Below are 48,678 nucleotides of genomic sequence, written 5' to 3'. Positions count from 1 at the left end.
TTCTGTTTTTTTTGTTGGGTTGTTTTTTTTTTTAATAATACACCGCTGTCTGGGCCCATCCGGCGCTTGTGGGGGGGGGGCCGCCCCGCGGGGGGGGGGGGCCCCACGTGTCCCTCCGCCCGCGCGTCGTCGACCCGGGCACGAACCAGGCAGCGGCAGTCCGGAGGTGGAGATGCCGCCCCCGGGCAGCGGACCGGACGCACCCCGGCATGACCCGCGTCATCGCCGACATCTCGGTCTCCCCGGACGGCTTCGTCACCGGCCCCGACCCCGGACCGGACAACGGCCTGGGCACCGGCGGCCCGGCCCCGCACGCAACTCCCGGGAGGCCAGGAGGGGTTCACGTGCGGGGCTCGGATACGGGTGACGGGTGCCGGGGTCAGCCCGCGGCGCAGCCGCCGTTCCGGCAGTCCTGTCAGGAGTCCCAGGGGCCACCCGGAGCCTGCTCGGAGATCCGGGCCGTCCACGACGTGGCGTTCCACATGTGCGCGAGCACCGTCAGCCGCCCGTCCGCCGACTGCGTGACGGAGGAGGGAGTGGCCACCCCCGCCGGGAGCGGGCCGGATCCCAGGTCGTTCCAGGAGCCCCAGACCCCGGGGGCGCTCTGCTCGTTGACGTACAACCGCGGGCTGCCCGAGCCCTGGTAGACCTCGAAGAAGGCCAGCGTGCCGTCCGCCCGCTGGAAGGCCACCGGTGGCCCGAAGAACCTCGGCACGCCCGCCCCGGCGGGGCCGAAGGGCTCGGGCGCCGACCATGGACCGTCCGGGCCGGCCTGGTGGATCCGTACCAGGACCGACGACTGGTATCCGATGGTGAACACCTCCAGGGCGCCGTCGGCGTCCGCGGCGGCGGTGAGCACCAGGTTCTGGAAGTTGAGGCTCATGCCGTTGACCTGGCTCCAGGCGCCGAACGGGCCGCCGGGGGCGGACTGCGTCTGGTACCAGATGGTCTGGCCGGTGGCGTAGTCGGTCGAGAAGACCGCGAACCGCGCCTGGGTGCCGTCGGGACGGGTGACCGTGGTGGACTGGCCCTCGGTGCCCGGGGGAGTTCCGGTGTCCCTCGGCAGGCCCGTCTCCGCGTCCGGTGCGGCGAGCACCGACGCCGGTGCCCCTGTCCGCACCTGCGCCTGCGCGGTCGGTGCGAGGAGGCCCACCGCACTGATGAGTGCGGCGCAGACGGTGGCCGCCGCCGTGAATCGCCGTGGGCTCTTCGGCATCGCTGGTTCCTGCCTTCCGATCGGTCGTCGAGGCCCGGCCGGGCGGGGCGCGGGTTGCCGACCATCCTGCCCGCCAGGGCGACGGGTTCGGGCGCCCGCACCCGGGAATGGCCTGAACACACGGGCCCCACCCCTGCACTGTGGAGTCCACGGCAACCGTCCACTCCTCCCGGCCCACCGCATCGTCGACCTGGACGTGTTCCAGCAGCTGCGCCCAGGTCTCGGATTGTCGCACCCGACGGGTTCAATGGAACCGACGAGACGACCGACGGGAGCACCGCGCATGGAGCCAACCTTCTTCTCAAGTCCTGAGGAGTTCCGGGACTGGCTGGAGGAGCACCATGCGACTGCCTCCGAATGCCGGGTGGGCATGTGGAAGAAGGGAACGGGCAAGCCCACCCTGAGCTGGTCGGAGGCGGTCGACCAGGCCCTGTGCTACGGCTGGATCGACGGCCGGCAGAGCCCGATCGACGACTTCTCCTGGACGATCCGGTTCACCCCGCGCAGGCCGCGCGGCAACTGGAGCCAGGTCAACCTCCGCAAGATCGAGGAGCTGACCGCGCAGGGGCTCATGCGGCCGGCCGGCATCGCGGTGTTCGAAGCCCGTGACCGGGGCCGCGAGGAGAAGCCGGTCTGGGAGTTCGAGGCGGCGCAGCTGGCTCGTTTCCAAGCGGAACCGCGGGCGTGGGAGTGGTTCAGCGGGCAGGCGCCGTCCTACCGCAAGTCGGCGATCCACCATGTGATCAGTGCCAAGCGGGACGAGACCCGGGAGCGGCGGTTGGACCAGCTGATCGCCGACAGCCTGGAGGGGGTGCGGCTCAAGCCGTTCCGGCGCCCCGGAACCTGAGGGCCCGGCAGGCCCGCCGACTCGTGACCAGGCGACTGCCGGAACGGACGAACCCACCCTGTTGAACGGAACTGTTCGCGAAGCCCTGCCTCGTCCGCTTCAAGACGGGTGAAGGTCTCCGCGGGTGCGCGGCCGGCCGTATCGTTCGACGAGGGCGTTGCCGATCGAGGCCAGGTGGTCTCGCACACCCGGAGGGCCGGTCACCTCGACCCATTCGACCAGCCCGGAGAGCTCGCCGGCGAGGATGCACTCGTTGGGGCCGCGGATCACGACCTCGATGCGGCCATCGGCCGTGGAACCTCCCACGTCGAGCCGGTCGCCGAGCGCCATCCGGAGTATGCCTATCCCGTCGGGTGTGCATACCGCCTGGACCTCCAGCGGCGTTCGTTTGCGATCGACCTCTTCGACGATCTCATTCCAGCTCTCGGCAAGGTCGAAGTCCCCGGGTCGGTGCACAGGGTCGCCGGTCGGGTCAGCGGACGACACGCGGTCGATCCGGAAGACCCGTCGGCCGGTCCCGGTGTTGGAGACGAGGTACCACACAGGACCTTTGGCGACGATGCCCAGCGGGTGGACGGTTCTCCGGGTTTCGACGCCTTTGCTGTCGACGTAGCCGAGCGACACCTGGACGCCGCTGATCACCGCGTCCTGGAGTTCGTCGAGGAAGCGCGGCGGCCGGTGCTCGATCCGGCTCGCCCCCCATCGCTGCGGGTCCACGACCAGCGACGCCGCCGCTGCCTCGGCCTGCACCTGGAATGGCTTCGGTAGGGCATGGACGAGCTTGCGCAGGGCTGCCTTCATCGCCGGCGTCGCATCCGAGGCCGGACCGACGGCCAGGAACAGGGCGCGGGCCTCACTGGCGGTCAACCCGGACAGGCCGCCCACGAGGCGCCAGCCGCCACCTCGGCCCTGTACGGAGTACACGGGCACCCCGGCCATGGCCAGGGCGTCGAGGTCGCGGCGGGCGGTGCGCTCGGAGACGTCCAGCTCTCGGGAGACCTCTGCGGCTGTCACCTGCTCGCGCCGTTGGAGCAGGAGGAGTACGGCCACCAGCCGATCGGATCGCATGCTGACAAAAGTCTCATGGAAACCGGTCATGGGGTGACCGGTTTGGGGAGCACGATGGCGACATGGCCTCATCGAGGAGGTCGACCGCCGGCGAACGCCCCAGAGAGGAAATGCAGTGTTCAATCCAGCAGAATTTCCCGAGCCCACCCTCGTCCAGGTCAACGGTGTGGAGCTCGAAGTCTTCGAGGCAGGCCGAGAGAACAAGGGCAAGCCCATCGTGCCCTGCCACGGCTGGCCGGAGCACGCCTTCTCCTGGCGTCACCTGATGCCCGTCCTCGCAGCGACCGGCTACCACGTCATCGCACCGAACCAGCGGGGCTATGGCAACTCATCCCGCCCGACCGAGGTGACGGACTACGACATCGAACACCTGACGTGTGACCTCGTCGCGCTCCTGGACCACTACGGCTACGAGGACGCCACCTTCATCGGCCATGACTGGGGTGCGTTCGTCGTCTGGGGGCTGACCCTGTTGCACCCCGACCGGGTGAACAAGCTGATCAACCTGAGCCTGCCTTACCAGGAGCGCGGAGAAACGCCGTGGATCGAGGTCATGGAGACCTTCCTCGGCGGCGACTTCTATTTCGTCCACTTCAACCGGCAGCCGGGCGTCGCGGACGCCGCATTCGATGCCAACACCTCCCGGTTCCTCCGCAACCTCTACCGGAAGAACGTGCCCCCCGCATCCCCAGAACCGGGCATGGCGTTCATCAACCTCGCCAAGGCGGAAACAGCACTCGGTGAGCCCGTCATGAGCGACAGCGACCTGGCCGTCTACGTCGCCGCGTTCGAGACGTCGGGATTCACCGGCGGCATCAACTGGTACAGGAACCTCGACCGCAACTGGCACCAGCTGGCGGACGCGGACCCGATCATCAAGCAGCCCGCCCTCATGATCTACGGCGACCAGGACTTCGCGATCCTGAGGTTCGAAAGACTGGCAGAGTTCGTGCCCAACGTGGAAGTGGTCGGCCTGGACTGCGGTCACTGGATCCAGGAGGAAATGCCGGAAGAAACCAACCAGGTGATTTCGGAATGGCTGGAGCGGCAGGGCTGGAGCCTGTCCGACAAATGATCACCGAGCGGGTGCATTGCTCGGTCCAAATTGCCTTGCCGTCCTGACGTCGGCCAGTAGGCGTCACCCGTAGGCGTCACGGCCCCGCGTGCGGGCGGCACCGTCAGGGCCGTCCCCGCTCCGCGATGGACCGGGTGACGGCGGCCAGGTGGTGGGAGGTCTCCCAGGCGCGCCGCTGGCTGGGGCCGCCGGGACCGGCCGCGAGGCCGTCGGCCCGGAGGCGGATCTCACCGTCCCCCCAGGACAGTTCGTCGTTCGTCCGACCGCCGAACCAGACCTCGGCCCGGGTGAGTTCGCGGCACAGCCGGAGCGTGTCGATCCCCGCCATGCCGACGGCCCGCACGACGTGCCAGTGCCGCCCGCTGGTGTAGCGCAGGTTGACGGGTGCGGCTCGCACGCGGGCGGGAGCGGGCGGCTCGGGGTGGGTGACGCCGTGGTCGCCGAAGTCGGGCGGTCGGCCTCCGGCCCGTCGGGCGACGCGCTCCCAGAGGTCGAGGTCGTGGCGGCGCAGCGCGGTGAGGACGTGGGGCGTGACGCGGCGCAGGGACGGCGGGAACGCGCCGCCGGCGAGCGCGATGCGCCGCCAGGGCAGTGCGCGGGCCCAGGCCAGGACCTCGGTTGCCCGTGGCACGAGGCCGGTGACCGTGTCGGCGTCGGGGAGGTAGCCGGCGTCGAGCAGCAGGTCGGTGTCCGGCGGCTTGAGCACGACGGCGTCGAGGGTGCGGCGGACGTCCTCGGTCAGTTCCCGGGGGCCGTGGGGCAGGTGGTTGAGGTCGACGCGCAGGCACCCTCCGGCGCCGTGGGCGAGCTGGGCCTGGCGGGTCTCGTCGAGGGAGCCGTCCGGGTCGGTGGTGCGGAAGGCGGGGACGAGCGTGTGGAGCCACTCGCGGAAGGCGTCGCTGAGCCAGCGCATCGCGTGGCCGCGGAAGCCGGTCCCCACGGCGCCGTACTGCCAGAGCTGCCCGCAGTCGACGGTCACGGTGAGGTTGCCGGGCAGGTGGTCCCCGGCGTGGTCGGCGAAGGTCTGCACGACGTCGGCCAGGCGCTGGTCGGGGTGGACTTCGAGGAGCGGGCGGATGCGCGCCTGGACGTCGGCGCTGATGTTGCGAAGGGCGATGAACTCGCCCGCCTTGCCACGCAGGATCGGTACGTACTCCATCGGCATCCCCCTGCTGACGGTGGCGCGTGCGTTACCCGGGGTTACTGTCGCCCCGCCAGTGTGCGACGCCCGCCGCCGTCGCACCAGGGCGCGCACCCGGCGCAGCGGGCGGGCGTTCACCACCGGCGTCCACCGGAGCGCCGGGTCGAGTCCGTGCCGCATGACGAAAGCCGGACGGCCTGCCGGTCGTCGTGTCCGGGCCCCGCCGCCCGGAGCCCGCGTCACCCCTCCTCGGCCTCCCCGAGGGGGCGCAGCAGCTGGTCGAGGCCGAACTCGAAGCGCTCGTCGAACGCGGTGTCCTCCATGTGCCGGGACACCCGGTCGAGCGCGGGGTAGCCTCCGTCGGCGAGTGCGGGGCCGAGGGTGTGCTCCTCGTCGGAGGCGCGGAGGGCCTGTTCCTCCTGGGTCAGGCCGAGCGTCAGGTACTGGATGCTCCAGAACGTCCAGGCGGCCCGGCGTTCGTCGAGTCCGGTGCTGAGCAGGGCCGCCACGACGTGGTCGGCGAAGCCGAGGGTCGCGGGCTCGGCGGCGTAGGTGCCCGCGACGACGGCCGCGCCGTCGCGGTGGGCGAGCAGGCCGCGGCGGTAGCGGCGGGCCAGTTCGCGCACGCGCTCGGCCGGGGCCTCGGGCAGATCGGAGAACCGGACCTCGGCGACGATCGCCTCGGCCATCAGCTCCAGCAGCCGGGCCTTGGTCTTGGCGTGCCAGAGCACGGTGTTCATCCGTACGCCGAGGCGTTCGGCCGTGCCGCGCAGGGACACGGCCTCGGCGCCCTTCTCGTCGAGCAGTTCGAGCGCGGCGTTCACCACGGCGGTCGGGTCGAGCCGGGGCCGCGCGGTGGTCCGGGGTTGATTCTTGGTCACCGACCAAGTGTACTGGAGGAGCCATCGTTGGTCAGTGACCAAGAAAGGGGGCTTCGCCATGTCCGAAGCCACGCACACCCGCACGCACGCCTCCGCCCCCGACACCGCACCGGACGCCACGCACCAGGTCGTCATCGCCGGTGGCGGACCGGTCGGCCTCTGGCTCGCCTGCGAACTGCGGCTCCACAGCGTCGACGTGACCGTGCTGGAGACCCGGGCCGAGCCCGACCCGCACTCCCGCGCCCTCACCGTCCACCCGCGCAGCCTCGAACTGTTCGCCGCCCGGGGGCTGGTGGCGCCGTTCCTCGCCGAAGGCCTGCGGGTGCCCAGCGGACACTTCGCCTCGCTCACCAGCCGGATGGACTTCTCCCGGCTGGACACGCCCTACCCGTTCACCCTCGCCCTGCCGCAGGCCCGCACCGAGGAACTCATCGCCGCCCACGCCGAGGCCGTCGGCGTCCGCCTGCTGCGCGAGCACCGGGTGACCGGGCTGACCCGGCACGAGGACGCGGTGACCGTCGACGTCGACACCCCGGCCGGGCCCCGGCGGCTGCGCGCGGCCTACCTGGTCGGCTGCGACGGCAGCCGCAGCACCGTGCGCAGCGCCGCCGGCATCGGCTTTCCCGGCACCGCCGCCACCCGGTGGGCCTGGATGGCCGACGTCGTCCTCGACGCGCCGCCGGTCGCGCACTCCGTCTCCAACGAGCACGGCACCGTCATGGTCTTCCCGCTGCCCGACGGCCTCCATCGGGTGGTCGGCAACGACGCGCGGAGCGTCCGGGAACGGCCCGAGACCCCCACCGTCGAGGAGCTCCGCACCCGGGTGCGCCGGATCACCGGCACCGACTACGGGATGCGCGACCCGCGCTGGATCTCGACCTTCGGCAACGCCACCCGCCAGGCCGAGCGGTACCGGCACGGCCGGGTCCTACTCGCCGGCGACGCCGCCCACACCCACTTCCCCGCCGGCGGCCCCGGCCTCAACGTCGGCCTCCAGGACGCCGGCAACCTCGGCTGGAAGCTCGCCCAGACCCTCGCCGGCACCGCCCCCGAGGGCCTGCTCGACAGCTACCACGCCGAACGCCACCCGGTCGGCGCCGACCTGCTGCGCAGCACCCGCGCGCAGACCGGCCTGATGACCACCTACACCCCGGAGAACCTCGCCATGCGCGACCTGCTGGGCGAACTCATCGCCGGTGTCCCGGAGTTCTCCGACACCCTGGCCCTGCGCTCCGCCGGGCTCGCCGTCACCTACCCGCCCGCCGACCCGTCCGGCGCCCACCCGCTCACCGGCACCCGCGCCCCCGACCTCGCCGTCCACGGCGGCGGCACGCTGCTGCCCCTGCTGCGCCGCGGCCGCTACGTCCTGCTCGACCTCGCCACCGCCCCCGACGCCCCGTCACCGCTCGCGCCGCTGGCCCACGACGTGACGCCCGGCCTCGACGTCCGCACCGCCCCGCCGGCCGGCCGGCGCCCGGTGGGCCACCGCCCGGCCTGGTCCGGCGTCACCGCCGCCCTCGTCCGGCCCGACGGCCACCTCGCCTGGCTCTCCACCGAGGCCGACCCCCGCGAATCCGCCCGCGACGCGGTCACGGCGACCCTCGCCCGCCGGTAGCCGCCGACCGCGGCCGTACGGGCGCGAACGCGCGGGGCGGTGGTCTTCGCGGAGTTCCCCACCGCGAGGACCACCGCCCCGCGCATCGCGCCACGCGGGTCGATCAACGACCCGCCGGCTCAGACGCCCGCCGCGATCCGGCCGTAGTCGGTCCAACCGCCGTGGCCGTCACCGCCGTTGTTGAGGAAGGCGGTGGTGGGGCCGGTGGTGACGAGGTAGTCGGCATGGGCGTCACCGTTGATGTCGGCCAGCGCCACCGTGGCCTGGTCGGTGGTGAGCCCGGTCGCCGTCCGGCCGTAGTCGGTCCAGCCGCCGTGGCCGTCGCCGCCCTTGTTGAGGAAGGTGGTGATGGAGCCGTCCGGGTTGATGACGTTGTAGTCGGCCCGCCCGTCACCGTCGAGATCGGCGAAGCGGACCCGGCCGCGGTCGGTGGTGAGACCGCCGGCGACCTTGCCGTCGTCGATCCAGCCGCCGTGGCCGTCGCCGCCCCGGTTGAGGAAGGCGCCCACGGCGCCGTCCGGCTGGGTGATGAGGTAGTCGGCGCGGCCGTCGCCGTCGAAGTCGGCGAAGGTGACCTGGGAGGGGTCGGTGGTGAGCCCGCTCGCGACCTGGCCGAGGTCGTTCCAGCCGCCGTGGCCGTCACCGCCCTTGTTCAGGAAGACCCGGACGGACCCGTCACCGTTGATCAGGATGTAGTCCGCGCGGCCGTCGCCGTCGAAGTCGGCGAAGCGGACCCGGCTGCGGTCGCTGGTCATCCCGGTCGTGACCTGCCCCAGGTCGCTCCAGCCGCCGTGGCCGTCACCGCCCTTGTTGAGGAGCACCCGCGCCGAGCCGTCGTCGTTGAGGACGATGTAGTCGGCGCGGCCGTCGCCGTCGAAGTCGGCCCAGCGCACCCGGCCCGCCCCGCCCGACTCCGTACCGGCGTGGTGCACCGGGGCCGGGGCGGCCAGGCCGTCCGTGAAGGCGCGGTCCAGGGCCTGGTCGAAGGTCTGCGCCAGCCGCTGGTAGCCCAGGTCGTCGGGGTGCAGGCCGTCGGCCATCTCGGCCGGGGTCAGCGCGGGCGCGGCGGTGTAGCGGACCTTGCGGCCCTGGGCCTGCTTCGCGAGGACGGCCTGGCTCAGGGCGCTGTTGTAGTCGGCCACCTGGGCGGTCAGGTTCGGTGTGGTCGGGATCAGGCCCATCACGAGGACGGTCACCCCCGGCCGGTCGGCCAGGATCCGGTCGATCAGCGCCGACGTCCGGTCCGCGGCGTGCGCCTTGTCGGTGCCCCGGTCCAGGTCGTTGATGCCGATGTGGAGCAGGACGACGTCCGGCTGGGCGGCGGCCAGCCATCCGTCGACTCCGGCCAGAAGGTCGTTGACCATGGACCCGCTGTGGCCCTCGTTGTCCGGGTCGAGCACCGCGCCGTTGCCGCGCGAGCCCACCAGGTCGACGGTGTAGCGGTTCTGCTGGGCCACCAGGTCGGCGAGCGGTCCGCGGTACCCGGCGTCGGTGGTGCTCCGGTACCCGGCGGTGATCGAGTCGCCGAGCGGCATCACCCGCAGGACCGGGGCGGGCGTCGGTGCGGCGGCGGACGCGGTGGGGGCCACGGCGGCGAGTGCGGCCACTGCGGTCACCGCGGCCATGGCGAGTGTGGTGGTGCGCTTCACGGGGTTCCTTCCCTGTTTCCGGTCGCGGTTCAGGCGCCGGCGGCGATCTGGCCGTAGTCGATCCAGCCGGGGTTGTTCCGGTCGTCTCCGCCGTTGTTGAGGAAGGCGGTGGTCGGACCGGTGGTCACGAGGTAGTCGGCACGGCCGTCACCGTTGATGTCGGCCAGGTCGACGGTGTTCTGGTTGCTGGTCAGGCCCGTGGTGATCTTGGGACGCAGGGTCCAGCCGCCACCGGTGTCACCACCGTGGTTCACGTAGCTGGTGATGGAGCCGTCCGGGTTCACGATGTTGTAGTCCGCGCGCCCGTCACCGTCGATGTCCGCCCACTTGATCCGCGAGGTGTCGGCCGTGACACCACCGGCGACCTTGCCCAGGTCGCTCCAGCTGCCGATCCCGGTGTTGCGGAAGACACCCACCGCACCGTCCGGCTGGGTGATGACGTAGTCGGTGCGGCCGTCGCCGTCGAAGTCGGCGAAGGTGACCTGGGAGGGGTCGGCGGTGAGCCCGCTCGCGACCTGACCCAGGTCGCTCCAACCACCGTGGCCGTCACCACCCTTGTTCAGGAACACCCGCGCCGAACCGTTGTCGTTCAGGATGACGTAGTCCGCACGGCCGTCACCGTCGAAGTCCGCCCAGCGCACCCGACCCGCCCCACCCGACTCCGTACCGGCCGAGGACCCCCGGCCGTCGATCGGCGATACGTAGCCGCTGACGTGCTTCGACCCGTACATCCCGCCGGCGGTGATGGTGCCGCGGGTGACCTGGCTGTTGCCCTGGTTGCCGCCGATGGTGCCGACGGACCCGTCGGAGTTGACCGAGACGACCAGCGAGACGTGCTCCGCGTAGCCGGAGCTGTAGTTGAAGACGGCGGCGTCACCGACGCGGGGGGTCGAGTGCAGACCGGAGCCGTACTGTCCGAAGCTGCCGGCCCCGGAGGTCAGCCCCGAGACGTTGACGCCGTTCTGCGCCCAGACCCAGCGGGCGAAGTCGGCGCACCAGTTCTCGCCGCAGCTGGTGTAGTAGCCGCTACCGCCGGCGCTGTTGGTGTCGCAGGCGCCGTGGCCGAGGTTGGCCTCGGCGGTGCCGACGATGTTCGACCCGACACCGGCGACGGCGATCTGGGCTCCCGCCAGCATGAGGACGGGTGTGACCGCGGCGGTGGCGAACGCGGCGGTGACCAGCGTGCGGGCGGAACGCTTGCGCATGGTGGGTTCTCCTGTTTCGGGCATGGCTGGGACAGGCGTGGTACGGCAGTGGAGGAACGGTCCGCGGGTCGGGCGGTGGCGACGGGCACGGAGACCGGGACCGGTGTTCAGTAGGCGCGGGGCGGGACGGCTGCCCTGCAGGAGCAGCGGTCGTGGGCGCCCGCGGCGGTGCCGGTTAGCGGTGCCGTTTACTGCCAGATCATGTTGTCGTCGTGCACGTCGGCGGCCTCAACGCGGGGGACTGAGGCGGTGGCGTGCCCGGCGACGGACAGGGCGACGGCGGGCAGGGCGGCGGCGACGGCAAGGGTGACGACCGCGGCGGCCTTGGCGAGACGGGTGCGCAGCATGGTGGGGCCCTTCAACGGAGGCGGGGCCGGGTGGGTGGAGCGGCCGGACCGTGCGTCCCGCGGTGCCGCTTCGTCCTGGTGGCCTCGCCGGCCGGTGCTCCCGGCCGGCGACCTCTACCTTCGTCGTGGCCCGAGGCGGACGGAAGGGCTGTCAGGTGGACGGAAACGTCCCCTGCCGGTTTCGTCCAGCGGGGCCGGATCGGGACAGTTCCAGTTCTTGACATCCTCACCCGCCTAAAGGCGAGTGATTCCCGTCTGTCGCACCGTTGCCCGGTGCGGCTTCGGGTGGGTTCCTGCTTCACCGCGCTGTGCCGGAACGCGTTCCGGTCTTACCTGCGCTCCACAGGCTGATACCGCCAGTCCGGCGGCCTTGGCGACGTTGACCGCCGCGTTGACATCCCGGTCCAGGACGGCCCCGCACGCCCTGCACGTCCACTCCCGGACATTGAGGGGTTTGGGGCCGTCCTTGACGCCGCAGTTCGAGCAGACCTGCGAGGTCGGCTCGAAGCGGCCTGTCCGGTGGAAGGCACGCCCGTAGCGGGCGGCCTTGTACTCCAGCATGGTCACGAACGCCGACCACCCGGCGTCGTGCACGGACTTGGCCAGGCGTGTGCGGGCGAGTCCCTTCACCGCCAGGTCCTCCACGGCGACCGCTTGGTTCTCGCGGATCAACCTGGTGGAGAGCCGGTGGTGGAACTCGCGCCGCGCGTCGGCCACCCGTGCGTGCGCACGGGCGACCTTGCCCCGGGCCTTGTCCCGGTTCTTCGATCCCTTCACCTTGCGACTGAGCACCCGCTGTGCCTTCTTGAGCTTCTTCTCGGCGCGGCGCAGGAACTTCGGGCTGTCGATCTTCGTGCCGTCCGAGAGCACGGCGAAGTGGGTCAGTCCGAGGTCGATGCCGACCGTGGCGTCGGTCCCGGGCATCCGCTCACGGTCGGCGGCCGGGTCGGTCCCGACCACGAAGGAGGCGAAGTACCGCCCGGCGGCGTCCTGAATCACGCTCACCGTGGACGGCACCGACGGCAGCGGGCGCGACCACTTCACCCGCAGGTCACCAATCTTCGGCAGGCGCAGCTTCCCGCCGTCGGTGATCCTCCATCCGGCGTTGGCGGTGAAGCGGATCGCCTGCCGGTTGTCCCTGCGGGACTTGAAGCGCGGCGGTCCGGCCTTTGGCCGTTTGCCCTTGATGCCGTCGAAGAAGTTCCGGTACGCGGTGTCCAGGTCCCGCAAGGACTGCTGCAGGATCACCGAGGACACCTCGCCGAGCCAGGCACGCCCGGGGGTCTTCTTCGAGACCGTCAGCCGCTTGGACAGCTCGGCCGACGTGACGAACGGCAACCCGGCAGCGCGGGCGTCCTCGCGGACGCGGAGCGCGTCATTGAATACCACCCGTGCACAACCGAACGACCTTGCCAACAAAGCACGCTGACCAGCGCTCGGGTACACGCGGAAGGCGTACCGAAGCTGCACGATGCCCACCGTAGCAGTTTGGTTCATGGCACCGCGATGGAATCCGAATCCCGATATGCGCACCGGCCGCCATGTCGTCCACAACCTGCACGTCCACCTGGTTTTCGCCACGAAGTACCGGCGCAGGGCCTTCACGGACGCCATGCCGACCCGCTGCGAAGAGATCACGCGGGACGTATGCGCAGACTTCGAGGCCGAGTTGAAGCAGTCCAACGGCGAACAGGACCACGTCCATCTGCTGGTGCACTACCCGCCCGAGATCCAGCTCTCCAAGCTGGTCAACAGCCTCAAGGGCGTCAGTTCCCGAAGGCTCCGACAGCCGTCGCTGCCGACGCGGATGATCGTGGTCGACCGCGCCACCGCCGTCATCCCGGTGAACAGCGACGACACGGCGGCGGCGGCCGTGGTGCTGACCGGCCACGGCACGCTGACGGCCCTGTGTGCCCTGTTCGAGAACGTCTGGGACGCCGCGCGGCCCCTGGTGGGCCCCGCCGTGCGCGACTCCCGGGGCCTCAGCGGCCAGGAGTCGGCCGCCCTGCGGCTGCTCTCCGAGGGGCACACCGACGAGGCGATCGCCAAGCGGCTGGGCGTCTCGCCGCGCACGGCGCGGCGGATCGCCACGGAACTGATGGAGCGGCTCGGCGCCCGCAGCCGGTTCGAGGCCGGTGTGCGCGCAGTCCAGCACGGCTGGCTCCCGGCCCGCGTCTGAACGGCGCTCCCTCGGACGCGGGCCCGCACCCGCCCGGTCAGCGCGGTCAGTCCGGTCAGTCCGGTCAGTCCGGCACCACGTTCGACAGCGGTAGGCCCGCGAAGAAGGCCACCGCCTCCTCCCGCCAGTGCGGGCGCCAGCCCTCGGCCTCGGCGCGGGCCGCCTCGGCGCAGCGGCGCATGTCGGAGCGGAGCCTGCCGTCCACGCCCAGCCTCCGGGCCAGCTCGCGGACGTGCTCCACCGTGTCGTCCGGGCAGTGCGGGTCGCCGAGCGCGGACTCCATCACGGCCCGCTGGGCCTCGTCCGCGGCGGCGAGCAGGGCGCTCACGGCGTAGCTGCGGCGTCCCGCGCGGAGGTCGGCGCCGGTGGACTTGCCGGTGGCGTCCTCGTCGCCGAACAGGTCGAGGTAGTCGTCGCGCAGCTGGCCGCCGATGCCGACCAGGGTCGCGTAGCGGCGCAGCCGTGCGTCGTGGGCGGCCACGTCCTCGCCGGCGGCCAGCAGCCCCAGCCGCAGCGGGGCGAGCACCGAGTACCGGGTGGACTTGTACTCGCAGACGGTGTGCAGGAAGTCCTCGTCCGGGAGCGACCGGAAATCGCGTTCGAGGTCGACGATCTGGCCGGTGACCGTCTCGGCGCCCGCGTTCAGCTGCACCTCCAGCATCGCCTGGCGCAGCTCGGCGGGGACGTCCGCCTCCAGCAGGACCCGCATCGACAGGAAGGCGGCGAGGTCACCGGCCAGGACGGCCAGGCCGAGGGCGGTGCGGTCCGCCGCCGGGAACTCCCGGCGGTAGGCGTAGTAGGTGGAGGGGCCGCCGCGGCGTACGGGCGCGTCGTCGATGATGTCGTCGTGGACGAGCCCGTGCGTCTGGAGCAGTTCGATGCTCAGCGCGGCCTCCGCCAGGCCGGGCACCGGGTCGGTGGTCACCAAGCGGGCGGCCTCGTACAGCAGGGCGACCCGCAGGCGCTTGCCGCCGCGCAGTGAGAGGTCCCGCAGCAGTTCCAGGCAGCGCGGGGTGAAGCGGCTGAGCGGCGGCGTGTCGAGGCGCTCCGGCAGGGCGGCGAAGTAGGCCTCGAAGCGGAGGTCGAACCGGCGCCGGTGTCCGGCGGCTCGTTCGCGGGCGGCTGCCATGATCGTCTCGTTCACGGGGCCCACCCTCGCATCCGTACGGGCGCAGCCGCGCGGCCGGGGTCGGAGTCGGGGTCGGGGCGGGCCCGTGGGCGGACGCCCGTTGCCGGTGGCCTCCGCGCCTTGCCGGCGCATCCGCATCACCGCCTACCGGCGGTCACTTCAGCCGTCTTTCGGCCAACTGTGCGAAAGGTCTGGTCGCCGCCACGGCGCCTCCCTAGAGTGGCCGCAATCTTCCGCAAGTGACCCTTTCTTCACGCTGGTTCACCGGACCTTCACACCGGCGCACCAGCCCCGGGACGTTCAGCGCAGCCTGTTCCCACCATCGAGCCGTCGAGCCGGAAGGGCCGGGTCCATGACGCAGGCGTTCCAGTCCCCCGGCTTCGCCGCGCTCGCGGCCGACCGCGCGGTCGAGACCCGGCTCGTCGAGGAGCGCTGGCAGGCGGTCGCCTGGGACCTGGGGACGGGGCGACGCCGGGTGGTCACCGACCGACCGGAAGGCGTCCACCTCAGCGAGATCGAACCGGACGGCGAGGCCATCTGGTGGTTCGACGCCGACAGCGCCGGGGAGGGGCGGTGGTGGCGCGAGCCGTTCGCGGGCGGAGCGGACGGCACGGGCAGCACGGGCAGCGCGGGCGGCGCGGCGCTGCACGGCGTGCCGCCCGGGCGGGCCTACGGCGTCGCCTTCGACCGGACGGGCGCGCTCGCGGCGGTGGCCGTCGGCGTCGACGGCGCCTCGCACTGCTATGTCGGACCGCCCGCGGGCGAGGCGCGGCTGGTCGGTTCGGCGCCGGGCTACCTGAGCCTGGCCGACCTGTCGCCGGACGGCCGGCTGCTCGCCCTCGGCGGGCGCCCCGACGGGGACGACTCGGTGGTCCTCTGGCCGACGGACATCCAGCCGGACGCCCAGCACGACACCCCGGTGGACGGTCCGCTGCGGCTCGCCGGGAACCGCCGACTGCGGCTCTGGCCGATCGAGTTCAACCCGCTCGCGGTGCACGAACCGGAGCTGCTCCTGGTGGCCGAGGAGGACGAGCGGTACATCGTCGCGACCTGGCGGGCGAGCACGGGGCTGCGAAGACATCCGGGGCTCTCCTTCGACTCGCAGATCTCGGCCGGCTGGTACCAGGGGCCGCGCGGGGTGCTGATCCAGCACGAGCGGGCCGGGCGGAGCCGGCTCCTCCTCGCCGACCTCGACCCGCCGCCGGGACAGGAGGCGACGCGCGTACAGACGCACGTACAGGCACACGCACAGTCGCACGCACAGCCGCGCGTACAGGAGATCAGCACCCCCGGCGGCACCATCCACGACCTGTCCTGCGCCCCGGACGGCACCCTGCACTGCGTCTGGAGCCGGGAGTCGACCCCGCCCCGCCCGCTGGTCCTGCGCCCCGGCACGGCGACGGCCGACCACCCCGACCCGGACGACGGCGACACCTCCCGCACCCGGCGCTGGACGCCCCGGCCGTACGGGCGGATCCACAGCCTCGTCAGCACCCCGGCCGGCCCCGGCCCGTGGCCGACCCTCTTCCTGGTCCACGGCGGCCCCGCCACCCACGACCGGGACTCCTACGACCCGCGGGTGAACGCCCTGGTCGACCGCGGCTACGCGGTGGTGCGCACCAACTACCGCGGCTCCACCGGCTACGGCGCCCGCTGGCAGCACGAGTACGGCCACCGGGTCGGCCTGGCGCAGATCGAGGACCTGGCCGCCGTCCGCGCGGAGCTGGTCGCCGACGGTACGGCGCTCGCGGAGCGTACCGGCCTGTGCGGCTTCTCCTGGGGCGGCTACCTGGCCCTGCTGGCGATGGGCGCGCAGCCGGAGCTGTGGTCGCTCGGCATGGCCGCGCAGCCGATCGCGGACTACCCCGCCACGTACCGCACCACCACCCCCGCACTGCGCGAGCTCGACCGGCAGCTCTTCGGCGGCACCCCGGACGAGGTGCCCGAACGCTACCGAGCCGCCGACCCGCGGACGTACGTGCACCAGGTCCGCTCGCCCGTCCTGCTGGTCGCCTCGCGGACCGACGAGCGGTGCCCGCCCGACCAGGTCGCCCGGTACGCCGCGGACCTGCGGCGGCTGGCGGTGCCGCACGAGCTGCTCTGGGTGGACGGCGGCCACTACAGCCGCCGGACCGCCGACCACCGATCGGTGCTGGCCGCGATGGTCCGGTTCGCCGAACACGCCTGGCCGCCACCGCTCCCCCGGCCACCCCGGGGCGACCGCCCCGGGGTTCCCGCCGATTCGATGGAAGGAGGTGAACAGCCATGAAGCGACGCAGCATCCAGAACGACCCGATCAGCACCCCGGAGCGTGACCGGGGCGCCGTGGTGGTCCAGAACTTCGCGCTCGACATCACCAAGGCCGCGCCGGTCGCGCCTGCCCTGAAGGGGCAGCCGAAGCCGAAGCCGGAAGCGAAGAAGTGACCCCCCGTCGCTCCGGGGCGCCCGCGGTGCCCCGGAGCGACACCCCGCCGACACCCCTGACCGACCGCCTGCGACCGACGGAACTGGCCACCATGCGTATCGTTCTTCTGCACATGCCCTGGGGCGCGATCGACGTGCCGTCGCTGGCGCTCGGGATCCTGCACACCACCGCCGCGCGCGCCGGCCACCAGGTCGACGTCCGGTACGCCAACCTGGACTTCGTGGACTGGGCCGCCGAGACCGCGGGTTTCGGCGCGGACGACTACCAGTACTTCTCCGAGAAGTCCTACTTCCAGGGCGCGGGCGACTGGGCGTTCGCCGGCGCGCTGTACGGCGACGACGGCGAGGACGACGACAACAGCACCGACAGCACCGGCTACTTCGAGTACCTGGCCGCCAACGGCGCGAGCGAGCAGGAGATCGCCCTGACCCGGGCCACCCGCGCGATCGCCCCCGCGTTCATCGCCCGCCTGGTCGAGGAACTCGCCGCCGACCCGCCGGACCTGGTCGGCTTCACCACCACCTTCCAGCAGAACACCGCGAGCCTGGCCGCCGCGAGGCTGCTCAAGCAGCGCTGCCCGCAGGTGCGCACGGTGTTCGGCGGCGCGAACTGCGACGGTCCGCAGGGCGCCGCGCTGCACCGCAACTTCCCGTTCCTGGACTACGTGGTGCGCGGCGAGGGCGAGGCCGCCTTCCCGGCGCTCCTGGCGGGCCTCCCGGCGGGCGGCGACCTCTCCGCCGTCCCCGGGCTGTGCTGGCGCGACGGCTCCGGGACGTCGACGGCCAACGCGATGACGAGGCGCCCGCTGCCGCCCTCCGCGATCCTGGCGCCCCGCTACGACGGCTTCTTCGAGCGGCTCGACGCCTCCGTCGCGGCCGGCTGGGTCGATCCCAAGCTGGTCGTCGAGGGCTCCCGGGGCTGCTGGTGGGGCGAGAAGCACCACTGCACCTTCTGCGGGCTCAACGGCTCCTCGATGGAGTTCCGCTCCAAGCCGCCGGCGGACTTCCTCGCCGAGGTGCTCGGGCTCGCCGAACGCCACCAGCTGCTGGACGTCTACGTGGTCGACAACATCCTGGACATGGGCTACTTCGACACCGTCCTGAAGTCGCTGGCCGAACTCCCGGTCGACCTGCGGCTGCACTTCGAGATCAAGGCCAACCTGCGCCGCCACCAGTTCCAACTGCTCGGCGACTCGGGCGCGGCCCAGGTGCAGCCCGGCATCGAGAACCTGAGCACCCGGGTCCTGCGGATCATGGACAAGGGGGTGACGGGCTGCCAGAACGTCCGCGCGCTACGGGACGCGCAGAGCGCCGGGGTCTCGGTGACCTGGAACTACCTCTACGGCTTCCCCGGCGAGCAGCCGGAGGACTACGAGTCGGTGATCAGCCAACTGCCCGTCCTGCACCACCTGGACCCGCCGACCGGGGCGGGGCGGATCGCGATCGAGCGGTTCAGCCCGTACTTCGACCGCCCCGAACTGGGCTTCGCGATCACCCGGCCGGCCTTCCAGTACCGCGCGACGTACCGCCTGCCGGAGAGTGAACTCAACGAACTGGCCTACGTGTTCACCGCACCGCCGCGCGGGATCGGCGGCGGGCTCGCGGAGCGGCTGGGCGCGGCGGTGGAAACCTGGCTCGCGCGGTTCCCCGACAGCCGGCTCAGCTACCGGGACGCGGGCGGACGGATCGTGCTCGTCAACACCCGTCCCGGGTACGACTGGCGGGTGGTCGAGCTGACCGATCCGGTGGAGCTCGCCGTCTTCCGGCTGCTGGTCCAGCCCCGCTCGGCCGCCGCGCTGGCCGCGAAGGTCCCCGGCGGGGCGGCGGCGGTCGAACCGGTGCTGGAGCGCTTCACCGCGCTGGGCCTGCTGTTCCACGACGGGGCCGGCTACCTCCAGGTCGCCGTCGAGTCCGACAACCAGGTGCTGATGCGGATGCGGCACCGGCACGGCCCCGCCACCGCCCTCCCCCGCACCGAGGAGGTGCCCGATGCCGTCGCGATCGGCTGAACGGAACGATGCCGCACGGGACGACGCCGGAAGGACCGGTGCTGGAAGGACCGACGCCGCCTGGCGCGCGGCCGGCCCGGAGGTCGAGCTCTGGCTCGACTACGACCCCGCCGCCCGGGAGCTGCCGGGCTTCGCGCTCGGCCGCCGCACCCTGCCTGGCCCGGCGCAGGAGGAGGTCACCGGGCTGCACCGCACCGGGGTCCGCTGCCTGCGGCTGACCGAGCCGGTGCGGCTCTGCGCGGACGCGCCCGCGGCCTCCGCACGGGCGCTGATGCTGCTGCGCGAGGCGACCGGGCAGGGGCTGGCCGTGCTCTGGCAGGCGGTCTGCACGGACGGCTGCGCCGCGCGGCGCCGGTTCCACCACCTGTACCCGCCGGAGCGGTTGACCGGCGGGCCGGAGGGGGTCGTCGCCGACTGGCGCGCCACGTACTACCCGAGCAAGTGCGTCTTCCGGCGCGGCCCCGGCTTCGTCGAGGTGCGCGACCGCCGGTTCGGGACGCTGGAGCTGTTCACCATCGACGAGCCGGACCACCTGGCACAGGTGGACGCGCTGGCCGAGGGCGTCGAGGTCGGCCGGCTGCCGGAGGCCGTCCACCGGGACTTCGCCGAGGCCGGTCTGATCGCCGAACAGGCCGGCCGCGCCTGGTTCCTGCCGATGCGGGTGCGCCGCTGGCCCTTCCCGTCGCTGACGGTGTAGCCGCGCAACCGCGTAACCGCGAGAGTTCCGAGCCCGAGGAGAGATCCATGACCACCGTGGTCGACGACGCCGCCGGACGGATGTCCGCCTTCATCCGCGACCCCTATCCCACCCTCGCCCGGATCCGCGAGGCCGGCGCGGTCTCCGTCGTGGAGTTCGGCGAGGGCCTGCCGGTCTACCTCGTGACGCGCTACCAGGACGTCCGGGCGGCGCTGATGGACCCGCGCTTCGGGCAGGACGTCCGCCGCAGCCAGGCCATCGCGAGCGGGCGGGGCTCCGGCCTGACGCTCGGCTCCGAGGTCGTCCACATGCTCAACAGCGACCCGCCGGACCACACCCGGCTGCGCCGCCTGATCCAGGGCGTCTTCACCCGCCGACGGGTCGACCTGATGCGGCCGATGGTCGAGCGCATCGCCGGCGGCCTGCTGGACGGGCTGCGCGGACGGGAGACCGCCGACCTGGTGGCGGACTTCGCCTTCCCGCTGCCGATCATGGTCATCTGCGAGCTGCTGGGCTTCCCCCCGGAGGACATGCACGCCTTCCGCACCTGGTCGACGGCGATCCTCACCCAGGGCGGCGAGATGACCTTCGACCAGGCCACCGCCGAGATGAACGACTACCTCCGGGAGTTGATGACGGCCCGACGGGCCACCCCGGGCGAGGACGTCCTGACCGACCTGGTGCGGGCCCGCGACGCCGGCGAACTCACCGAGCAGGAGGTGTTCTCGATGGTCTTCCTGCTGCTGATCGGCGGTCACGAGACCACCGTCAACCTGCTCGGCACCGCCACCCTGGCCCTGCTCCACCACCCCGACCAGCTCGCCCGGCTGCGCGCCGACCCGGCGGCGATGCCCGTCGCCATCGACGAGTTCCTGCGCTACGAGTCCCCCGTGAGCATGGCCACCCTGCGGTTCACCAACGCCGACGTGATGGTCGACGACGTGGCGATCCCGGCGGACGAGCTGGTGCTGCTCTCACTCGGCGCGGCCAACCGCGACCCGGCCCGCTTCACCGATCCCGACCGGCTGATCCTGGACCGGGGCGATCCGGGCCACCTGGCCTTCGGACAGGGCCTGCACCGGTGCCTCGGCTCCTTCCTCGGCAGGCTGGAGAGCGAGGTCGCGCTGACCGGCCTGCTGGAGCGCTTCGCGCGGATCGAGCTGGCCGCCGCCGAGGAGACCCTGCCCTGGCGCAACACGATCATGCTGCGCGGCCTGGAGTCGCTGCCGGTCTCGCTCGATGGCTAGCGGCGCGAAGGCGGACGGCGCGAAGACAGCGGGCGCTTCGGGCCTGCTGCGGTTCCGCCCCCGGTTCGGCGTCGCCCCGCTGCGCTCGCGCGGCTTCCGACTGCTGGTGATCGGCCAGGCCACCTCGGAGTTCGGCAACGCGTTCCAGGTGGTCGCCCTGCCGCTGCTGGTCTACTCCCTCGGCGGCGGCGCCCGCCAGTTGAGCCTGGTGGTCGCCGCCTACGGCGCGGGACGGCTGGCCGCCACCCCGCTCGGCGGGATCCTCGCCGACCGGTTCGGCGCCCGGCGGGTGATGCTGACCGCCGACCTCGGCCGGCTGCTCGCCACCGCCGGGCTCTGCGCGGTCGCCGCCGGCGGGGCGGCCGCGTTCTGGCTGATCGGCGGACTCGCCCTGCTGGTCGGCCTCGGGGCGGGGGTCTTCCTGCCGGCCGCCTGGGCGATCACGCCGGCCCTGCTGCCCGCCGAGGACCTGCACGCGGGCAACGCCCTGAACAGCACGGTCACCTTCGGCGCCGGCCTGCTCGGCCCGGCGGTGGCCGGCCCGCTGGTCGCCTGGCTGAACCCGGCCACCGCCCTGGGCGTGGACGCGGCGACCTTCGCCGTGTCGACGGCGACGCTGCTGCTGATCGGTCGCGGCGGCCTCGTCGCACCGGCCCGCCCGATCTCCGAACGCGCCTCCGTACCAAGGAACTTCCGTACCCTGCTGCGGGAATCGCCGCTGCTGCGCGCGGTGCTGACGGTGACGGCGATCGCGAACCTGACGGTGGGCGGCGCCACCCGGGTCGCCCTGCCGGCCCTGGCCACCCACGGCTTCTCCGCCGGTGCCGCCGGGCTGGGCCTGCTGCTCGCCGCGTTCACCGGCGGCGCGCTGGTCGGCGGCCTGTTCGCGGCCGGCCTCACCGAGGTGCGCTCCCGCGGCCGCACGGCGATGCTCTCCGGCCTGGTGATGGGCGCGGCGATCGGCCTGGTGCCGTTCACCGGCCTCGTCGGCGCCGTCCTGCTGCTCTGCGTGGCGGGCGGCGCCAGCACGGTGACCAACGTCCTGGTCGTCACCGGCGTGCAGAAGAGCACCCCGCCCGCTCTGCTGGCCCGGGTCATGGCGGCCGTCACCTTCTGCGCGCTGGGCGTCTTCCCGGTCTCGGTGATCGCGGCCGGCGCGGCGGTGGACGCCTTCGGCAGCCGGTGGGTGTTCGCGACGACCGGGCTGTGCCTGATCGGCGCCTTCGGATACGCGCTGACCAGGCGCGAGATGCGCGAGCTGTAGGGCTCCCGACGCCGCTCCCGGACGACACGCGGTGCCCGCAGCGGCAACCATTCGTACCCGGCCGGTCCGGGGGCGTGTCTGACAATTCCCGCCGGGCGCGCGACGCCGGTGCACGCACCTCGCCGCGTTGTCGTCGGTCGCCAATGCTCCGCAGTGGCTCCCTCCTCCGCCTTGCGATGCACGCACCCCAACGCCGCGCGCTGATCCGACGCCAATTGTCAGACACGCCCTAGCGTGTGACCCACCGCAGCCCTGACGCTGCCCGAGAGAAAGGAAGCGCCCATGCCTTTCGTCACCGTCGGCCAGGAGAACTCCGCCCCCGTCGAGCTCTACTACGAGGACCACGGCTCCGGGCAGCCGGTCGTCCTCATCCACGGGTTCCCGCTGGACGGGCACTCCTGGGAACGGCAGAGCGCCGCACTGCTGGACGCCGGCCACCGGGTCGTCACCTACGACCGCCGCGGCTTCGGCCGCTCCTCCCAGCCCACCACCGGCTACGACTACGACACCTTCGCCGCCGACCTCCACACCCTGCTGGAGACCCTCGACCTGCGGGACGCCGTCCTGGTCGGCTTCTCGATGGGCACCGGGGAGGTCGCCCGCTACGTGTCCGCGTACGGCTCCGGCCGCGTCGCCAAGGTGGCCTTCCTCGGCTCGCTGGAGCCCTACCTCCTCAAGACCGACGACAACCCGGACGGCGCGGCCCCGAAGGACTTCTTCGACGGCATCGTGGCTGCTGTGAAGGCCGACCGGTACGCCTACTACACCGCCTTCTACCAGGACTTCTACAACCTCGACGAGAACCTCGGCACCCGGATCAGCGAGGAGGCCGTCCGCAACAGCTGGAACGTCGCGGCGGCCGGCGGCTGGTACGCCGCCGCCGCGGCACCCTCCACCTGGTACACCGACTTCCGCGCCGACATCCCGCGCATCGACGTGCCGGCCCTGATCCTGCACGGCACCGGCGACCGCATCCTGCCCATCGACAGCACCGCCCGCCCGTTCCACCGGGCCCTGCCCTCCGCCGAGTACGTGGAGATCGAGGGCGCACCGCACGGCCTGCTGTGGACCCACGCCGAAGAGGTCAACACCGCCCTCCTGACCTTCCTCGCGAAGTAGCCGGATCCGTCCTGCCCCGAGGGCCCCGCACCCGCCCGTCCGGTTGCGGGGCCCTCGGGGCCGGTGCTCTCCTGCTGGTGTCGGGCCGTGCGACGGCCGGAGCCGAATTGCCCCGATGCCCCGACGCACCCGAGGGAAAGCCGGTGGCCCCCATGGCCGAGCGATCCACCGTCCGCACCGTGACGTACGACCTGCTGCGCACGCTCGGACTCACCACCGTCTTCGGCAATCCGGGCTCCACCGAGGAGCCCTTCCTCCAGGACTTCCCCCCGGACTTCCGCTACGTCCTGGCCCTCCAGGAGGCCTCCGCGATCACGATGGCCGACGCCTTCGCCCAGGTCACCGGCCGCCCCGCACTGGTCAACCTGCACTCCTCGGCCGGCACCGGCAACGCCATGGGCAACCTGGTGTCGGCCTCCCACGCGCACACGCCCCTGATCGTCACCTCCGGCCAGCAGCACCGGGAACTGCTGATCGGCGAGCCGTACCTCGCCAACCGCGAGGCCACCCTGCTGCCGCTGCCCTCGGTGAAGTGGTCCTACGAACCGGCCCGCGCCGAGGACGTCCCCGAGGCCGTCATGCGCGCCTACGCGCACGCGCTCCAGCCGCCCGCCGGGCCGGTCTACCTGTCGATCCCGCTGGACGACTGGAAGCAGCCGCTGTCCGCCTTCACCCGGGTGCGGACGGTCAGCCACCGGGTGGCCCCCGACCCCGCACGGCTACGGGCCTTCGCCGAACGCCTCTCCGCCGCCCGCCGGCCCGCGATCGTCCTCGGACCCGAGGTCGACCGCGGCGGCGGCTGGGATGCGGCCGTCACCCTCGCCGAGAAGCTGCGCGCCACCGTCTACGGCCCCCCGCTCGCGGAGCGCACCTCCTTCCCCGAGGACCACCCGCTCTACGCCGGCCCGCTGGGCCTGTCGGTCAAGGCCGTCGGCGAACGCCTGACCGGACACGACCTGGTCGCCGTGATCGGCGCGGAGGTGTTCCGCTACTACCCGTACGTACCGGGCGACTACCTCCCCGCGGGCACCGCCCTGCTCCAGCTCACCGGCGACCCGCACGCCGCCGCCACCGCCCGGGCCGGCGACAGCCTGCTCGGCGACCCCCGGCTGGCCCTCGAAGGGCTGCTGGACCTGGTCCAGGAGGGCACGGCCCGCACCGCCCCCGACCCGATGCCCCGGCCCCGGGTCCTGCCGACCTCCCCGACCCTCCCGCTCCCCCCGCCCGCCGTCTACGCCGCCCTGAGCCGGGTCCGCCCACCGGACACCGTCATCGTCAACGAGTCCACCTCGACCATGGCCCAGCAGCTCGAATGGCTGCCCACCACCCGCCCCGGATCCTTCTTCTCCACGGCCAGCGGCGGCATCGGCTGGGCCGTCCCCGCCGCCGTGGGCATCGCGCTCGCCGACCGGGAGCGCGGAGTGCGCCGCCCGGTGGTCGGCCTGATCGGCGACGGCTCCTTCCAGTACTGCGTCCAGGCCCTCTACACCGCGGCCCGGCACCGCCTCCCGATCGTCTACGTGGTCATGCGCAACCACGAGTACGCGATCCTCAAGTCCTTCGCCCGACTGGAGGACACCCCCGGCGTCCCCGCACTCGACCTCCCCGGCCTCGACATCGCCTCACTCGCCCGCGGCTTCGGCTGCCACGCCGTCGACGTAGAGACGACCGAGGACCTGGAACGGGAGTTCACCACGGCCCTGACCGCCGACACCACCACCGTCATCGTCGTCCCCACCCAACCCCAGCCCGCCACGCTGTAGGGGGTACGGCCGGGCCCGGGCGGCGGGAACTCAATCAGTCGCTTGACAATCATCGCGAGCCCCTGCTTGAGTCCGGACCATGGCACGGGCAGAGAAGACGGACCAGCGCCGGGAGACCGGCCGGCGCACCCGGGACGGCCTGCTGGCCGCCACCCTGGACCTCCTGGCGGAACGCGGCCAGGACGGCGTGAAGCTCCGCGACGTCACCGACCGCGCCGGGGCCAACGTCGCCGCGGTCAGCTACCACTTCGGTTCGCTGAGGGCGCTCTGCGACGCCGCGATCGAGCAGGCGCTGGAGCGGTACCTCGACGCCCAGATCCAGGCGCTCGACCCGCTCGGCCCCGACGCGACCCTCCAGGAGCTGGCGGCGGCGTTCGCCCGGCCGATGATCAGGGCACTGGCCGCCGGCGGACCGGAACTGGCCGTGATGCGCACCGTCGCCCGGGTCGGCATCGACCCGCCCCAGGGCTGGGACCGCCTGAGCGGCAAGTTCGAACGGGCCCGCCAGGACGCCGTCCGCGTCCTGGCGGCCCACCTGCCCGGTGCCGACGAGCGGGAACTCGTCTTCCGCACCCGCTGCGCCGCCGGCCTGCTGAACTGGCTCGCCCTGGCCCCCATCGGCGCCGAGCTGGCCAGCGAGCCCGCCGAACGGATCGAGCGGCAGCTGCTGCCCGTCCTGACCGGCGCGTTCCACGGGCAGCCGTACCCCGGCTGACCTGCACGGACCCCCGTCCGACCAGAACCATTCAAGCAAATGCTTGACCACTCGCCATGACGCTCCCATAATTTCAAGCAAGCATTTGATTGCTTTCATGGAAGGGGAAGTGCGATGACCACCGACGCGGAAGCCGTGGTGCGGGCCGCCTACCACGCGGCCGAGGGCCACGTCCTCGACGTACCGGGCTTCATCGACAGGTTCGCCGAGGACGGGGTGTTCAACAACGTCGTCGCGGGCGAGAGCTACCGCGGCGAACACCTCGGCGACCAGGTCGTCTTCATGGCAGCCCTGGCACCCGACATCCACCGCGAACTCCACCGGGTCCACGCCATCGGCGACGTGGTCGCCGTCGAGCTGACGATCGAGGGCACCGTCACCGGCCCCTTCGAGACGCCCGCCGGCACCGTCCGGGCGCCCGGCGCCCGACTCAGCATCCCCACCGCCGACTTCTGGTACGTCGAGAACGGGAAGGTCAAGGAGTTCAACTGCTACGTCGGCCTCAGCGTCATGCTCGCCCAGCTCGGCGTGCACCCCGACTTCGCCGCCGCCGTCGCCTCCTCGGCGGCCGCACCGTCCTGACCGCCCGGGCCCGGCCCCCGATCCGTCAGGCTGCCACCCTCACGAACCGCCGCTCCCCAGCATCAGGTCCGTCCCGCCCAGGAAGGTCAGCCCGGCCGCGTCGCTCAACTCGTCGGGGAGGCAGGTGAGGGCGAGCTGCAGCGCCTGCAGCGAGTCGACGCCGAAGATCGCCGTCACGCGGTCGGCGATGCCGGGGTGCCCGGTGATCCGGTACGGGCAGTACCAGTCCGGCCCCTCCGGATCGCGGGACGGCACCCCGACCTCCACCAGCACCGGCACCCTCGTCCCGTCCGGAGCGGTGAAGACCAGCTCACGGCTGGCTACGGCCCGACCAAGTTCGTACTCAGTGCTCACCGCCGCAGTACACCACACGACGTACCACCGGGTGATCGACGGCAGGTCCCCCGCGCGGCCGGGCGCCGGTCCTCGTCCCGAGGATCCTCGGGTCCGCTCCGGGCGGCGGAGGAGCGGAAGGGCGCCGCTCGGCGCGGGCTCCCGCCGGATGGTGCCGGAGCGCGGTCTCGCCGGCTCCGGGGTGGGCGGTGGCGGCCTGCTGCTGGTAGACGGCCATGTGGGCCGAGAGCCCCGTCGCGCGGGCGCTGCCGACGGTCTCGCGCAGCAGGACCAGGCGGCGCGGTCCGGGCGGCACCCGGGCCGCGGCCAGCGCGGACAGGGCGGTGCGGACGGCCTCCCGGAGGGTGGCCCAGGCCGCGTCCTGCTGCTGCGGCCAGGCCGTGTCGGGCACCTGGAGCATTCGCGCCGCGCACCCGAGGTGGCGCCGTGCGTCCCACTCCGCCACCTCCCGGGGGTGGCCGCCGGACGCGGGGCGGGAGGCGAGGGAGATCATGCCGACCGTCCCCTTCGGCGGGCGGCGACCAGGAACGAGTGCAGCGGCCCGGCCAGTTCCCCGGCACGGGTGAAGGAGTGGTAGCGGGCGTCCACCAGCGGGGCCAGGTCCTGCAGGAGGGTCGTCCTGATCGGGCAGGAGGCGTGGACGGCGAAGAAGACGGGCAGCCGGGGCCCGGCGTGGACGTTGTAGGCCACCTCGTAGGCGCCGGACTCGCTCAGCTCGGTGCGCACCACCAGCATCGCGTGGGCGCTGTCGAGCAGGCCCAGCCGCCAGGCGCGGAACGCCGCGGGCGTGAACGCCAGGCCGGTCTCCTCGGTGAAGGCCTCCTTGAACGTCCCGGCGTGCTGGGCGGCGGGGTAGGGCAGCAGGGTCACCGGGCCGCTCGCCACCCCTGGGTCGGTGGCCAGGTCGACCACGCTCTGCACCACGTCCCGGTCGCCCGGGCCGGAACGGGTCAACGGCTGGCGGACGAACAGGCGCAGCGGCCCCGCTCGGGGCGTGGTCGTCGGCGTCGCGGTCAGGGAGGAGGAAGCGGTCAGGGAAGGGGAGGAGGCTGGGAGGGGAGGCATCACGATCACCCCATAGTGGTTTACCTTTCCGAAATCTGTCCGTAATCTCAAGGTTACCCAATGAGGTGTCCGGCCGGTGCTCCGCACGCCTCCGCCCCGGCCTCCCCGGCGGGCGCCGATCGAGGAGCCGCCTTAGCATTCCGGTGGAGCAGGGGGCCGTCCCCAGGAGATCCCGAGGAGCTTCGCGATGAGTACGCACCTTGACCCTGCTCACGACCGCCACTCCCGGCCGCTGCGGGTGCGCTGCCACCTGTGGCCGCACGGGCAGGCCGCCCGGCGGCATCCGCACCCGCCGACGGTCCACGGCGTGGCCGCCCACCTGGCGGAGGCGGCGGCGGCGCTGCACAGCCTCGGCGAGGACGACGACCAGGAGCGCACGGCGATCCTGCGGACCGCGCGCCAGGCGACCGACACCGCGCTCGGCGTGCTCACCGCCCTGGGCGCCGCCCCCGGCCCCCACCGACTGGAGCTGCTGCGCGACTCGGTCCGCGCCGCGCACGGCACGGTGGAGTCCGGGAAGACGGCGATCCACCGGAGCACCGGCACCCGGCTCGGCTGAGCCAGCCACCGATGCCGGCCGGTTTCAGTGCGGGCGACACCGCCTTCGTGCTCCTCAGTGCGGCCCTGGTCATGTTGATGACCCCCGGGCTGGCCTTCTTCTACGGGGGCATGGTCAGGGCCAAGAGCACGCTGAACATGCTGTCGATGTGCTTCGTCGTGCTGGCGATCGTCAGCGTGCTGTGGGTGCTCTACGGCTACTCCCTCAGCTTCGGCTCCGACGCCTTCCACGGCCTGATCGGCAACCTCGACCACCTGGGGATGCGCGGCATCGGGCGGGACGAGCTGCACGGCTCGATCCCGGTCACCGTGTTCGCCGTGTTCCAGCTGATGTTCGCGGTGATCACCCCGGCGCTGGTCAGCGGCGCGATCGCGGACCGCGCCAGGTTCACCGCCTGGACGCTGTTCGTCACGGTCTGGGCCACGGTGGTGTACTTCCCGGTCGCGCACTGGGTGTTCAGCACCGACAATGGGCGCGGCGGCTGGCTGGTCGACCGGGTGGGCGTGATCGACTTCGCCGGCGGCACCGCGGTGCACGTCAACGCCGGGGTCGCGGGCCTGGCGCTCTGCCTGGTGCTGGACAAGCGGGTCGGTTTCCGGAAGCACCCGATGCGCCCGCACAGCCTGCCGCTGGTGATGCTCGGCTCCGGGCTGCTCTGGTTCGGCTGGTTCGGCTTCAACGCGGGCTCGGCGCTGGCCGCTGACGGCGTCGCCGGCGCGGCGTTCCTGAACACCCAGATCGCCACCGCCGCCGCGATGCTCGGCTGGCTGGCCTACGTACGGGCGAGGAACGGCGCCTTCACCTCGCTGGGCGCGGCCTCCGGCGCGGTGGCCGGACTGGTCGCCATCACCCCGGCCTGCGGGTCGGTCTCGGTGCTCGGTTCCATCGTGATCGGGCTGGTCGCGGGCGCGGTCTGCGCGGCGGCGGTCAGCCTCAAGTACCGGCTGGGCTTCGACGACTCGCTCGACGTGGTCGGCGTGCACGCGGTCGGCGGGGCGATCGGCTCGCTGCTGATCGGCCTGCTCGCCACCGGGCACGTCGGCGAGAGCGCCAGGGGCCTGTTCTACGGCGGCGGCTTCGGGCAGCTCGGCAAGCAGGCGGTCGGAGTCGTGGTGGTCGCCTGCTACTCCTTCGTGCTCTCCTGGCTGCTCGGCCGGGCGATCCAGGGGACCATCGGCTTCCGGGTCGCCGAGGAGGTCGAGGTGGTCGGCATCGACCAGACCGAGCATGCCGAGACCGCCTACGACTTCACGGCGTCGGGGGCTCCCTGGCCCGAGCCCCCGGCGTCCCGGCCCCGCTCCCGGTCCCGGTCCCGGGGAGTGGCGGACGGCTTGGCCACGGCCGTGCGGAAGGCGTTGCGGAGGAGGGCCCCGTAGCCGGCTGGGCGTGCCGGGGCCCCCTTCACCGGCCGAGGGCCGCCGTCACCAGGTGACGGGCAGTGCGTGCAGCCCGTAGACCTCGTTGTTGACCCGGTAGGGCACCTCTTCGGCGGGGCACGCGAGCGCGAGGCCGGGCAGCCGCCGCAGCAGCGCGGGCAGCGCGATCCGCAGTTCGGCGCGGGCCAGCGGTGCGCCGAGGCAGTGGTGCGGGCCGTGCCCGAAGGTCAGGTGCGACACGGGTTCGCGTCCGATGTCGAGGCGGTCCATCCCGGCGCCGAGCGCCGGGTCCCGGTTGGCCACCGGCAGCTGGCAGACGACCTGCTCGCCGGCCTTGACCGGCACGCCGCCGATCTCGGTGTCGCACCGCGCCGTCCGGGCCAGCGCGGTGCTGGACACGGACAGGTACCGCAGCAGTTCCTCGACGGCGGCGTCGACCACCGGATCGCCCTCGGGCGCGTCGCGCAGCCGGTCGGCCTGCTCCGGGTGCGACAGCAGGGCGAGCACGCCCAGGCCGATCGTGTTGGACACCGTGACGTGGCCGGCGAGCAGCAGCAGCTCGCAGACCCCGACCAGTTCGGAGTCCGACACCGCGCCGCCGTGCTCCCGGACGAGCATGCCGATCATCCCGTCGTCCGGGCTGCGCCGCTTCTCCGCCACCAGGGAGGCCACGTACGCGTGCGACTCCCGGCCGGCCGCGAGCCGTTCCTCCATGGGGAGCCCGAGGTCCAGCGTGGTCCGGGACCAGCGGTGGAAGTCCCCCTGGTCCGGGTCGGGGACGCCGAGCATCGCGCAGATCACCCCGAGCGGCAGCGGGAGGGCGAAGGCGTCCATCAGGTCCGCCGCGGGCCCCCGCGCCTCCATGGCGTCGAGCAGTTCGCCGACCAGGGCGCGGATCATCGGCTCCAGGGAGCGGATCCGTTTCCCGGTGAACTCCGGCGTCAGCACGTGGCGCAGCCGCGTGTGCTCCGGCGGGTCCATGTTGAGGAGTTCGTTCGGCAGGACCGGGGCGCGTTCCGGGTCGTACATCGCGAAGGTCTCCTGGTCGGCCAGGACGCGCCGTACGTCGGCGTGCCGGGTGACGAGCCGGTACTCGCCGACCCGGTGCAGCCAGAAGTCCCGGACCCGCCGGGCCGGGTCCCCGCGCTGGGCCTCGCCCAGGGCCGGGCCCGGGTCGAACCCGTCGCGACGGTAGAAGATCGAGATCGGCGGCACGTCCTGCTCGCTCATGGAACCTCCCGTGATCATCCGGTATCCCCTTCCCGATACCCCCGGCCCCGGGCCACCGCGCACACCGGCGGCTATCCCGTACAGCGCGCGGGGGCGCGGCAGCCTCGCGCGCGCCCCCTCTCCCGAGCCGGAGCCGCCCCCGGCGCGCCTCACCCCAGGCTCACCTGCCCTTCCCGTCCGCCAGGAGGCCCGCCTGCCGGTCCGTCAGGAGCCCCTCGGTACGGAGCCAGCGCACCGTGTCGGCCATGGTCTCCGCGATCGGCCTCGGCAGCAGTCCGCAGGTGCTCGCGGCCGGGTGGACGGGAGCCGCGCAGGCACAGGTGTAGACGGCGCCGTACTCCGCGGGGATGTGCCAGGGCCAGCCGCGCTGCACCAGGGTGACTAGGGCGCCGACCGGCAGCATGGCGCGGGCGGGCAGGAAGACCGCGGGCAGCCGCCGCCCGGTGACCTCCCGCAGGGTCCGCACGTACTCCCGGGTGGCCAGTTGGCGGCCCGGGGCGAAGTGGCGGTCGAGGCCCCTCCTCGGCGCGGTCAGCAGTCGGGCGTGCAGCCGCGCGGTGTCGCGGACGTCGCCGACCGGGAAGCCGCCGAGCGGCCAGACCGGCATCAGCCCGCGCAGGGTGTTGCGCAGCCGGGTGTTCTGGTCGCCCGGCCCCGGGTCCAGCGGGCCGAGCAGCGCGGGCGGGTAGCTGATGACCACCGGTGCGCCGTCCCGCTGGTGGCGGCGGGCGACGCGCTCGGCGGCGGCCTTGGTGGCCATGTACGTCTCCCGGGGGCGGCCGACCGGGGAGTCCTCCCGGAGCGGCCGCCGGCGGGTCGGCAGCAGCGCGACGATGCTCGACACGTGGATGACCGGATCGGCGCCCGACCGGCGGGCCGCGGCCAGCACCAGGTCGGTCCCCCGCTCGTTGGTCCGGCGCATGGCCGCGTACCGCCGGCTGTCGAAGGAGTACACCGAGGCCGCGTGCAGGACGGCGTCGGCGCCGCGCACCGCGCGGGCCGCTCCGCCCTCGTCCGTCACGTCCCCGACGACCAGGTCGACGGCGCCCGGGTCCACCTCCAGCAGGGCGAGGGCCCGTTCCGCGCGGGCCGGGTCGCGCACCAGCATCCGCACCCGGTGCCCGCCCCGGACCATCGCCGCGACCGAGTGGATGCCGACGAACCCGGTGCCGCCGGTCACGCTCACCAACATCGGACCACCCCTCCGCTCAGCCGGTCCCGTCGCCGGCACCGCCGACGCCCCGGTGGAAGCCTCCGCCGTAGAACAGCAGCGCCTGCCGGCCCTCCGTCCAGCCCGACCCGAGCACGCTGCCGAGGAAGACCGAGTGGTCGCCGCCGTCGTACTGCGCGGCCAGCTTGCACTCCAGCCAGGCGAGCGAGCCCGACAGCAGCGGGGCGCCGGTGAACGGGCCTGGCCGCCAGTCGACGCCGTGGAACTGGGCGGCGCCGCGCGGTCGGCCGCGGCCCGCGAAGTACCGTGCCAGCGGCTCCTGTTCGGCCCCCAGGACGGAGACCGCGAAGGACCCGGTCGCCGTGATCGCCCGGTGCATCGTCGCGGTGCGGGCGACGCAGCACAGCACCAGCGGCGGCTCCAGCGACACCGAGCTGAACGCGTTGGCGGTCATCCCGTGGACGTGCTCGCCACCGGTGGTCAGCACCGTGATCCCGGTGGCGAACCGGGCCATCGTCTCGCGCAGCGCGTCCGGTGGAACGGCGGCGTGCCGGGAGGACGGCGAGGTCGTGGACGGTGACGGGTCGTCGACCAGGGCGCGGCCGTTGTCGCTCACCGCGCCCTCCCCGTGCCCACCGGCCGGCCGGGCGGGGCCGGCGCCGCCAGGACCCGGGCGGCCACCGCGTCCTCGGCGTACGGCGCCAGCGCCCGGCGCAGCTCCTCCGGCACCGGGGCCGGGACGGTCGCCGTGTTCGGCCCGCGCATGCACGCGATCCGCTGGCGGCCGCGGGCGACCGGGCTCCCCTGCCCGCCGTCGATCCGCAGGTAGTCGAAGCTGAACTGGACCTGGGTCCGGGTCAGTTCCTCCAGCCGCATCCGGACCGACAGCTCGTCGAAGGCGGTGATCTCGGCGAAGAACTCGCACTCCACCTTGAGGGTGAACAGCTTCAGGTCCTCCCGCAGCTCGGCGAGCACCCCGGGCGCCTTCTCCTTGAGGAACATCTCCCGGCAACGACCCTGCCAGCGCAGGTAGTTCACGTAGTAGACGTTGCCGACGAGGTTGGTCTCCTCGAACCCCACGGTGTGGCGCAGCTCGTAGTAGCCCGACATCAGTTCTCCTTTCCGGCGAGTACGGCGAAGACGACCGGCCCGGGCCGTCCGTTGACGGTGGTCACCCAGGTGGCGACGGCGGCGTCGCCGGCGGACAGGACGGCCCAGCCGTCCGGGTGGACGCGGTCGAGGGTCAGCGCCTGCGTGGTCGCACCGGACTTGCGCAGGCACTCCAGCGCGCTCCAGACCCTGGTGCCGGCCACCTCCGGGGCCTCGGCGGCCTCGGTCGCCAGCAGGTCCCGCAGGGCGTGTTGGCCGGGGCCGAGCAGCGCGTCCCAGTCCTCGGGGGTCCGTTCCAGGACGGACTCGGCGTCGCAGGCGAGGCGTCCCCGGCCCACCACCGCCAGGGTCAGGCCGCCGTCGTGCGAGGCCGACACCGTCCAGCCCTCGAGCCCCGGCCCGCCGCCGAGTTCGGGCCTGCCGTCCGGCCGGTGGTTCAGCTCCACCGGCCGGCCCAGCGCCCGACCGACGGCGGTCGCGGTGCGGGCCCGGCGGTCGCGGTGCCCGGCGTCGCCCTCCGCGGCGGGTTCGACGACCACCGCGCGGCTGCCGCCCAGGACCCGTTCCAGGCTGCGTTCCAGGTACGAGCCGAGCATCGCGGGCACCCACGGGCCGGCGCCGTCGCGCCGGCGCACGGCGACCAGGGTCAGCCCCTGCCAGTGCTCGACCACCGCTCCGGAGGGCGTGCGCACGACGAGGTCGTAGACGTAGCGGTCCCCGTCCTGGGAGCGCTCCCGGGCGTCGAGCACGACGAACCCGGTGTCCTGGTCCGCCCGGTCGGCCAGCCAGAGCCGCTCGATGCTCTGCGGCAGCAGGGTGGCGTCCGGCACGCAGCACTGGATGGCGTGCATCATCGCGTCCCGGGTGCCCGGGTCGGCCAACTGCTGCTCCTGCGGCAGGAAGGCGGCGAACCAGGGCGCCTGGGCGGCGGTGGAGATCTCCGCCAGGGCGTGCCGGGCGCTCGCCCGCCGGTACTCCAGCAGGCGCTGGAACCGCTTGCCCTGGAACAGCACGCCGCCGTACAGCTCGGTCACCGGGTCGACCGGCACCGTCGGCAGGCCGGACCCGACCGGTGGCGGTGTGCCGGGCGGTTCGGGACGGGGGTAGCGCAGCCTCGCCCGGAAGTGGTCGGCCGTGAAGCCGGTGTCCTCGCTGCGCAGCACCACGTCGACCGTTCCGGGGGCCTGCACCAGCGCGGCGATCCGGATGGTGGTCGAGCCGCCCGGGCGGACCACCACGGGGCGGCGGAACTCGACGTCCTCCAGCAGCGGCGAGCCCTGGTGCCCGCTCACCGCGGCGGCCACCTGGGCCATCGCCTCCATGCCCAGGACGGCCGGGAAGAGCAGGTCGCCCTGGAGCCGGTGGTCGGTCAGGTACGGGTCGCTGCCCTCGGACAGCTCGGCCTCGGTGATCAGCTCGATCTCCGGGTGGTGGGCGACCACCCGCTCCACGAACCTGGTCAGCGGCAGTTCGCGCTGGACCGTGGCCAGGGTGGGCAGGCCGCCGGCCCGTCCGCTCACCACCAGGACGGGGCCGGCCGAGGGGTCCGCGAGCACCTCGCGGAGCACCCGGATCCCGTCCTCGGTGGAGATCGGCGTGATGCCCTCCCGGATCAGCGCCTCGACGACGCCGAGCCGTTCGCCCATCCCCGCGCCCGACCAGACCGACCACTCCAGGGCGATCGCCCGGGCCCGCGGGTGCCGGTCCCGGAAGCGGAGGGTCAGCTCCGTCATCCAGTCGTTGGCGGTGGCGTAGTGGGCCTCGCCGCGGAGCCCGGCCCGGCCGATGATCGAGCCGAAGGTGACCAGCAGCTTCAGGCGGTCCGGGTCGACGGCCGCCAGCACCGCCGCCAGGCCGTCGGTCTTGGGCGCCAGGGTCCGCCGGAAGTCCTCGGCGGTCAGCGCGTCCAGGGCGGCCGGCTCGTTGCGGCCGGCGCCGTGCAGCACGGCGGTGACCGGGCCGAGTTCGCGCTCCAGCCGGCCCACTGCGGCGGCGACCTCCTCGGGCGCGGTCACGTCCGCCCGGGCGTAGCGGTAGCGCAGGCGGGCGGCGTCCATCCTGGCCAGGTTCCCGGCGAGTTCGCGGTCGGCGGCCGGGTCGGCGCGGCCGATCAGGGCCAGGGCCGCCCCGGAGTCCCGGGCGACCGCCAGGGCGCACTCGGCCGTGATGCCCTTGCCGCCGCCGGTGACCAGGAGGACGTCCCGCGCGTCGAGCGGTGACTCCCCCTCTGCCACCGGGCGGCGCGGCAGGGGGCGGAGCACCGGGACGGTGCGGCGGCCGTCCCGCTGGTAGCGGACCTCCGCGAAGCCGGCCGTGGCGGTGGCCTCGGCGACGACGCGGGCCACCGCCTCGTCGCGGGCGGCCCCCTCGGGGGCGGTGTCGGGCAGCTCGACCACCGTGGTCGGGACGGACGGGTGTTCCAGGTGCAGGGTCTTCGCCAGCCCCGCGGCCCCGAGGCGGTGCTGGACCACGACCAGCCTGGTGCCCTCGGGGGCGGACAGGACGGCTCGTGCGGCGGTCAGGAAGAGCTCCGTGTCCTGCGCGCCGCACTCGTCCGGGAGGCAGAGCAGGACGCCGTCCCCGAGGCCCGCCGCGGCGAGCGTGGTGCGCAGCGGTGCGGCCAGCGGGTGGCCGGGCGTGGCGAAGACCGTCCAGCCGTCGGCCGCGGCCCGGAGGTCGGACGCCCCGGGGTCGGACGCCCGGGGGCCGGGGTGCGGCCGGGCCGGCAGGGGAGCCGCCACGTGCTCGACCGCGAAGGGGCGCACCCACGGTGCCACCCCGGGGACCTCGCCCGCCGGCTCCGCCCCGGCCTGCGAGGTGTCCGCCAACCGGTCGATCAGCTCGGCGAGTTCGCCCAGCCGTACGGTCGCGAAGCCGGTCGTGGCGGCGAGCGCGGGCTGGCCCAGCGCCCGGGTGACGTCGTTGACGATCTGGCCGACCGTGATGGAGCTCAGGTGCAGGTCGTCCATCGGGTGGGTCCGCGCGGTGACGGAGTCCAGCGGCAGCTCGACCCGCTCGGCCGCGAGCCGGCGCAGCAGGTCCAGGGTGGAGACCGGGCCGGTGCCGGTGTCCGCGCCCGCCGGACGCGCGGACCGCTCGGCGCCGTCCGCCCCGTCGTCCGCCCCGCCGGCCCGCGCCACCAGGGCCGCGCCGATGGCCGGAGCCGCCTCGCAGGGGCTGGCCAGGAAGGTGGGCTCGCTCTCCGGCGGCAGCGGCCGGACCAGGCGGTCGCCGAACAGGGCCGCGGTCCGCACCGGCGCACCGAGCACGTAGGCGGCGCCGGCGACCCTGAGCAGCGGGCCGAGCGAGGCGCTGTCGGTGTCGACCGCCAGCACCGCGAGGTCCGGCGCGATCTCCGCCAGCAGGCCGGACAGCACCCGGCCGGGGCCGACCTCCACCACCAGGTCGGCGTCGGCGGCCGCGGCCTCGGCGGCCTCGTGGAACCGGACCGGGAGCAGCACCTGGGCGCGCAGCAGCTCCCGCAGGTCAGCGGTCGGGTCCAGCAGTCGGCCGGTGACCGTGGAGGCGACCGGGCGGACCGGCGGGCGGAGGTCGAACCCGGCCAGTTCGGCCGCCATCGCGGCCGCGGCCGGTTCGACCAGCGGCGAGTGGAAGGCGTGCGACACCCGCAGCCTGGTCGCCGTGACGCCCTCGGCCGCCGCCCGGCGGCAGACCTCGTCGACCGCCTCGGCGGGGCCGGAGACCACGGTCTGCCGGGGGCCGTTGTAGCCCGCGACGACGACGTCCGATCCGTCCGACAGCCGGGCGGTCCGCTCCGGGGTCGCCGCCAGGCCGGCCATCGCGCCGCCGCCGAGGCTCGCCCGCGCCATCACCCGGCCGCGGACCGTGGCGAGGCGCACCAGTTGCTCCTCGCTCATCGCCCCGGCCCAGTGCAGCGCCGTCAGCTCGCCCAGGCTGTGCCCGACCGCGGCCCCGGCCCGGATGCCCAGTCCGTCCAGCACCCGGAGGGCGGCCAGCGAACCGGTGACGATGCGCGGCTGGGCCACCTCGGTGGCGACCTGGTCCGCACCGGCGGGCGGTCCGGCCGCGCCGAACACCTCCTCCGCGGTGGCGAAGCGGCGCCGGATCGCGCCGACGGCGCCGTGTCCCGAGCCCTGCCCGGGGAAGAGGTAGACGATCCGGGGCGCGGTCCGCGCCCGGCCGAGGAAGACCCCCTCGGCGGCCGAGAACGCCTCCCGCGCGCCCGAGTCGAGCAGCGCGGCCAGCCGTTCGAGGGCCCGCGCCGCGTCGTCCGGCGAGGTCGCGACGACGGCGGCCCGGACCGGGGCGCCGGAGAGCCGCTCGGCCAGCGTTCCGGCCAGGTCCGCGAGTTCGGCCTGGGCCAGTCGGGGCACCAGGTCGAGCAGTGGGCCCAGCTCCGCGCGCAGCGCGGCCGGGTCCGCGCCGTCCAGCAGCAGCAGTTCGGCGTCCTGGCGTCCGGCGACCAGCCGGGTGGTGCGCTCGTCGAGCGCCTCGCGCCGGGTGCGGCCGGGGCCCTCGGCGACCGCGACGTGGGTGTTGATCCCGCCGAAGCCCATGGCCGACACGCCCGCCCGGACCGGCTGGTCGGCCGGCCAGAGCTCGGCCCGGCCCGGCACGTACATGGCCGCCGTCTCGCCGAGCAGGCCGGGGTGCGGGTCGTGGTGGCCGGTCGCCGGGGGGATCACCTGGTGGTGCACGGCGAGGGCGGCCTTGATCAGGCCGGCCACGCCCGCCGCGGCCTTGGTGTGCCCGAAGTTCCCCTTGACCGTCCCGAGCGCGGCCGGTCGGGCCGTCGGGTCGGCGGCGCGGCGCGCGGAGGACAGCGCCTCGATCTCGGTCGCGTCGCCGAGGGCCGTGCCGGTGCCGTGGCCCTCGAAGTACGAGACCGTCTCGACCCCGTAGCCCGCCCGCCGGTAGGCGCGGTCCAGTGCCAGCCGGTGGCCGCCCGCCTCGGGCCGGGTGATGCCGCCCCTGCCGTCCGAGGAGACCCCCCAGCCGCTGATGCTCGCGTAGATCCGCCGCCCCTGCGCCACCGCGTCCCGCTCGCGCATCAGCACCAGCATGCCGGAGCCCTCGCCGGGCCAGAAGCCGTTGGAGTCCCGGTCGTAGACCTTCATCTCCCCGGTGGCCAGCGCGCCGGTCTTGGCGAAGCCGATCACCTCGAACGGGTCGATGGACAGGTCGACCCCGCCGGCGACGGCCACGTCCAGGTCGCCGTCACAGAGCGCCCCGGCGGCCGTGACCACGGACAGCAGGGAGGAGGAGCAGGCGCCGTCGACGGTGTACCCGCCTCCGCGCAGGTCGAAGTGGTTGCAGATCCGCCCGGCGATGGTGTTGGCGAGGCCGCCCGCCAGCGAGTCCTCGTCGATCGGCGGGAAGGGCGCCTTGTAGCGCGGCTCCAGCTCCCCGAGGAAGGCGGCGACGTCGCCCTCGGGCCAGCCCTTGCCCGCCAGGGCGGCGGCCACCGTCCGGCGCACGTAGGGCCAGCGCAGCCGCATCGTGTTGGCGCGCGAGAACTCGCCGGTGAGGCTGTTGCCGACCACCACACCGGTGGCCTGCCGCGGCAGGCCCGCGCCGTCCGGGAACCCGGCGTCGGCGAGCGCCTCGGCGGCCACGTCGAGGGCCAGCCAGTGGGTCAGGTCGGTCGCCCGGTACGTGCTGCCGGCGACGCTGTACCCGACCCGGTCGAAGCTGTAGTCCCGGAGGACGGCGGCCTTGGTCGCGTAGTACCGGTCGGGCGCGGTGCGGTCCGCCGACCAGTAGTCCGCCTGGTTCATCCGCTCGTCCGGCAGCCTCCGGAAGGCCCGGCGGCCGCCCAGTACGTTGTCCCACAACTCACCCGGGGAATTGGCGTCCGGATAGCGGAGGCCGATTCCCACGATTGCGATCCGTTCACTGCTCATGTATCCACCACCCATGGAGATGAATTGACGGCGAATCCCTTCGCCAACCCGGCGATCCACCCATCGGTCAAGCGTGCGACCAAGGCCGGGAAAATGCCTTCTCCGAGTTTGCTTTACCACCCGCGCGGGTCGCGCTCTTTCAATAACGGCGTTATTTCCCCGCGTTCGCATTCCATAACGCCGTGATATTCCGCGCGGCGCACCGGAGCCGACGGCCGTGAACGCACCGGGGCCCCCGCCGCGGGGCGGGGGCCTCGGTGCGTCCGGAGTGCCGCGGGCGGCTTCGGTGTCAGCCGTGACCACCCGTCAGAGCGCGCTCCCCCAGCCTGGCGCCCAGCTCCCGGGCCGCCGCCAGGGCGGCCCAGGAGGCGAGCTCGACCAGCGCGGCGTCGCCGGGCCGACCGCGCCGGAACTCGGCGACGAGACCGTCGTCGACCCGGTACGAGGCCTTGGCGACCAGCAGCGCCAGCCGGCCCGCCGGGCGCTGCTCCTCGGGCAGGGCCGACACCTCGTCCTCGACCCAGGCGCGGCCGGTCCCGGGCGGCCCGCCGTCCCACCCGGCGAGTCCGGCCGTCACCAGCCGCCGGACGCCGTCCGGCACCGAGCGGGCCCCCGCCTCGTCGATCGCGGCGGCGGCCCGCGCGAACGCGCCGGCGATGCTCGGGGTGCCCGCCGCCCACCGCAGGTCCGCCGGCAGCGGCGCGGAGGGCAGCAGGTCCAGCGAGGCGCCGGCCGGCGGGGTGCCGCGCGCGCTGCGGCGCATCAGCCGGCCGAGCACGGCCGTCGCCGCCGACCGCGCGGGCGCCGGGAGGCCGGCCGGGAGCGGGCTCTCCTCCAGGAACAGGTTGACCATGCGGTTCAGGTAGTGGAAGGTGACCGCCACGCCGACCAGTTCGGGCACCCGGTCCGCGGGGAACGGCGGTCGCGCACCCCGGCCGCCCGCGCCGTCCCCGGTCTCCCGGAGCCAGTCGGCCACCTCCCGCTCCCTCCCCGCCGCCGCCCTGGCCCCGGCGGACGCCCCCGGTCCGGGCCGCAGCGCGGCCAGCGTCGCGCCGTGCACCTCCGTGCAGAACGGGCAGGCGTTGGCCTCCGACACGGCGACGGCCACCGCCTCCTTGAGCGCCCGGTCGACCCGCCCGGCGGCGAGCAGGGTCTCCCGGAGCATCACCCACGAGGCGGCGAGCACCGCCGGCGAGGGCGCGTGCAGGCCGATCGGCGGTGCGAGCAGGCCGAACTCCCGCTCGACCTCGGCGTAGACCCGGGCCACCTCCTTCCCCGCGTCGGCCGGGCGGACCGGGGCGACCCGGCGGATCTGCGCCAGCGGCCGCAGGGCCGGCCGCAGCAGCGGTATCACCATCGGTCTCCTCCTCTCTGGCTCGATCTGTCGCCGTGGCGCGCTTGGGACGTGTCTGACAATTCCCGCCGGGTGCGCGACGCCAATGGTCAGACACGCCCTAAGGCCGCGTCAGGCCGGGCAGTTGCGTCCGCACCCCGCGCCGTCCGCTGGTCCCGCCGTCCGGCGAGGGCGCGCCGTACCGGACGTTCACGCCGCGCTCGCGCGCTGCGCGCACGATGCCGGGGACCGCGCGTTCGGCGAGCGCGGAGATGGTCAGCGCGGGGTTGACGGTGAGCGCTCCCGGGACGGCGGAGCCGTCGGTGACGAAGATGCCCGGGTGGTCGCGGAGTTCGTGCCGGTCGTCGAGCGCCGAGGTCCCCGGGTCGTCGCCGATCCGGCAGGACGCCAGCGGGTGCACGGTGTACGCGCCCACCAGGTCGTTGGTCCACGGCATGACGCGGGCCAGGCCGTCGCGCTCCAGGATGTCCTTCACCACGGCGTCCGACTCGGCCCAGCCGCGCAGGGTGTTCTCGGTCGGCCGGTACCTGATCGGTCCGCGCCCGAGCATCTGCTGGGAGATCCGGTCCGCGTTGCCGGTGGCCGGCGGCGGGCCGAAGACGCCTTCGTTGTCGTCCTCGACCATGGTGAAGACGGTCAGCCAGGACTGCCACCGCCGGACCATCTCCTTCTTCTCCACACCGAACCAGCCGGGGCCGGTCGCGTCGGGCACCTGCGCCAGGATGGTGCCGAACCCGGGCGGGAAGTAGAGCTGTTCCAGGGAGAACCGCGAGTGCTCCGGGAGCGAGCCGTCGAGGTTGTCCCAGCTCGCCACGACCGGCCCCTTGCCGATCTGGTTGGCCCCGAACGCCAGGCCGTCGGAGCGCTTGAGCCCGAGCAGGTCGCGGGCCCGGTCCTCGTCGACGACGGCCGTGTTGAGGCGCTCCCCGTTGCCGGAGAAGTAGCGGCCGACGGCGGAGGGCATCGTGCCGAGGTCCGCCTCGGAGCGCTGGAGGATCACCGGGGTGGCGCCGGCGCCGGCCGCGAGCACGACGATCTTCGCGTCGATCGTGCCGCTGCCGACGTGCACCCGGTAGTCGGTGTCGTCGACGACGTCGTAGTGCACCCGGTAGCCGCCGCCGTCCGTCCGGGAGAGCCGCTGCACCTCGTGCAACGGCCGGATCTCGGCCCCGTGCGCGAGCGCGGCGGGCAGGTAGTTCAGCAGCAGCGACCGCTTCGCGTCGAAGCGGCAACCGGACATCATCCAGTTGCAGTTGGTGCACTTCGCCCGGTCGATGGCGGCCGGGACGGGGTTGGCGGTGCGCCCCGCGTGGTCGCAGGCGGCGGCGAACAGGCCGCCCGCGTAGGTGACGTCGTTCCAGTCCTGCTGGGTGATCGGCAGCGCCTCGGCCACCCGGTCGTACCAGGGGTCGAGGGTGTCCCGGGTGATGGCCGCCGGCCACATCCGGCGGCCGATGCCGCCGCGGCGCTCGAAGGCGAACCGGGGGGCGCGCGGCATCGCGGCGAAGTACACCACGCTGCCGCCGCCGACGCAGTTCCCGCCGAGCAGGCTCATGCCGTCGCCGACCACGAAGTCGAAGATGCGGGTGTAGGAGGACCCGAGCAGGAAGTCGTGCTCGAAGTCGGGCGCCTCCAGCCACGGGCCGCGCTCCAGCACGGTGACCCGCGCGCCGCCGGCCGCCAGGTGGTAGGCGGCGATGGCGCCGCCGAAGCCGCTGCCGACGATCAGGACGTCGGTGCTCTCGGTGCTCGTCATGCGGGGCTCCCTGTGGACGTGGTGCCCGGGTGGGGTTCGGCCAGCTGCCGCCGGTACGAGAAGTCGGAGAACCGCCACAGGCCGTCGGCGTCCGGGTCCATGAACCCCATCGCCGTGAGGCCGGGGTGGCCCGCCGCGATCGCGTCCGCGGTGTGCAGGTGGGCGGCGGTGTCGTAGGCCATGTTGCTGAACAGCGCCAGCAGGACCCACAGTTCGCGCTCCGGGTGGTCCGGGCCGGTCAGCGTCCGCACCAGGCCGGTGCGGTCCGCGAACGGAAGGGCGACGAACGGCGGCACCGCGTCGTCGAGCGGCCGGCCGCGCTCCTCCGCGTAGGCGCGGGCGTGGCGGTTGAGCGCCTGCTCGTAGTCGTCCAGGGCGTTCGAGAGCCCGGTCGCGGGCGTCTCCAGCAGTTCGATGGCGCCTGCCTGCACCGCGCCGCCTCCGGTCGAGGCGCCGGCCACGGCCTGGTCGTCGGGGGAGCGCTTCTCCCCCGGGACGATCGTGTCCGCGAACGCCTCGAGCGTCATGGTGCGGTAATCCTGCTGATCTGGGATACGCGAGCCCACCGGCATCTCCTCAGGTGGTCGTCGAAAAAACGGGCCCGACGCACCGGCCGACCCCGATTCGCATACGCGACTTTGGCATCGTCCGGGCAATACCTCCACCTCCGCATCTCCTGCGTTGCTGAGGAGCGTTGATCGGCTTCGGCGGCCTCAACCCGGCGGCCGCGCGGCGGCGTTGACCCGTGAGCGCACCATCCCCCACCGCGGGTCGGCGGTGGTGCGCACCCGATCCCGCCCGTTCCGGCAATCGCCCTTGACAATCGGGTTCAAACATACGAACCCCCCCGGCATCCCAACTTTCAGACATGCCAACGGAATGTGCCAACGCGCCATTGCACTTGTCATGCACCAACTGATAACGTCGTCTCTCGTTATGGCGGCGGCCCCCTTTCGTCCTCCCCTTTCCGGCGGGGGACGCCTTCGCATGCCATGGCCTCTCTGACCGCCGGCCCGGAAACCACGGCCGCGACTTTCGTACCCGACCATCGCACGGGCGGAATTTCTGTTCATTCGCATGTACAGCAGAGAACCTGGAGTCGATCATGAAATCTGCCATCGAGCAAGCCGTGACCCGGGCCATCGAGACCATGCACGAGAACATCGGCGAGCTGCTGACCATAGACGATATGGCGCAGGCGGCCATGTACAGCAAATTCCATTTCTCCCGTGAGTTCCAACGGATGACCGGGGTCTCGCCACGGCGATTCCTCTCCGCCATACGCCTGGAGACCGCGAAACGCCTCCTCATCGAGACGACGTTCACCGTGACGGAGATCAGCCACCGGGTCGGGTACAACAGCGTCGGCACGTTCAGCTCCCGGTTCACCAGCAGCGTCGGCGCCTCCCCCACGATGTTCCGTCAGCTCCGGGGCTTCACTCCCCGGATCGAGGTCGACTTACACGGCCGGGGCCGCGGCGCGGAACTCTCGACGTTCCGGGGCGAGATCCGGGCCTCGGTCGCGGGGGACCTCGGCCGGGTGTTCGTCGGACTCTTCCCGACCCGGATCCCGGAGGGACGGCCGGCCGCCTGTTGCGTCCTCCCCCGTCCCGGGGCCTTCCTGCTCGACCGGGTGCCGAGCGGCACCTGGTACCTGCTGGCGCACTCCGTCCCCGTCTCCTTCGACGAGGTGCTGACCGGCGACGGCGAGGTCTCGGTGGGATCGGTCGGACCGATCGAGGTGCGGCCGGACGTGCCGCTGCTGCCGATGGAACTGCGGCTGCGCCCGATCCGGGCCCTGGACCCACCGGTCCTGCTGGCGCTGCTGGACGTACGGTCGACGGCGTTCAACGAGCTGTCCCAGGTCGCCGAGGCCCCCCGGGCCGACAGCGCCTGAGCCGCCGCCCGCCCCGACAGGACGGTGAAGACCCGACGGACGGCGAAGTCCTTACGGCCCGGATCCCCCCGCGGAGGTCCTCTGCGGGGGGATCCGGGCCGCGACGGAGGGTGTGCCTCAGCCGGCCGGGTGCACGGTCATCGGCAGGCCGCCCGCCACCCGCAGCGACAGCATCGGCTCGGGCGTCACCCGGTGGCCGGGCACCTTGACCAGCCGGAGGTCCCGGGCCACCACGGCGATCGTGAAGACGGCCTCCAGCAGCCCGAGGTGGTTGCCGACGCAGAAGCGCGGCCCCGCCCCGAACGGGATGTAGGCGTAGCGCGGCCGGTCCGTGGCCCGGTCCGGGTCGAAGCGCTCCGGGTCGAACTGCTCGGGCGCGTCCCAGAAGCGGGGGTGGCGGTGCAGGGTGTACGGGCAGATCAGGACGTCGGCGCCGGCCGGCACGTGGTAGCCGCCCACCTCGTCGTCCGCCTGCGCCTGCCGCGGGAGGATCCACACCGGCGGGTAGAGCCGCATGACCTCGTCCACCACCCTGGAGGTGTACCGGAGGCGGTGCAGGTCCTCGAACTCGGGCAGCCGGTCGCCGAGCACCTCGACGGCCTCGGCGTGCAGCCGCTCCCGCACCTCGGGGTGCCGGTCGATCAGGTGGAAGGTCCAGCCGAGGGTGCTCGCCGTGGTCTCGTGGCCGGCGAGCAGCAGGGTGACCAGTTCGTCGCGCATCCGCTGCCGACCGACCCGCGGGTCGGGCTCCTCCGCGGTGGCCGTGATCAGCCGGGACAGCGCGTCGTCGCCCGTGCTCCGCCCGCCGTCGCGGGCGGTCCGGTCCGCGACCAGCCGGTCGACCACCCGCTGCAGGTCCTGCCGGGCCCGCCGGAAGCGCAGCTGCTTGGCGAGCGGCACCCAGGAGGGCACCGCGCCCATGGTGACCATGTCGAACATCGCCTGGTCCTGCACGGCCTCGAAGTCGTGGCCGACCGCCTCGAAGGCGCCGAGGTCGACGTCCAGCAGCGTGCGGCCGAGCACCCCGAGGGTGAGCGCCGTCACCTCGTGGACCACGTCGACGGGCCCGCCGCCCTCGTGCGCCCGCAGCCGGCCGACCAGCTTGACCGCCTCCTCCGCGACGACCCCGGCCTGCCGGGCGATCCGCTTGTGCTGGAAGGCGGGCTGGATCTGCCGGCGCTGCTTGCGCCAGAGCTCGCCCTCGCTGGTCAACAGGCCGTTGCCGAGGGCGCGTCGGGCCTGCACCAGGCCGATCCCCTTGTGGTAGTTGGCCGCGTTGTCCGCGAGCACGTGCTTGGCGTGCTCGGGGTGGTTGAAGAAGTAGAGCGTCTTGGGGCCGATGGAGATCCGGACCGCGTCGCCGTACTCCCGCGCGGCGGAGCGCATCAGCTCCAGCCGGTCCCCCACCAGCCTGCGCAGCAGGACCGGAGCGGCCCGGCGCGGCGGGCCGGGCGGCACCCGGCGGGTCGCGGGCACGGCTAGCACCCCCCGTCGTTCGCCAGGCGGTCGGCGACGGCCCGGCGCCACACCTCGTACGCGGGCAGCGCGCCCGGCACCGGCCCGGCCGGCCGGACGTCCCGGGTGACCCTGGCCGCCTCCTCCGGTCCCATGCCGCAGAGGACCCGGGTGGCCAGTTCCGTGTGCGGGACCAGCAGACCGGCCCGCAGCCGGGCCTCGGCCGCGAACGCGCTGCCCTGCGCGACGATGGCCCGGTGCGGTCCGGCCCGGTCCCGGAACGCCCGCAGCTCCGCCTCGTCCGCGCCCCCGGCGTAGGTGGCCGCCAGCCCGGCCCCGCTGTAGAGGTCGGACCACCGGGACTCCGGGAACTTCTCGATCATGGTCGCGACCAGGTCCGCGTCGGTGCCGCCGACGAACCACAGGGCCCGGCCGATGCCCTGGTCGATCGCGCGGCCGGCGTACGACGGCGTGTCACCGGCCGGCCAGGGGAAGGCCGGCTCGCGGTACTGCTCGTGGACGTACCGGGCGGTACGGAAGTACGCCTGGTGGAACCCGTACCCGTCGAGCACGAGCCAGCGCAGCAGCGGGTCGAGCCCGTCGACGTCCGGCCAGCGGAACCTCGGCAGCCGGGCCATCGCCCAGCCGATCCCGACGTAGACCATGTAGACGTGGTCCGCGCCCCGCCCGGCGAGGAAGCGCCCCACCGAGCCGCGGCCGGACAGCGGCAGCCCGTCGAGCACGGCGAAGCCCATGCCGGCGCCCTCGTAGGCGAATCCGCGGAACGGGACCGGAACGCCCTCCAGGCGGAGCTCCGCCGCCGCCGGGTCCCGGGCCTCCATCGCGTACGCGTAGCCCTCCAGGAACCGCCCGCCGACCGACTCCAGCAGGTGCTGGGCGTCCGGTGACTTCCGGTGGAAGCCGCGCTTCTCCAGTAGGGTCTCCGAGGTGCTCGGGGTGAGAACGCGTCGTCGGAGCGTTCGCCATGCACTGGGCACGCCATTCTCCTCTCAGGTCTTCCTCACGTCGGTGCGCTGCCACGCGGATGGTGCCCGGCCGGCTCCGGCGGGGCTTCTCCGCACCTGCTCAGTTCGCGGGGGCCGCCGCGGGCGGCCGGGGCCGGTCCGGCTGCCCGGCGGCACGGAAGTGCGTCCGCACGTTGGCCCGCCACAGCTCGTACGCCGGCGGTCCGGCGGCGGTGGCGCCCGGGGCACGGCCGGCCGCGGCGGGCTCGTCCACCGCGCAGTCGTCGGCCAGCTTCGCGGCCCCGTCGACCGACAGGCCGGTCAGGGCCGTGGCGGCGGCCTCGCAGTGCGCGGGCACGAAGCCCGCGTACGCGCGCGCCTTCGCGGCGAACACCGACCCCTGGGCGAGCTCCGCCCGGTGCTCCCCCGCCTCCCCGCGCAGGACGGCCAGGCCGTCCGCCGTGGCGCCGCCGGCGAAGGTCGCGGCCAGTCCCACCCCGCTCCACAGGTCGGCCCGCCGGTCGGCGCGGAACCTCCGCACCGCGACGGCCACCTGCTCCGGCACCCCGCCGTGGATGAACCACAGCGCCCGCCCGATGCCCTGGTCGACGGCCCGCCGGAAGTACTCCGGCGCGCCCTGCCACGGGTACGGCTTCACCTCGCGCTGCTCGTCCACCCAGCGCCGGGTGCCGAAGTAGGCGAGGTCGAAGCCGTACCCGTCGACCGCCAGCCAGCTCATCGTCGGGTGGTACGGCGTCCCGGCCAGGTCCGGCAGCACCTTGCGCCACAGCGGCCGCGGCAGGCGCGCCATGGCGAAGCCGATGCCGATGTACGCCAGGAAGATGTGCGGCTGCCCCGGCCCGGCCAGCAGGTCGCGGGTGCGGCTGCCCCGGCCCGTCGCGTCCAGGACGGTGAAGGCCATCGTGGCGCCCTCGTAGGCGAATCCGCGCTGCTCCGGGTCGACCAGGCGCAGCCGGCGCTCGACCTCCCACTGGTTGCGGGCGTCGATGCCCCACTCGAAGCCGCAGACCACCGCCTGGGGCACCGCCTCCAGGCGTTCGGTGGCGGCCGTGGGGGTCACCGGGAAGCCCCTTCCGGCGAAGGCCACCGAGGCCAGTGACGGTGTCAGCACCAGTCGGCGCAGTGATCCGAAGGTCGTCGGCACGATCCCTCCCAGCCCAGCGTCCTGAATGACGGCCCCTCCATGCTCCGGGGGCGGCGGGGGCGGCCGCATCTCCGCGGTTGCGTTCTTTTCGGCCGGACGACCGTCGCTACCCGAACTCCCTTTCACCAAGCGGCCTTTCCTCACCTGAGGTTTCCTCGGCCAGGCCGCCGAAAGGCCTCGGAAACCGCGCCCGGGGGTGCCACGGACCGTGTTGTCGAAATCCCCGGCGGCGCGGTGGAATGGGGCCGTGCGGGACCGGGTGCCCGGCACCGTCGGGTCCGTTCCCCGTCCAGGCCGTCCCATCGAAGGAGTGCGCGCATGAACACGCGTCACCAGCAGGACGAGGCCCCGCCCGAGCCGCTCTGGGACCGGGCGCCCGACTGCGTGGCCTACCGCCGGTCCCGGCGGAACATCACCGAACTGCTGCTCGCCGCCCGGCCCGGGGCGGCCGGCGTCCCGGTCCCCGCCTGTCCCGGGTGGACCGTCCTGGACCTGCTCGGCCACCTGGTCGAGGTCTGCCGGACGGTGGCCGCCGACGTGCCCGGCAACCTGTGGGAGGTGCCGCACGCCGAGTCCGGCACCGGCCTGGCCGGCCTGCTCGAGGAGTGGTCGCGGCTGGACGGCCCGGTGGAGCGGGTGCTCTCGGACACGCCGCAGCTGCGGCACACCATGATGATGATGGACGCGTTCACCCACGAGCTCGACCTGCGCGGCGCGCTCCGGGCGCCGGTGGTCGCGGACCAGCCGTCGTACCCCTCGGCCCTGGACCTGGTCGTCCGGGGCTTCGCCAACTCGGTGCGCTCCCACGGGCTTCCGGCGCTGCGCATCCGGACGGCGGGCGCCGAGTGGCAGGCCGGTGACGGCGAGCCGGCCGCCGTCCTCCAGGGGCACCGCCACGACCTGCTCCGTTCGCTCACCGGCCGGCGGACGGTCGGGCAGGTCTCCGGACTGGCCTGGAGCGCCGCGCCGGACGCCTGGCTGCCCGCGTTCACCTGGGGGCCGTTCCGGCCGCCGGAGCGGCCCGTGGAGGCCGCCGTCGCCGCGCGGTAGCGCCCGGGCCGCGGAACGGCTCCGTGGCGCCCGCCCCGAGGGGGGGGGCCCCCGTGGGTGGCCGTGGGAACAGGGCGGGGCCGGGGGGGGCGCACCCCCCGGCCCCCCCCCCCG

Annotated in this window: 41 protein-coding genes and 2 pseudogenes; 20 read left to right on the top strand and 23 right to left on the bottom strand. The window is 73.6% G+C overall.

What is annotated here, in order from left to right:
- Positions 1–209 precede the first annotated feature (209 nt).
- Positions 210–314 (top strand): annotated as a pseudogene (locus ACFCY1_RS00790) (dihydrofolate reductase); the annotation flags it as partial.
- 101 nt (positions 315–415) lie between these two features.
- Here the strand turns inward: ACFCY1_RS00790 and ACFCY1_RS00785 are convergent.
- Positions 416–1,216: a hypothetical protein gene (locus ACFCY1_RS00785; RefSeq protein WP_375873149.1), complete on the bottom strand. Its 801-nt coding sequence runs from the start codon at positions 1,214–1,216 to the stop codon at positions 416–418.
- A 283-nt stretch (positions 1,217–1,499) separates the two neighbouring features.
- Here ACFCY1_RS00785 and ACFCY1_RS00780 point away from each other — a divergent pair, with 283 nt between their 5' ends.
- A complete protein-coding gene (locus tag ACFCY1_RS00780; protein WP_049651705.1) occupies positions 1,500–2,063 on the top strand; it encodes a YdeI family protein in 564 nt (187 codons plus the stop codon).
- A 99-nt stretch (positions 2,064–2,162) separates the two neighbouring features.
- On the opposite strand, the gene ACFCY1_RS00775 is transcribed toward ACFCY1_RS00780, so the two are convergent.
- The gene (locus ACFCY1_RS00775; protein ID WP_375873144.1) at positions 2,163–3,131 is read right to left on the bottom strand and encodes a helix-turn-helix transcriptional regulator; all 969 of its coding nucleotides are present in this window, start codon (positions 3,129–3,131) and stop codon (positions 2,163–2,165) included.
- Positions 3,132–3,246: 115 nt separating this feature from the next.
- On the opposite strand from ACFCY1_RS00775, the gene ACFCY1_RS00770 reads away from it, so the two are divergent.
- Complete coding sequence (locus ACFCY1_RS00770) at positions 3,247–4,206, top strand: alpha/beta fold hydrolase (protein ID WP_375873019.1); 960 nt, start codon at positions 3,247–3,249, stop codon at positions 4,204–4,206.
- A 103-nt stretch (positions 4,207–4,309) separates the two neighbouring features.
- On the opposite strand, the gene ACFCY1_RS00765 is transcribed toward ACFCY1_RS00770, so the two are convergent.
- Positions 4,310–5,365 carry a beta family protein gene (locus tag ACFCY1_RS00765; RefSeq protein WP_049651707.1) on the bottom strand — a complete coding sequence of 352 codons (1,056 nt, stop codon included), beginning with the start codon at positions 5,363–5,365 and terminating at the stop codon, positions 4,310–4,312.
- 221 nt (positions 5,366–5,586) lie between these two features.
- Positions 5,587–6,228, bottom strand: coding sequence for a TetR/AcrR family transcriptional regulator C-terminal domain-containing protein (locus tag ACFCY1_RS00760; protein ID WP_375873018.1), 642 nt, complete (start codon positions 6,226–6,228; stop codon positions 5,587–5,589).
- Between the two features lie 58 nt (positions 6,229–6,286).
- Here ACFCY1_RS00760 and ACFCY1_RS00755 point away from each other — a divergent pair, with 58 nt between their 5' ends.
- On the top strand, positions 6,287–7,843 hold the full coding sequence (locus ACFCY1_RS00755) for an FAD-dependent monooxygenase (RefSeq protein ID WP_375873017.1): 1,557 nt from the start codon (positions 6,287–6,289) through the stop codon (positions 7,841–7,843).
- 119 nt (positions 7,844–7,962) lie between these two features.
- Here the strand turns inward: ACFCY1_RS00755 and ACFCY1_RS00750 are convergent, their stop codons facing one another.
- The 4 genes from ACFCY1_RS00750 to ACFCY1_RS00735 form a co-directional block, all read right to left on the bottom strand.
- The gene (locus ACFCY1_RS00750; protein ID WP_375873016.1) at positions 7,963–9,492 is read right to left on the bottom strand and encodes an FG-GAP-like repeat-containing protein; all 1,530 of its coding nucleotides are present in this window, start codon (positions 9,490–9,492) and stop codon (positions 7,963–7,965) included.
- Between the two features lie 29 nt (positions 9,493–9,521).
- Positions 9,522–10,697, bottom strand: coding sequence for an FG-GAP-like repeat-containing protein (locus tag ACFCY1_RS00745; RefSeq protein WP_375873015.1), 1,176 nt, complete (start codon positions 10,695–10,697; stop codon positions 9,522–9,524).
- A gap of 188 nt (positions 10,698–10,885) precedes the next feature.
- Positions 10,886–11,044, bottom strand: a complete 159-nt coding sequence (locus tag ACFCY1_RS00740) for a hypothetical protein (protein WP_375873014.1) — start codon at positions 11,042–11,044, stop codon at positions 10,886–10,888.
- Positions 11,045–11,278: 234 nt separating this feature from the next.
- Complete coding sequence (locus ACFCY1_RS00735) at positions 11,279–12,514, bottom strand: RNA-guided endonuclease InsQ/TnpB family protein (protein ID WP_375873143.1); 1,236 nt, start codon at positions 12,512–12,514, stop codon at positions 11,279–11,281.
- A 25-nt stretch (positions 12,515–12,539) separates the two neighbouring features.
- Between ACFCY1_RS00735 and tnpA the strand changes: the two are divergent.
- Positions 12,540–12,830, top strand: a pseudogene (gene tnpA / locus ACFCY1_RS00730) (IS200/IS605 family transposase); the annotation flags it as partial.
- A 21-nt stretch (positions 12,831–12,851) separates the two neighbouring features.
- A complete protein-coding gene (locus tag ACFCY1_RS00725) occupies positions 12,852–13,223 on the top strand; it encodes a LuxR C-terminal-related transcriptional regulator (protein WP_375873142.1) in 372 nt (123 codons plus the stop codon).
- Between the two features lie 64 nt (positions 13,224–13,287).
- Here the strand turns inward: ACFCY1_RS00725 and ACFCY1_RS00720 are convergent, their stop codons facing one another.
- On the bottom strand, positions 13,288–14,352 hold the full coding sequence (locus ACFCY1_RS00720) for a polyprenyl synthetase family protein (RefSeq protein ID WP_375873141.1): 1,065 nt from the start codon (positions 14,350–14,352) through the stop codon (positions 13,288–13,290).
- A 352-nt stretch (positions 14,353–14,704) separates the two neighbouring features.
- On the opposite strand from ACFCY1_RS00720, the gene ACFCY1_RS00715 reads away from it, so the two are divergent.
- The 10 genes from ACFCY1_RS00715 (at position 14,705) to ACFCY1_RS00670 (ending at position 26,172) form a co-directional block, all read left to right on the top strand.
- Positions 14,705–16,621 carry an alpha/beta hydrolase family protein gene (locus tag ACFCY1_RS00715; RefSeq protein WP_375873013.1) on the top strand — a complete coding sequence of 639 codons (1,917 nt, stop codon included), beginning with the start codon at positions 14,705–14,707 and terminating at the stop codon, positions 16,619–16,621.
- Positions 16,618–16,776 (top strand): hypothetical protein, encoded by a 159-nt coding sequence (locus tag ACFCY1_RS00710; protein WP_181970410.1) that lies wholly within the window; start codon positions 16,618–16,620, stop codon positions 16,774–16,776. The genes ACFCY1_RS00715 and ACFCY1_RS00710 overlap by 4 nt, the downstream gene beginning before the upstream one ends.
- Before the next feature lie 92 nt (positions 16,777–16,868).
- The gene (locus ACFCY1_RS00705; protein WP_375873012.1) at positions 16,869–18,785 is read left to right on the top strand and encodes a RiPP maturation radical SAM C-methyltransferase; all 1,917 of its coding nucleotides are present in this window, start codon (positions 16,869–16,871) and stop codon (positions 18,783–18,785) included.
- Positions 18,766–19,482: a DUF5825 family protein gene (locus tag ACFCY1_RS00700; RefSeq protein WP_375873011.1), complete on the top strand. Its 717-nt coding sequence runs from the start codon at positions 18,766–18,768 to the stop codon at positions 19,480–19,482. Before ACFCY1_RS00705 ends, ACFCY1_RS00700 begins: the two co-directional genes overlap by 20 nt.
- Positions 19,483–19,529: 47 nt before the next feature.
- Positions 19,530–20,729, top strand: a complete 1,200-nt coding sequence (locus ACFCY1_RS00695; RefSeq protein ID WP_375873010.1) for a cytochrome P450 — start codon at positions 19,530–19,532, stop codon at positions 20,727–20,729.
- Positions 20,722–21,993 carry an MFS transporter gene (locus ACFCY1_RS00690; RefSeq protein WP_375873009.1) on the top strand — a complete coding sequence of 424 codons (1,272 nt, stop codon included), beginning with the start codon at positions 20,722–20,724 and terminating at the stop codon, positions 21,991–21,993. The genes ACFCY1_RS00695 and ACFCY1_RS00690 overlap by 8 nt, the downstream gene beginning before the upstream one ends.
- A gap of 282 nt (positions 21,994–22,275) precedes the next feature.
- On the top strand, positions 22,276–23,112 hold the full coding sequence (locus tag ACFCY1_RS00685; RefSeq protein WP_074002817.1) for an alpha/beta fold hydrolase: 837 nt from the start codon (positions 22,276–22,278) through the stop codon (positions 23,110–23,112).
- 152 nt (positions 23,113–23,264) lie between these two features.
- On the top strand, positions 23,265–24,875 hold the full coding sequence (gene mdlC, locus ACFCY1_RS00680) for a benzoylformate decarboxylase (RefSeq protein ID WP_375873008.1): 1,611 nt from the start codon (positions 23,265–23,267) through the stop codon (positions 24,873–24,875).
- Between the two features lie 79 nt (positions 24,876–24,954).
- Positions 24,955–25,590: a TetR/AcrR family transcriptional regulator gene (locus ACFCY1_RS00675; RefSeq protein WP_375873007.1), complete on the top strand. Its 636-nt coding sequence runs from the start codon at positions 24,955–24,957 to the stop codon at positions 25,588–25,590.
- Between the two features lie 114 nt (positions 25,591–25,704).
- Entirely contained in the window at positions 25,705–26,172 is a 468-nt protein-coding gene (locus ACFCY1_RS00670) for a nuclear transport factor 2 family protein (RefSeq protein WP_375873006.1), read from the top strand.
- A 39-nt stretch (positions 26,173–26,211) separates the two neighbouring features.
- Here the strand turns inward: ACFCY1_RS00670 and ACFCY1_RS00665 are convergent, their stop codons facing one another.
- From ACFCY1_RS00665 to ACFCY1_RS00655, 3 genes are read right to left on the bottom strand one after another with little or no spacing between them, the layout of a single operon-like run.
- The gene (locus tag ACFCY1_RS00665) at positions 26,212–26,526 is read right to left on the bottom strand and encodes a DUF6968 family protein (protein WP_375873005.1); all 315 of its coding nucleotides are present in this window, start codon (positions 26,524–26,526) and stop codon (positions 26,212–26,214) included.
- Positions 26,516–27,019, bottom strand: a complete 504-nt coding sequence (locus ACFCY1_RS00660) for a hypothetical protein (RefSeq protein ID WP_375873004.1) — start codon at positions 27,017–27,019, stop codon at positions 26,516–26,518. Before ACFCY1_RS00660 ends, ACFCY1_RS00665 begins: the two co-directional genes overlap by 11 nt.
- Positions 27,016–27,591, bottom strand: a complete 576-nt coding sequence (locus ACFCY1_RS00655) for a hypothetical protein (RefSeq protein WP_375873003.1) — start codon at positions 27,589–27,591, stop codon at positions 27,016–27,018. The genes ACFCY1_RS00660 and ACFCY1_RS00655 overlap by 4 nt, the downstream gene beginning before the upstream one ends.
- A 187-nt stretch (positions 27,592–27,778) precedes the next feature.
- On the opposite strand from ACFCY1_RS00655, the gene ACFCY1_RS00650 reads away from it, so the two are divergent.
- Together ACFCY1_RS00650 and ACFCY1_RS00645 are read left to right on the top strand one after the other, a co-directional pair.
- Positions 27,779–28,150: a hypothetical protein gene (locus ACFCY1_RS00650; RefSeq protein ID WP_375873002.1), complete on the top strand. Its 372-nt coding sequence runs from the start codon at positions 27,779–27,781 to the stop codon at positions 28,148–28,150.
- 11 nt (positions 28,151–28,161) lie between these two features.
- Positions 28,162–29,526 (top strand): ammonium transporter, encoded by a 1,365-nt coding sequence (locus ACFCY1_RS00645; protein ID WP_375873001.1) that lies wholly within the window; start codon positions 28,162–28,164, stop codon positions 29,524–29,526.
- 45 nt (positions 29,527–29,571) lie between these two features.
- Here the strand turns inward: ACFCY1_RS00645 and ACFCY1_RS00640 are convergent, their stop codons facing one another.
- From ACFCY1_RS00640 to ACFCY1_RS00605, 8 genes are all read right to left on the bottom strand, one after another.
- Positions 29,572–30,756, bottom strand: coding sequence for a cytochrome P450 (locus tag ACFCY1_RS00640; protein ID WP_079272181.1), 1,185 nt, complete (start codon positions 30,754–30,756; stop codon positions 29,572–29,574).
- 160 nt (positions 30,757–30,916) lie between these two features.
- Complete coding sequence (locus ACFCY1_RS00635) at positions 30,917–31,948, bottom strand: NAD-dependent epimerase/dehydratase family protein (RefSeq protein WP_375873000.1); 1,032 nt, start codon at positions 31,946–31,948, stop codon at positions 30,917–30,919.
- 16 nt (positions 31,949–31,964) lie between these two features.
- Positions 31,965–32,441, bottom strand: a complete 477-nt coding sequence (locus ACFCY1_RS00630; RefSeq protein ID WP_053112049.1) for a flavin reductase family protein — start codon at positions 32,439–32,441, stop codon at positions 31,965–31,967.
- 98 nt (positions 32,442–32,539) lie between these two features.
- Complete coding sequence (locus tag ACFCY1_RS00625; protein ID WP_074002823.1) at positions 32,540–33,037, bottom strand: thioesterase family protein; 498 nt, start codon at positions 33,035–33,037, stop codon at positions 32,540–32,542.
- Positions 33,037–38,922, bottom strand: a complete 5,886-nt coding sequence (locus tag ACFCY1_RS00620) for an SDR family NAD(P)-dependent oxidoreductase (RefSeq protein ID WP_375872999.1) — start codon at positions 38,920–38,922, stop codon at positions 33,037–33,039. Before ACFCY1_RS00620 ends, ACFCY1_RS00625 begins: the two co-directional genes overlap by 1 nt.
- A gap of 289 nt (positions 38,923–39,211) precedes the next feature.
- Positions 39,212–40,279 carry a carboxymuconolactone decarboxylase family protein gene (locus ACFCY1_RS00615; RefSeq protein WP_074002825.1) on the bottom strand — a complete coding sequence of 356 codons (1,068 nt, stop codon included), beginning with the start codon at positions 40,277–40,279 and terminating at the stop codon, positions 39,212–39,214.
- 97 nt (positions 40,280–40,376) lie between these two features.
- Positions 40,377–42,032, bottom strand: coding sequence for an FAD-dependent oxidoreductase (locus tag ACFCY1_RS00610; protein WP_049657656.1), 1,656 nt, complete (start codon positions 42,030–42,032; stop codon positions 40,377–40,379).
- The gene (locus ACFCY1_RS00605; protein ID WP_375872998.1) at positions 42,029–42,559 is read right to left on the bottom strand and encodes a DUF5987 family protein; all 531 of its coding nucleotides are present in this window, start codon (positions 42,557–42,559) and stop codon (positions 42,029–42,031) included. The genes ACFCY1_RS00610 and ACFCY1_RS00605 overlap by 4 nt, the downstream gene beginning before the upstream one ends.
- Before the next feature lie 578 nt (positions 42,560–43,137).
- Between ACFCY1_RS00605 and ACFCY1_RS00600 the strand changes: the two genes are divergently transcribed.
- Positions 43,138–43,929, top strand: coding sequence for a helix-turn-helix transcriptional regulator (locus tag ACFCY1_RS00600; protein WP_234348608.1), 792 nt, complete (start codon positions 43,138–43,140; stop codon positions 43,927–43,929).
- A gap of 117 nt (positions 43,930–44,046) precedes the next feature.
- Here the strand turns inward: ACFCY1_RS00600 and ACFCY1_RS00595 are convergent, their stop codons facing one another.
- The 3 genes from ACFCY1_RS00595 to ACFCY1_RS00585 all read right to left on the bottom strand — a co-directional run bounded on the left by ACFCY1_RS00595 (position 44,047) and on the right by ACFCY1_RS00585 (position 47,514).
- On the bottom strand, positions 44,047–45,405 hold the full coding sequence (locus ACFCY1_RS00595; protein WP_375872997.1) for a cytochrome P450: 1,359 nt from the start codon (positions 45,403–45,405) through the stop codon (positions 44,047–44,049).
- A gap of 2 nt (positions 45,406–45,407) precedes the next feature.
- Positions 45,408–46,382 (bottom strand): DUF1702 family protein, encoded by a 975-nt coding sequence (locus ACFCY1_RS00590; protein WP_375872996.1) that lies wholly within the window; start codon positions 46,380–46,382, stop codon positions 45,408–45,410.
- A gap of 88 nt (positions 46,383–46,470) precedes the next feature.
- Positions 46,471–47,514 (bottom strand): DUF1702 family protein, encoded by a 1,044-nt coding sequence (locus tag ACFCY1_RS00585; protein ID WP_375872995.1) that lies wholly within the window; start codon positions 47,512–47,514, stop codon positions 46,471–46,473.
- A gap of 318 nt (positions 47,515–47,832) precedes the next feature.
- Here ACFCY1_RS00585 and ACFCY1_RS00580 point away from each other — a divergent pair, with 318 nt between their 5' ends.
- A complete protein-coding gene (locus ACFCY1_RS00580; RefSeq protein WP_049650279.1) occupies positions 47,833–48,564 on the top strand; it encodes a maleylpyruvate isomerase family mycothiol-dependent enzyme in 732 nt (243 codons plus the stop codon).
- Positions 48,565–48,678 lie beyond the last annotated feature (114 nt).

It is taken from the genome of Kitasatospora sp. NPDC056273 (assembly GCF_042268845.1).
Classification (GTDB): Bacteria; Actinomycetota; Actinomycetes; order Streptomycetales; family Streptomycetaceae; genus Kitasatospora.
The sequence above is the reverse complement of the archived record's forward strand: the minus strand, read 5'-3'. Positions and strand labels throughout refer to the sequence as shown.

Coding starts and splice junctions, on each gene's coding strand:
- ACFCY1_RS00785 (WP_375873149.1), bottom strand. CDS start 1,216: ATGCCGAAGAGCCCACGGCGATTCACGGCGGCGGCCACCGTCTGCGCC.
- ACFCY1_RS00780 (WP_049651705.1), top strand. CDS start 1,500: ATGGAGCCAACCTTCTTCTCAAGTCCTGAGGAGTTCCGGGACTGGCTG.
- ACFCY1_RS00775 (WP_375873144.1), bottom strand. CDS start 3,131: ATGCGATCCGATCGGCTGGTGGCCGTACTCCTCCTGCTCCAACGGCGC.
- ACFCY1_RS00765 (WP_049651707.1), bottom strand. CDS start 5,365: ATGGAGTACGTACCGATCCTGCGTGGCAAGGCGGGCGAGTTCATCGCC.
- ACFCY1_RS00755 (WP_375873017.1), top strand. CDS start 6,287: ATGTCCGAAGCCACGCACACCCGCACGCACGCCTCCGCCCCCGACACC.
- ACFCY1_RS00745 (WP_375873015.1), bottom strand. CDS start 10,697: ATGCGCAAGCGTTCCGCCCGCACGCTGGTCACCGCCGCGTTCGCCACC.
- ACFCY1_RS00740 (WP_375873014.1), bottom strand. CDS start 11,044: ATGCTGCGCACCCGTCTCGCCAAGGCCGCCGCGGTCGTCACCCTTGCC.
- ACFCY1_RS00725 (WP_375873142.1), top strand. CDS start 12,852: ATGATCGTGGTCGACCGCGCCACCGCCGTCATCCCGGTGAACAGCGAC.
- ACFCY1_RS00720 (WP_375873141.1), bottom strand. CDS start 14,352: ATGGCAGCCGCCCGCGAACGAGCCGCCGGACACCGGCGCCGGTTCGAC.
- ACFCY1_RS00715 (WP_375873013.1), top strand. CDS start 14,705: ATGACGCAGGCGTTCCAGTCCCCCGGCTTCGCCGCGCTCGCGGCCGAC.
- ACFCY1_RS00710 (WP_181970410.1), top strand. CDS start 16,618: ATGAAGCGACGCAGCATCCAGAACGACCCGATCAGCACCCCGGAGCGT.
- ACFCY1_RS00705 (WP_375873012.1), top strand. CDS start 16,869: ATGCGTATCGTTCTTCTGCACATGCCCTGGGGCGCGATCGACGTGCCG.
- ACFCY1_RS00700 (WP_375873011.1), top strand. CDS start 18,766: ATGCCGTCGCGATCGGCTGAACGGAACGATGCCGCACGGGACGACGCC.
- ACFCY1_RS00695 (WP_375873010.1), top strand. CDS start 19,530: ATGACCACCGTGGTCGACGACGCCGCCGGACGGATGTCCGCCTTCATC.
- ACFCY1_RS00690 (WP_375873009.1), top strand. CDS start 20,722: ATGGCTAGCGGCGCGAAGGCGGACGGCGCGAAGACAGCGGGCGCTTCG.
- ACFCY1_RS00685 (WP_074002817.1), top strand. CDS start 22,276: ATGCCTTTCGTCACCGTCGGCCAGGAGAACTCCGCCCCCGTCGAGCTC.
- mdlC (WP_375873008.1), top strand. CDS start 23,265: ATGGCCGAGCGATCCACCGTCCGCACCGTGACGTACGACCTGCTGCGC.
- ACFCY1_RS00675 (WP_375873007.1), top strand. CDS start 24,955: ATGGCACGGGCAGAGAAGACGGACCAGCGCCGGGAGACCGGCCGGCGC.
- ACFCY1_RS00670 (WP_375873006.1), top strand. CDS start 25,705: ATGACCACCGACGCGGAAGCCGTGGTGCGGGCCGCCTACCACGCGGCC.
- ACFCY1_RS00660 (WP_375873004.1), bottom strand. CDS start 27,019: ATGATCTCCCTCGCCTCCCGCCCCGCGTCCGGCGGCCACCCCCGGGAG.
- ACFCY1_RS00655 (WP_375873003.1), bottom strand. CDS start 27,591: ATGCCTCCCCTCCCAGCCTCCTCCCCTTCCCTGACCGCTTCCTCCTCC.
- ACFCY1_RS00650 (WP_375873002.1), top strand. CDS start 27,779: ATGAGTACGCACCTTGACCCTGCTCACGACCGCCACTCCCGGCCGCTG.
- ACFCY1_RS00645 (WP_375873001.1), top strand. CDS start 28,162: ATGCCGGCCGGTTTCAGTGCGGGCGACACCGCCTTCGTGCTCCTCAGT.
- ACFCY1_RS00640 (WP_079272181.1), bottom strand. CDS start 30,756: ATGAGCGAGCAGGACGTGCCGCCGATCTCGATCTTCTACCGTCGCGAC.
- ACFCY1_RS00635 (WP_375873000.1), bottom strand. CDS start 31,948: ATGTTGGTGAGCGTGACCGGCGGCACCGGGTTCGTCGGCATCCACTCG.
- ACFCY1_RS00630 (WP_053112049.1), bottom strand. CDS start 32,441: ATGGCCCGGTTCGCCACCGGGATCACGGTGCTGACCACCGGTGGCGAG.
- ACFCY1_RS00625 (WP_074002823.1), bottom strand. CDS start 33,037: ATGTCGGGCTACTACGAGCTGCGCCACACCGTGGGGTTCGAGGAGACC.
- ACFCY1_RS00620 (WP_375872999.1), bottom strand. CDS start 38,922: ATGAGCAGTGAACGGATCGCAATCGTGGGAATCGGCCTCCGCTATCCG.
- ACFCY1_RS00615 (WP_074002825.1), bottom strand. CDS start 40,279: ATGGTGATACCGCTGCTGCGGCCGGCCCTGCGGCCGCTGGCGCAGATC.
- ACFCY1_RS00610 (WP_049657656.1), bottom strand. CDS start 42,032: ATGACGAGCACCGAGAGCACCGACGTCCTGATCGTCGGCAGCGGCTTC.
- ACFCY1_RS00605 (WP_375872998.1), bottom strand. CDS start 42,559: ATGACGCTCGAGGCGTTCGCGGACACGATCGTCCCGGGGGAGAAGCGC.
- ACFCY1_RS00600 (WP_234348608.1), top strand. CDS start 43,138: ATGAAATCTGCCATCGAGCAAGCCGTGACCCGGGCCATCGAGACCATG.
- ACFCY1_RS00580 (WP_049650279.1), top strand. CDS start 47,833: ATGAACACGCGTCACCAGCAGGACGAGGCCCCGCCCGAGCCGCTCTGG.